The sequence below is a fragment of the Streptomyces sp. NPDC005266 genome (assembly GCF_040607655.1).
In the GTDB taxonomy this organism is placed as follows: Bacteria; Actinomycetota; Actinomycetes; order Streptomycetales; family Streptomycetaceae; genus Streptomyces.
Genome location: NZ_JBEXHC010000013.1, coordinates 55,439 through 113,109, shown reverse-complemented (window position 1 = coordinate 113,109; position 57,671 = coordinate 55,439). Strand labels below are relative to the sequence as shown.

Annotated in this window: 49 protein-coding genes and 2 tRNA genes (2 of these 51 running past the window's edge); 44 read left to right on the top strand and 7 right to left on the bottom strand. The window is 71.6% G+C overall.

Going from position 1 to position 57,671, the window contains the following annotated elements; translation table 11 throughout:
- The 5 genes from ABZU99_RS22825 to obgE all read left to right on the top strand — a co-directional run.
- A protein-coding gene (locus ABZU99_RS22825; RefSeq protein WP_356046302.1) for a TIGR03936 family radical SAM-associated protein crosses the window boundary here: on the top strand, positions 1-593 show its 3' portion. It extends 151 nt beyond the left edge of the window; only the last 593 of its 744 coding nucleotides appear in the window; the start codon falls outside the window, past its left edge; its stop codon occupies positions 591-593.
- Positions 594-845: 252 nt separating this feature from the next.
- Positions 846-4,925, top strand: coding sequence for an Rne/Rng family ribonuclease (locus tag ABZU99_RS22820; protein WP_356046300.1), 4,080 nt, complete (start codon positions 846-848; stop codon positions 4,923-4,925).
- A gap of 235 nt (positions 4,926-5,160) precedes the next feature.
- Positions 5,161-5,481 (top strand): 50S ribosomal protein L21, encoded by a 321-nt coding sequence (gene rplU / locus ABZU99_RS22815; protein ID WP_355944053.1) that lies wholly within the window; start codon positions 5,161-5,163, stop codon positions 5,479-5,481.
- 14 nt (positions 5,482-5,495) lie between these two features.
- Entirely contained in the window at positions 5,496-5,753 is a 258-nt protein-coding gene (gene rpmA, locus ABZU99_RS22810) for a 50S ribosomal protein L27 (RefSeq protein WP_355944051.1), read from the top strand.
- 145 nt (positions 5,754-5,898) lie between these two features.
- On the top strand, positions 5,899-7,332 hold the full coding sequence (gene obgE, locus ABZU99_RS22805) for a GTPase ObgE (protein ID WP_355944049.1): 1,434 nt from the start codon (positions 5,899-5,901) through the stop codon (positions 7,330-7,332).
- Positions 7,333-7,637: 305 nt separating this feature from the next.
- On the opposite strand, the gene ABZU99_RS22800 is transcribed toward obgE, so the two are convergent.
- Positions 7,638-9,725 (bottom strand): hypothetical protein, encoded by a 2,088-nt coding sequence (locus ABZU99_RS22800; RefSeq protein WP_355944047.1) that lies wholly within the window; start codon positions 9,723-9,725, stop codon positions 7,638-7,640.
- Positions 9,726-10,069: 344 nt separating this feature from the next.
- Here ABZU99_RS22800 and proB point away from each other — a divergent pair, with 344 nt between their 5' ends.
- The 5 genes from proB to ABZU99_RS22775 all read left to right on the top strand — a co-directional run bounded on the left by proB (position 10,070) and on the right by ABZU99_RS22775 (position 15,219).
- Positions 10,070-11,200, top strand: a complete 1,131-nt coding sequence (gene proB / locus ABZU99_RS22795) for a glutamate 5-kinase (RefSeq protein ID WP_355944091.1) — start codon at positions 10,070-10,072, stop codon at positions 11,198-11,200.
- A 224-nt stretch (positions 11,201-11,424) separates the two neighbouring features.
- A complete protein-coding gene (locus tag ABZU99_RS22790; protein WP_355944046.1) occupies positions 11,425-11,886 on the top strand; it encodes a hypothetical protein in 462 nt (153 codons plus the stop codon).
- A gap of 91 nt (positions 11,887-11,977) precedes the next feature.
- Complete coding sequence (locus ABZU99_RS22785) at positions 11,978-13,276, top strand: glutamate-5-semialdehyde dehydrogenase (protein WP_355944044.1); 1,299 nt, start codon at positions 11,978-11,980, stop codon at positions 13,274-13,276.
- A gap of 106 nt (positions 13,277-13,382) precedes the next feature.
- Complete coding sequence (locus tag ABZU99_RS22780; protein ID WP_355944042.1) at positions 13,383-14,021, top strand: hypothetical protein; 639 nt, start codon at positions 13,383-13,385, stop codon at positions 14,019-14,021.
- 121 nt (positions 14,022-14,142) lie between these two features.
- Positions 14,143-15,219 carry a hypothetical protein gene (locus tag ABZU99_RS22775; protein ID WP_355944040.1) on the top strand — a complete coding sequence of 359 codons (1,077 nt, stop codon included), beginning with the start codon at positions 14,143-14,145 and terminating at the stop codon, positions 15,217-15,219.
- Positions 15,220-15,292: 73 nt separating this feature from the next.
- Here ABZU99_RS22775 and ABZU99_RS22770 read toward each other — a convergent pair whose 3' ends face one another.
- Entirely contained in the window at positions 15,293-16,483 is a 1,191-nt protein-coding gene (locus ABZU99_RS22770; RefSeq protein WP_355944038.1) for a M48 family metallopeptidase, read from the bottom strand.
- Between the two features lie 108 nt (positions 16,484-16,591).
- On the opposite strand from ABZU99_RS22770, the gene ABZU99_RS22765 reads away from it, so the two are divergent.
- The 17 genes from ABZU99_RS22765 (at position 16,592) to ABZU99_RS22685 (ending at position 31,877) form a co-directional block, all read left to right on the top strand.
- Positions 16,592-16,741: a hypothetical protein gene (locus tag ABZU99_RS22765; protein ID WP_355944095.1), complete on the top strand. Its 150-nt coding sequence runs from the start codon at positions 16,592-16,594 to the stop codon at positions 16,739-16,741.
- A 127-nt stretch (positions 16,742-16,868) separates the two neighbouring features.
- The gene (locus ABZU99_RS22760) at positions 16,869-17,036 is read left to right on the top strand and encodes a hypothetical protein (protein WP_355944036.1); all 168 of its coding nucleotides are present in this window, start codon (positions 16,869-16,871) and stop codon (positions 17,034-17,036) included.
- A gap of 59 nt (positions 17,037-17,095) precedes the next feature.
- Positions 17,096-17,707, top strand: a complete 612-nt coding sequence (gene nadD, locus ABZU99_RS22755) for a nicotinate-nucleotide adenylyltransferase (RefSeq protein WP_355944034.1) — start codon at positions 17,096-17,098, stop codon at positions 17,705-17,707.
- Positions 17,708-17,720: 13 nt separating this feature from the next.
- Positions 17,721-19,478, top strand: coding sequence for an LCP family protein (locus tag ABZU99_RS22750; RefSeq protein WP_355944032.1), 1,758 nt, complete (start codon positions 17,721-17,723; stop codon positions 19,476-19,478).
- Positions 19,479-19,596: 118 nt separating this feature from the next.
- Positions 19,597-20,031 carry a ribosome silencing factor gene (gene rsfS, locus ABZU99_RS22745; protein ID WP_355944030.1) on the top strand — a complete coding sequence of 145 codons (435 nt, stop codon included), beginning with the start codon at positions 19,597-19,599 and terminating at the stop codon, positions 20,029-20,031.
- 8 nt (positions 20,032-20,039) lie between these two features.
- Positions 20,040-20,681 carry a histidine phosphatase family protein gene (locus ABZU99_RS22740; RefSeq protein WP_355944028.1) on the top strand — a complete coding sequence of 214 codons (642 nt, stop codon included), beginning with the start codon at positions 20,040-20,042 and terminating at the stop codon, positions 20,679-20,681.
- Positions 20,682-20,753: 72 nt separating this feature from the next.
- Positions 20,754-20,826 (top strand) — tRNA-Ala (locus ABZU99_RS22735).
- The gene (locus ABZU99_RS22730) at positions 20,785-21,591 is read left to right on the top strand and encodes an MFS transporter (RefSeq protein ID WP_356046330.1); all 807 of its coding nucleotides are present in this window, start codon (positions 20,785-20,787) and stop codon (positions 21,589-21,591) included. Before ABZU99_RS22735 ends, ABZU99_RS22730 begins: the two co-directional genes overlap by 42 nt.
- 79 nt (positions 21,592-21,670) lie before the next feature.
- Complete coding sequence (locus tag ABZU99_RS22725; protein WP_355944024.1) at positions 21,671-21,829, top strand: hypothetical protein; 159 nt, start codon at positions 21,671-21,673, stop codon at positions 21,827-21,829.
- A gap of 5 nt (positions 21,830-21,834) precedes the next feature.
- Positions 21,835-22,068, top strand: coding sequence for a hypothetical protein (locus ABZU99_RS22720; RefSeq protein ID WP_355944023.1), 234 nt, complete (start codon positions 21,835-21,837; stop codon positions 22,066-22,068).
- Between the two features lie 103 nt (positions 22,069-22,171).
- A tRNA-Ala gene (locus tag ABZU99_RS22715) sits at positions 22,172-22,244 on the top strand.
- A gap of 279 nt (positions 22,245-22,523) precedes the next feature.
- On the top strand, positions 22,524-25,400 hold the full coding sequence (leuS, locus tag ABZU99_RS22710) for a leucine--tRNA ligase (RefSeq protein ID WP_355944021.1): 2,877 nt from the start codon (positions 22,524-22,526) through the stop codon (positions 25,398-25,400).
- Between the two features lie 133 nt (positions 25,401-25,533).
- Complete coding sequence (locus tag ABZU99_RS22705) at positions 25,534-26,220, top strand: hypothetical protein (RefSeq protein WP_355944019.1); 687 nt, start codon at positions 25,534-25,536, stop codon at positions 26,218-26,220.
- Between the two features lie 72 nt (positions 26,221-26,292).
- The gene (locus ABZU99_RS22700; protein ID WP_355944017.1) at positions 26,293-27,138 is read left to right on the top strand and encodes a DegV family protein; all 846 of its coding nucleotides are present in this window, start codon (positions 26,293-26,295) and stop codon (positions 27,136-27,138) included.
- A gap of 132 nt (positions 27,139-27,270) precedes the next feature.
- Positions 27,271-28,326 (top strand): ComEA family DNA-binding protein, encoded by a 1,056-nt coding sequence (locus tag ABZU99_RS22695; protein ID WP_355944015.1) that lies wholly within the window; start codon positions 27,271-27,273, stop codon positions 28,324-28,326.
- Positions 28,323-31,112 (top strand): ComEC/Rec2 family competence protein, encoded by a 2,790-nt coding sequence (locus ABZU99_RS22690; RefSeq protein WP_356046292.1) that lies wholly within the window; start codon positions 28,323-28,325, stop codon positions 31,110-31,112. Before ABZU99_RS22695 ends, ABZU99_RS22690 begins: the two co-directional genes overlap by 4 nt.
- Positions 31,113-31,208: 96 nt before the next feature.
- Complete coding sequence (locus ABZU99_RS22685; protein ID WP_355944011.1) at positions 31,209-31,877, top strand: O-methyltransferase; 669 nt, start codon at positions 31,209-31,211, stop codon at positions 31,875-31,877.
- Between the two features lie 6 nt (positions 31,878-31,883).
- Here the strand turns inward: ABZU99_RS22685 and ABZU99_RS22680 are convergent, their stop codons facing one another.
- Complete coding sequence (locus ABZU99_RS22680; protein WP_355944089.1) at positions 31,884-32,129, bottom strand: hypothetical protein; 246 nt, start codon at positions 32,127-32,129, stop codon at positions 31,884-31,886.
- 77 nt (positions 32,130-32,206) lie between these two features.
- Between ABZU99_RS22680 and holA the strand changes: the two genes are divergently transcribed.
- Positions 32,207-33,193 (top strand): DNA polymerase III subunit delta, encoded by a 987-nt coding sequence (gene holA / locus ABZU99_RS22675; RefSeq protein WP_355944009.1) that lies wholly within the window; start codon positions 32,207-32,209, stop codon positions 33,191-33,193.
- A gap of 12 nt (positions 33,194-33,205) precedes the next feature.
- Here holA and ABZU99_RS22670 read toward each other — a convergent pair whose 3' ends face one another.
- Together ABZU99_RS22670 and rpsT are read right to left on the bottom strand one after the other, a co-directional pair.
- Complete coding sequence (locus tag ABZU99_RS22670) at positions 33,206-34,117, bottom strand: hypothetical protein (protein ID WP_356046289.1); 912 nt, start codon at positions 34,115-34,117, stop codon at positions 33,206-33,208.
- Between the two features lie 219 nt (positions 34,118-34,336).
- Positions 34,337-34,603 carry a 30S ribosomal protein S20 gene (gene rpsT / locus ABZU99_RS22665; RefSeq protein ID WP_355944005.1) on the bottom strand — a complete coding sequence of 89 codons (267 nt, stop codon included), beginning with the start codon at positions 34,601-34,603 and terminating at the stop codon, positions 34,337-34,339.
- Positions 34,604-34,807: 204 nt separating this feature from the next.
- Between rpsT and lepA the strand changes: the two genes are divergently transcribed.
- The 4 genes from lepA (at position 34,808) to hemW (ending at position 42,873) form a co-directional block, all read left to right on the top strand.
- Positions 34,808-36,691: a translation elongation factor 4 gene (gene lepA / locus ABZU99_RS22660; protein ID WP_355944003.1), complete on the top strand. Its 1,884-nt coding sequence runs from the start codon at positions 34,808-34,810 to the stop codon at positions 36,689-36,691.
- A 218-nt stretch (positions 36,692-36,909) separates the two neighbouring features.
- A complete protein-coding gene (locus ABZU99_RS22655) occupies positions 36,910-38,799 on the top strand; it encodes a long-chain fatty acid--CoA ligase (RefSeq protein WP_356046286.1) in 1,890 nt (629 codons plus the stop codon).
- Between the two features lie 153 nt (positions 38,800-38,952).
- Positions 38,953-41,151 carry an ATP-binding SpoIIE family protein phosphatase gene (locus ABZU99_RS22650; protein ID WP_356046284.1) on the top strand — a complete coding sequence of 733 codons (2,199 nt, stop codon included), beginning with the start codon at positions 38,953-38,955 and terminating at the stop codon, positions 41,149-41,151.
- Between the two features lie 489 nt (positions 41,152-41,640).
- A complete protein-coding gene (gene hemW, locus ABZU99_RS22645) occupies positions 41,641-42,873 on the top strand; it encodes a radical SAM family heme chaperone HemW (RefSeq protein WP_356046282.1) in 1,233 nt (410 codons plus the stop codon).
- Between the two features lie 97 nt (positions 42,874-42,970).
- On the opposite strand, the gene ABZU99_RS22640 is transcribed toward hemW, so the two are convergent.
- Positions 42,971-43,783: a DUF3097 domain-containing protein gene (locus ABZU99_RS22640; RefSeq protein WP_356046280.1), complete on the bottom strand. Its 813-nt coding sequence runs from the start codon at positions 43,781-43,783 to the stop codon at positions 42,971-42,973.
- Between the two features lie 23 nt (positions 43,784-43,806).
- Positions 43,807-44,529, bottom strand: a complete 723-nt coding sequence (locus ABZU99_RS22635; RefSeq protein WP_356046278.1) for an MBL fold metallo-hydrolase — start codon at positions 44,527-44,529, stop codon at positions 43,807-43,809.
- A gap of 175 nt (positions 44,530-44,704) precedes the next feature.
- Between ABZU99_RS22635 and hrcA the strand changes: the two genes are divergently transcribed.
- The 12 genes from hrcA to ABZU99_RS22575 all read left to right on the top strand — a co-directional run.
- Positions 44,705-45,721 carry a heat-inducible transcriptional repressor HrcA gene (gene hrcA / locus ABZU99_RS22630; protein WP_355943991.1) on the top strand — a complete coding sequence of 339 codons (1,017 nt, stop codon included), beginning with the start codon at positions 44,705-44,707 and terminating at the stop codon, positions 45,719-45,721.
- Entirely contained in the window at positions 45,722-46,858 is a 1,137-nt protein-coding gene (gene dnaJ, locus ABZU99_RS22625; RefSeq protein ID WP_356046276.1) for a molecular chaperone DnaJ, read from the top strand.
- A 42-nt stretch (positions 46,859-46,900) separates the two neighbouring features.
- Positions 46,901-47,992, top strand: a complete 1,092-nt coding sequence (locus ABZU99_RS22620) for a nitronate monooxygenase (protein ID WP_355943987.1) — start codon at positions 46,901-46,903, stop codon at positions 47,990-47,992.
- Positions 47,989-48,732 (top strand): 16S rRNA (uracil(1498)-N(3))-methyltransferase, encoded by a 744-nt coding sequence (locus tag ABZU99_RS22615; RefSeq protein WP_356046274.1) that lies wholly within the window; start codon positions 47,989-47,991, stop codon positions 48,730-48,732. The genes ABZU99_RS22620 and ABZU99_RS22615 overlap by 4 nt, the downstream gene beginning before the upstream one ends.
- 224 nt (positions 48,733-48,956) lie before the next feature.
- Complete coding sequence (locus ABZU99_RS22610) at positions 48,957-49,481, top strand: hypothetical protein (protein WP_356046272.1); 525 nt, start codon at positions 48,957-48,959, stop codon at positions 49,479-49,481.
- A gap of 76 nt (positions 49,482-49,557) precedes the next feature.
- The gene (locus ABZU99_RS22605; RefSeq protein ID WP_355943981.1) at positions 49,558-49,917 is read left to right on the top strand and encodes a histidine triad nucleotide-binding protein; all 360 of its coding nucleotides are present in this window, start codon (positions 49,558-49,560) and stop codon (positions 49,915-49,917) included.
- 4 nt (positions 49,918-49,921) lie between these two features.
- Positions 49,922-50,842 carry a ribonuclease Z gene (locus tag ABZU99_RS22600; protein ID WP_356046270.1) on the top strand — a complete coding sequence of 307 codons (921 nt, stop codon included), beginning with the start codon at positions 49,922-49,924 and terminating at the stop codon, positions 50,840-50,842.
- A 185-nt stretch (positions 50,843-51,027) separates the two neighbouring features.
- Positions 51,028-52,128, top strand: a complete 1,101-nt coding sequence (locus tag ABZU99_RS22595) for a PfkB family carbohydrate kinase (protein ID WP_355944087.1) — start codon at positions 51,028-51,030, stop codon at positions 52,126-52,128.
- Between the two features lie 370 nt (positions 52,129-52,498).
- The gene (locus ABZU99_RS22590; RefSeq protein ID WP_356046268.1) at positions 52,499-53,503 is read left to right on the top strand and encodes a PhoH family protein; all 1,005 of its coding nucleotides are present in this window, start codon (positions 52,499-52,501) and stop codon (positions 53,501-53,503) included.
- Between the two features lie 13 nt (positions 53,504-53,516).
- Positions 53,517-54,014, top strand: coding sequence for an rRNA maturation RNase YbeY (gene ybeY / locus ABZU99_RS22585; protein ID WP_355943975.1), 498 nt, complete (start codon positions 53,517-53,519; stop codon positions 54,012-54,014).
- Positions 54,011-55,318: a hemolysin family protein gene (locus ABZU99_RS22580; protein WP_355943973.1), complete on the top strand. Its 1,308-nt coding sequence runs from the start codon at positions 54,011-54,013 to the stop codon at positions 55,316-55,318. The genes ybeY and ABZU99_RS22580 overlap by 4 nt, the downstream gene beginning before the upstream one ends.
- Positions 55,319-55,710: 392 nt before the next feature.
- A protein-coding gene (locus ABZU99_RS22575; protein WP_356046266.1) for an Ig-like domain-containing protein crosses the window boundary here: on the top strand, positions 55,711-57,671 show its 5' portion. The gene runs 691 nt beyond the window's last position; the window shows 1,961 of its 2,652 coding nt (coding positions 1-1,961); it begins with the start codon at positions 55,711-55,713; its stop codon lies off the right edge, out of view.

Here is a 57,671-nt window from a genome sequence, read left to right as displayed (position 1 = left end):
ACGCCAATGCCGCACCCACCGGCACCGGCAGTGAGGCCGAGTACCTGGAGATCCAGCTCACCGAGGCGCGCGACCCCGAGCGGCTGCGCGTCCTCCTCGACGAGTCGCTGCCCGGCGGCCTCGACGTCATCGACGCCGTCGAGGCCATGACATCCGGCCTCGCCGACCGGCTGCAGGCGTCCGTATGGGAGATCCGGCTCGACCAGGTCGCCCCCGCGGAGGCCGAGCGGGCCGCCGCGGCCTTCCTCAAGGCCGACACGGTCGAGGTCGAGCGCATGACGAAAAACGGGTTGCGGACCTTCGACGCCCGTGCCGCGGTGGCCCGGCTGGAGGCGTTCGCGCCTCGGGCCGATAGGCCCGGGGACGGTGGCTGTGCGATACTGCGGCTGGTGGTACGGCATCTGACACCTGCCGTACGACCCGACGACGTCCTGTCCGGTCTCCGCGCTACGGCCGACCTGGCGCCGCCGGTCCCCGCAGCGGTGACCAGGCTGGCGCAGGGGCTGCTCGATGAGGAGTCCGGCACGGTGACCGACCCGCTCGCGCCCGATCGCGAGGCAGTTCCGGCCGCCCCACCCACGGCGCCGAGCTGACCGCCGCGATGGCGCCGGAAGGTTCCGCGTAAGGATCGCCGTCGATGCGCCGCCGATGCACTTGGGAGCCACCCGGGTCCGGCTGGTGCACTGACCAGGAGACTTTCGCCGGTCCGGCATTTCCGGTCCCGGCGAGCGAGACAACAGCTCCCGTGCGGCGCCCGCGCCCCGGACGGCGGCACACGCGCATAGCGCGGGTGGCCGGCCGGAACCAGGCGCGGCGCCCGGGAGCGTGACGGGAGAAACGCCCGCATGCTCGAGCCAATTGAGCCGACCCAGCCTGTCCAGCCCCTGGGAGGCGCGCCACGCGCCGCCGTTCCCGGGGATTCCATCGAGAGCACACCCAGCGACACCTTGCCGGCGCGCCGCCGCCGTGCGGCCTCCCGGCCGGCCGGCCCGCCGGTCGGCGTGGTGGGCGGCGCCGAGGTGACCGCGCCCGCCGTACCGGCCATACCGGCTGATCAGACCGGTGGGGCCGGGGCCGTCGCCGCCGGTGCCGCCGTGGCCGCGAGTGGGGCCGAGGCCGACCCTGGCACGGATTCCGCCGCTCCGCCCGCCCGTACGCGCCGTCGGGTGGCCCGCAAGGCGACCGCCCCGGCCGGTGCGCCGGAGACCGCCGAGACCGTGGTGCCGGTGGAGGAGCCCGCCAGGGCCGCAGCCGCCGGTGAGGCCCCTCAGGAGCCCGCCGCCGAGCCCGCGCCGTCGGCCCGCCCCCGGCGCCGAGCCACCCGTAAGGCCACCGCCCCGGCCGGTGCGCCGGAAGCCGCCGAGACGGTGGTGCCGGCGGAGGAGCCCGCCAAGGCCGCTGAGGAGCCCGCCGCCGAGTCCGCGCCGCCCGCTCGTACGCGGCGCCGTTCCACCCGTAAGGCGTCCGCCCCTGCGGGCGCCCCCCAGACCGAGGCCGCCGGCGCGGACGCGTCGTCTGCGGCGGCCGCTGGCGACAGTGGTGACGAGGCCACCGCCCCAGCAGCAGTCGCAGCCGACGCCCCGGCCGACGAGGCTCCACGCGCCCGTACCCGCCGCCGTGCCGGCCGTAAGGCGACCGCCCCGGCCGGTGAGCCGGAGACCGCCGAGACGGCGGAGCCGGTGCAGTCGGCGGAGGAGACCGCCGAGGCCGAGACCGTCCCCGCCGCGCCTGCCCGTACGCGTCGCCGTGCGACCCGTAAGTCGACCGCCCCCGCCGGGACGCCCTCGGAGGCCGAGGCCACCGAGGAGCCCACCGCCGAAGAGCCCGCCGCAGCGGAGGCCGAGGAGGCGCCGCGCGGTCGAACCCGCCGCCGTGCGACCCGTGGTACGGCGCCCGCCGCCGATGCGCAGGGCGAGCCGGAGCCGCGGACCACGCAGGCCCAGGCCGCCGAGGCCGAGCAGGAGCCGGAGCCCGCGCCCCGTTCGCGCCGCAGGGCCGTACGGCCGCCGACGGCTGTCTTCCAGGCGCCGGTGTTCACCGAGCCGGTGTTCCAGACCCCGGAGAGCGCCGCCGCCGAGGCCGCCGCCGCCCTGGGCGAGGCCGAGGAAGAAGAAGAGCAGACCGCCGAGGCTCCCGAGCCCGCCGAGCCCGCCGCGCCGGCCGAGCCCGCCACCGGCCGCCGTCGGCGCCGCCGCCGTGGCGAGCCCGCCGAGGAGCGGGCGGAGGCCGAGGAGACCACCGAGGCCGCCGAGCCCGCGGAGGCGGAGGTCCAGCAGGCCGAGGCCCAGCAGGCCGAGGCCCAGCAGGCGGAGGCCGAGGGCGAGCACGGCGACGAGGAGTCGGGCGACCGCCCGTCCCGCCGCCGTCGCCGTGGCGGGCGCCGTCGCCGCCGGGGCGAGGCGGCCGAGGCCGAGGGCGCCGAGGGCGACACCGAGGAGCGGTACGAGGAGGAGTCCCGCGCCGCGGGCGAGGGCGCCGAAGAGCCGGGCGCGGCCGCGGACGAGGAGGACGCCGAGGCCGGTGAGACCACCGGTGGCGGCTCCAGCAGCAGCCGTCGCCGCCGTCGCCGCCGCCGTCGCAGCGGGGACGCCGGCGAGGTCGAGGCGGGCGGTGACGACCCGGAGCGCACGGTCGTCAAGGTCCGCGAGCCGCGTGAGCGGCGCGGGAAGGAAGCCGAGCCCGGTACCGGCGCCGACGAGGTGCAGTCGATCAAGGGGTCGACGCGTCTGGAGGCGAAGAAGCAGCGCCGCCGCGAGGGCCGCGAGCAGGGCCGCCGCCGGGTGCCGATCATCACCGAGGCCGAGTTCCTGGCCCGCCGCGAGGCGGTCGAGCGGGTGATGGTCGTCCGGCAGAGCGGCGAGCGCACCCAGATCGGCGTGCTGGAGGACAACGTCCTCGTCGAGCACTTCGTCAACAAGGAGCAGTCGACCAGCTACGTCGGCAACGTCTACCTGGGCAAGGTCCAGAACGTGCTGCCGTCGATGGAGGCCGCCTTCGTCGACATCGGCAAGGGCCGTAACGCCGTGCTGTACGCGGGTGAGGTCAACTTCGACGCGCTGGGGCTCGCGAACGGGCCGCGCCGTATCGAGACCGCCCTGAAGTCCGGGCAGTCCGTCCTCGTCCAGGTCACCAAGGACCCGATCGGGCACAAGGGCGCCCGGCTGACCAGCCAGGTCTCCCTCCCCGGCCGCTATCTGGTGTACGTGCCCGAGGGCTCGATGACCGGGATCAGCCGCAAGCTGCCCGACACCGAGCGGGCGCGGCTGAAGCAGATCCTCAAGAAGATCGTCCCCGAGGACGCGGGCGTGATCGTCCGTACCGCCGCGGAGGGCGCGAGCGAGGAGGAGCTGGCCCGCGACGTCGCACGGCTCCAGCAGCAGTGGGAAGAGATCAAGAAGAAGGCCAAGAGCGGCAACGCCCCGTCGCTGCTCTACGGTGAGCCGGACATGACCGTCCGGGTCGTCCGCGACATCTTCAACGAGGACTTCTCCAAGGTCATCGTGAGCGGTGAGGACGCCTGGGAGACCATCCACGGCTATGTCTCGCACGTCGCGCCCGACCTCTCCGACCGGCTGCAGAAGTGGACGTCGGACGTCGATGTCTTCGCCACGTACCGGATCGACGAGCAGCTGATGAAGGCGCTGGACCGCAAGGTCTGGCTGCCCAGCGGCGGCTCGCTGGTGATCGACCGGACCGAGGCGATGGTCGTGGTCGACGTCAACACCGGCAAGTTCACCGGCCAGGGCGGCAACCTGGAGGAGACGGTCACCAGGAACAACCTGGAGGCGGCCGAGGAGATCGTGCGCCAGCTGCGGCTGCGCGACCTCGGCGGCATCATCGTGATCGACTTCATCGACATGGTGCTCGAGTCCAACCGGGATCTGGTGCTGCGCCGGCTGCTCGAGTGCCTGGGCCGGGACCGTACGAAGCACCAGGTGGCGGAGGTCACCTCGCTGGGCCTGGTGCAGATGACCCGTAAGCGGGTCGGCCAGGGGCTGCTGGAGTCCTTCTCCGAGTCCTGTGTGCACTGCAGCGGCCGCGGCGTGATCGTCCACATGGACCAGCCGTCCGCGGTCGGCGGCGGTGGCGGCAAGCGGAAGAAGAAGAAGGCCGCGGCGGGCGGCCAGCAGGCGCCCGAGCCGGAGCCGACTGTCGTCTCCGTGACCGCGGCCGAGACGGCGGCCGAGGTCGCCGCCGAGGTCGCCGCGGAGATCGCGGAGCCGACTGCGCTGCCCGGGCCGGCCTTCGCGCCCGACGAGGAGCTGTACAGCAGCGCCGCGGAGGCCGAGGCCGCCGCGAGCCGCGGGCGTTCGCGCCGCAGGGCGACCCGGAAGGTGTCCGCCCCGGCGGGCGCGCCGAAGGCCGCCGAGCAGACGGAGGCCGTGGTCGTCGTGGAGCCGAAGGAGGCGCCCCAGCCTCAGCCGGAACCGCAGGCCACCGTCGAGGTGTCTGCCCCGGCCGCAGAGCCCACCGCGCCCGAGGCCGCCGAGGCCCCGGCCGCTCCCGCGCCGCGGGCGCGCCGTCGTGCCACCCGTAAGGCGACCGCCCCGGCGGGCTCGCCCACGGGCTCCGAGGAGGCGGCCGTGGTGGTCGTCAGCGCCCCTGCCGCCGACTCGAAGCCGCAGGAGCCGCAGGAGCCGCGGGAGCCGGAGGCGGCGCCCGAGGCGGCGCCCGAGGCCGCGTCCACCGACGGCGAGGGCGAGGCCAGGAAGACGGCCCGTAAGGCCGCCAAGAAGGCCCCGGCGAAGAAGACGGCCGCCAAGAAGGCCCCGGCCAAGAAGACGGCCGCGAAGAAGACCGCGGCCAAGAAGGCGACGGCGAAGAAGACCACCACCAAGAAGGCGGCTTCGAAGTCGACGTCGAAGAAGACCGCGGCGGCGGACCAGCAGACGCCGCAGTCGGTCTCGGCATCCGCCGACGACTGACGGCACCCGGCCCGGAGGGCCGCCTCCCCACGTGGGGAGGCGGCCCTCCGGGCTCTGGTAGCCTTGACCCTCGGCGTCTGTACGCCAAACCCCTGAGCAGATCCCTCCCGGTCCACCGGGAGAGGCCGCTCGCCGACGGTGAACCGCGAGGAGTCACTCGGTGACCATGGCCCTATGGGCCGTGTGAGCGGCTGGCATCAGAGGTCCCATTTACTAGCGAGAGAGTGAGAACCGCGTGTACGCAATCGTGCGCACCGGCGGCCGCCAGCAGAAGGTTGCCGTGGGCGATGTCATCGAGGTCGACCGGATTGGCACCAGCAAGGTCGGCGACACCGTCGAGCTCTCGACTCTGCTCGTTGTCGACGGCGATGCCGTCACCAGCGACCCGTGGGTCCTGGCCGGCGTGAGGGTTCACGCCGAGGTTGTCGACCACCACAAGGGTGCCAAGATCGACATCCTGAAGTACAAGAACAAGACCGGTTACCGGAAGCGGATCGGCCACCGCCAGCTGCACACCGCGCTGAAGATCACCGGCATCGACTCGGCTGCGAAGTAAGGGACTGAGGAGACATGGCACACAAGAAGGGCGCATCGTCCACTCGGAACGGTCGCGACTCCAACGCCCAGCGGCTCGGCGTCAAGCGCTTCGGCGGTCAGAGCGTCAACGCGGGTGAGATCCTGGTCCGCCAGCGCGGCACGCACTTCCACCCGGGCGCGGGCGTCGGCCGCGGCGGCGACGACACGCTGTTCGCGCTGGCCGCCGGTGCGGTGCAGTTCGGCACCCACCGTGGCCGCAAGGTCGTGAACATCGTCCCGGTCGCTGAGTAATCAGCCCGGCGCGATACCGCACACCTTCCGAGGGCGGACCGCTCTTTCCCATGACGGGGAAGCGGGTCCGCCCTCTGCGCGTTACGAGTGCCAGGGGCGCTCGTCACGACACCACCCATCCCGTATGTATCTGGAGGCACCCGTCATGACCACCTTCGTGGACCGCGTCGAGCTGCATGTCGCCGCGGGTAACGGAGGCCACGGCTGCGCCTCCGTGCACCGCGAGAAGTTCAAACCGCTCGGCGGCCCGGACGGCGGCAACGGCGGCCGCGGCGGCGATGTGATCCTGGTCGTCGACCAGTCGGTCACCACACTGCTCGAGTACCACCACAGCCCCCACCGCAAGGCCACCAACGGCAAGCCCGGCGAGGGCGGCAACCGCTCCGGCAAGGACGGTACGGATCTGGTCCTGCCGGTCCCGGACGGCACCGTCGTCCTCGACAAGCAGGGCAATGTGCTCGCCGACCTGATCGGCGAGGGCACCACCTACATCGCTGCCCAGGGCGGCCGCGGCGGCCTTGGTAACGCCGCCCTCGCCTCGGCCCGCCGCAAGGCCCCCGGCTTCGCGCTGCTGGGCGAGCCGGGCCAGGCCGGCGATGTGATCCTTGAGCTCAAGACCGTCGCGGACGTGGCCCTCGTCGGCTACCCGAGCGCCGGCAAGTCCTCGCTGATCTCGGTGCTCTCGGCCGCCAAGCCGAAGATCGCCGACTACCCCTTCACCACGCTGGTGCCCAACCTGGGTGTGGTCACCGCCGGTTCGACCGTCTACACCATCGCGGACGTCCCCGGTCTGATCCCCGGCGCCAGCCAGGGCAAGGGCCTCGGCCTGGAGTTCCTGCGCCATGTCGAGCGCTGCTCGGTGCTGGTGCATGTGCTGGACACGGCAGCTCTGGAGTCCGAGCGCGACCCGCTGACCGACCTCGACGTCATCGAGGCGGAGCTTGCCGAGTACGGCGGTCTGGAGGACCGGCCTCGGCTCGTGGTGCTCAACAAGGTCGACGTCCCCGACGGCAAGGACCTCGCCGACATCATCCGGCCCGACCTCGAGGCCCGCGGCTACCAGGTCTTCGAGGTCTCGGCGGTCGCCCATCTCGGGCTCAAGGAGCTGTCGTTCGCCCTGGCCAAGATCGTCGCCGATGCCCGGGCCGCGAAGCCGAAGGAGGAGGCGACCCGGATCGTCATCCGGCCGAAGGCCGTGGACGACGCCGGCTTCAAGGTCATCGCCGAGGAGGGCTTCTACCGGGTGCTGGGCGAGAAGCCCGAACGCTGGGTCCGCCAGACCGACTTCGCCAACGACGAGGCCGTCGGCTACCTCGCCGACCGCCTGGGCCGCCTCGGCGTGGAGGCCGAGCTGACGAAGGCAGGCGCCCGCGCGGGCGACGAGGTCGTCATCGGCCCCGAGGAAGACGCGGTCGTCTTCGACTGGGAGCCGACGATCTCCGCGGGCGCGGAGATGCTGGGCCGCCGAGGCGAGGACCACCGCTTCGAGGCCCCGCGTCCGGCCGCTCAGCGCCGTCGTGAGCGTGAGGCGGAGCGGGACGAGGCGGATGCGGAGTACGACGAGTTCAAGCCCTTCTAAGCGGATGCGGTGAAGTTCGCCGCTGATCCCTCGCCGTTCGGCCTGGCCGAGGGCTTGGACGCCGAGAAGGATCAGCACCTGACTTCGCCGTAACCGCTTAGGCATTCCAGCCCGTCCGGCGATTGAGGACACGCCCGGAGGGCGTCCAGGGCCGGGCGACGCGGGTCCCGTGGGGCCGTGGCGGGCTCGGGGGCCGTGCTCGCGCCGTAGGGGCCGCCGGCATGCCGTAGGGGCCGTCGGCACGGCGAAGGGCCCGGGAGGAAGCTCCCGGGCCCTTCGCGCTGCTGTGGGCGGCTTTCGGTGGCTCAGACCGTCGCCGTCTCCTCCGAGTCCGAGGAGCCGGGCTCCATCTCCATCTCCTCCGCCGCGTCCCGGGCCTCCCGCTGGGAGGGGATCTCGTCGGACAGCCGCGTGGCCATCCGGGCCCGGCGCTCGTCGGCCTTGGTGCACAGGTTCTGCGCGGCCTGGTTGAAGCGCACCAGGGACGGCGGGTCGGACGGGCCGAGGAGGTGGACCTTCAGCTCCGCGCGGGCGGCGGCGAGGGTGTCCTTCTCGGGGTGCCGGACCGCTTCGAGCAGTCCGGCGACGCCCTTGGCGTCCGGGGTGAGGATCGTGGCGGCGCGCACCGTCGGGAACCCGGCCCGGAACTCCTGCTCCGACAGACCGCTGGTGTTCGCCACGGCGTACGGCTTCTCGCTCGTCAGGTAGTCCGACACCACGCTGGAGACATCGCTGATCAGCACGTCCGCCTGGTTGAAGCAGGTGAAGATCGCCGGGCGCGGGCCGGTGATGATCTGGTGCTCCCACACCGGCAGCGAGGCCCAGAAGGCGCTCTCCCAGGCGGCGGTGGCCGCGGCGACGGTCGCCGCGCGGTTCTCCTCCGGGACGCCCTGGATCTTCATGCGCTCGATCTCGTCGGCGCTGGGGCGGAAGGCGGTGCTGGTGAGGCGGTTGAGTTCATCGGCACGCTTGGCCAGCTCGGCGGCGGCCTCCGGACCCGGACGGTCGCCGGACCGCTTGCTGTTCGCCTCGGCGATCATCGCCTTGATGCGGTCGTTGGCCTGGCCCGCGCGCGGGTCGACGGAGCCGGTCATCGGGTGCGGCTTGTACAGCAGCCGCACCTTGGGGTCGGCCAGCAGCTCGCGGACGATGTTCTCGCCGGCCAGGATGACCGAGGTGTTGCCGGGGTTGCCGTCCCAGCCCTCCCAGGTCGGCGCGTACAGCACGGCGGTGAACTCGCCGGTGGGTACGCCCGCGTAGGGCCGGACGGGGGCCAGCTGAGGGCGGCCGACCTCGACGACGTCCTTGTCCTCGACGCCGATGTCGGCGAGCTGGTAGCGCTCGCGCGCGGCCGGGCCCGCGACCCACACCTCGTCGTACGCCTTGGCGTACGGGTTGCAGCTGGAGAGCTTGTCGCTCTCGCCGTGGTTGGTGAAGGCGTGCTTGATCGAGGGGATGCGCAGCACCTGCGAGGTCTTGCCGGAGTTGGCCGGGTGCAGCAGCATCTTGAGCGTCGAGTGCTCGATGCGCATCAGATGCGCGACCTTGGGGAGGCACAGGATCGGCACATCGGTCGCCTCGATCTTCTGCACCATGAAGCGCTCACGGAGCACGATGATCGGCTTGCCGTCGAGCGCGGCGAGCGTGGAGAGCCACATGTTCGCCTGGTAGGCGGAGGAGCTGCCGCCGGAGAAGTACATGCCCACGGTCGGCTGGTACTCGGCCAGCCACGCGTCGAGCCATTCCAGGGCCTTGGCCTCGGTCACCACGCGCTTGCGCGGCAGCAGCCAGGTGCCCAGGTGGACGGCGCCGCCGATGGCGATCAGCAGCGCGACGGCGAGGCCGATGCCGCCCCACAGACCGTCCTTGGTGGCGGCGGTGACCAGCAGACCGGCGGTGACCGGTGCGGCGAGGCGCAGCAGCCGGCGCCCGTGCTGGCGGGCGAAGATCCGCGGCGGGGCGTCGGACAGCCGCAGCGCGGACGCGTCGATGTTGCGCGTGACGAACGGCAGCTGCCGGCTGCGGCGGACGAGTATGGCCACCGCCTGGCAGGCGAAGTGCATCACATAGAAGAGGGCCAGCCCGACGGTCAGCGGCGCCTGCTCGTGCAGGGGATTGATGCCCTCGATTCTCAGCAGCCCGACCATGATGAGCATGTCGCGGAACAGCTGGCGCACCGTGACGTCGAGGCGGACCTTGCCCAGCAGCGACAGCAGCCCTGGTTGCTTGTGCTGGAGGTAGAGGTCGAGCGCGAGACCACATGCCGAGGCGGCGATGAGGAGCGGTACGTTCGGAAGCACGGCACCGACGAGCTGTGTGGTGAAGAACACGAGCATCGCGAGCAGCGCCGTCAGCTGTACGACCCGGCGTGGGGCGATTCCGGCAGAGGGCACGGGGAGGGCTCCTGGCAGGAGAGCGATGGACTAAAGGGGGACCCCTGACCGTATGCCGAGGCCCGGCCCGGTGACAATCCGCGCTGGTGCCAACCGGTGGGAAACGGCCCCAAAGGATATCTCGCACGGGTGTCCGCGGCCGTGTCCGGGGGGTGGAATACCGAGGCGGGCGAGGCCCTGTCTGCCGTAGATTGCCCCCTTGTCATGATGTGTGTGTAGGGCACACGTCTCATCGGGTCATTCGGGTCATTCGGGTCATTCGGGTCATCGGGGCGAGTGCCGAACCGGGAACGAGCAGAAGGAGCGGCGTGGCGCAGCAGGACGGGTCGGCGGTACGGGACGAGGTGGCCGCCGCCCGCAGGATCGTGGTCAAGATCGGCTCGTCCTCCCTCACCACCGCGGCGGGAGGCCTGGACGCGGACCGCGTCGACGCGCTGGTCGACGTACTCGCCAAGGTCCTCGACGGGCCCGGTGAGGCCGGCGGGGAAGGCAAGGAGATAGTCCTCGTCTCCTCCGGCGCCATCGCCGCCGGGCTGGCGCCCCTGGGCCTCGAACGGCGCCCCCGCGACCTGGCCCGCCAGCAGGCCGCCGCCAGCGTCGGGCAGGGGCTGCTGGTGGCTCGCTACACCGCCTCCTTCGCACGCTACGGGCGCCGGGTCGGCCAGGTGTTGCTGACCACCGACGACACCAGCCGCCGCGCCCACTACCGCAACGCCACCCGCACGCTGGACCAGCTGCTGGCCATGGGCGCCCTGCCGATCGTCAACGAGAACGACACGGTGGCCACGGACGAGATCCGGTTCGGCGACAACGACCGGCTCGCGGCCCTGGTCGCCCATCTCGTCCGGGCGGATCTGCTGGTGCTCCTCTCCGATGTGGACGGTCTCTACGACGGTGACCCCAGGACCCCCGGCACCTCCCGGATCGAGGAGGTCAGGGGCCCCAAGGACCTGGACGGCGTCTCGATCGGCAGCGCGGGCCGCTCCGGGGTCGGCACCGGCGGCATGGTCACCAAGGTCGAGGCGGCCCGGATCGCCGCCGCGGCCGGGGTCCCGGTGGTGCTCACCTCGGCCAGCCGGGCCGGTGACGCCCTGCTCGGCCGCCCCACCGGCACCTTCTTCCACCGCACCGGCCGCCGCTCCGCGGACCGGCTGCTGTGGCTGGCGCACGCCTCCGCGCCGCGCGGCGCGCTCACCCTGGACGACGGGGCGGTACGGGCCGTCGTGGAGCGCCGCACCTCGCTGCTGCCGGCCGGGATCGCCGCCGTGGAGGGTGAGTTCACCGCCGGGGATCCGGTCGAGCTGCGGGACACCGAGGGCCGCGCGGTGGCGCGCGGGCTGGTCAACTTCGACGCCAGGGAGATCCCACGGCTGATCGGCCGGTCGACCCGCGATCTGGCCCGCGAGCTCGGCCCCGCCTACGAGCGGGAGGTCGTGCACCGGGACGACCTCGTGGTGCTGCACCGTCCCATGTGAGGAGATGGGGCGCCGACGAGGTCCTGGGTGTGTCCCCGGCCCCGAAAAACCCCAAAACCGCCACGCGACCGGGCGCGGACTGGTCAACTTTGTTCAACGGGGTCGCGCGGGCAGCGGTCCCGCGGTGCGGAGGGCGGGCCCGGCGCGGGAGCCGCGGCCCCCGGCACCGCCCCGAAACGGTCCGCCCGCGCGTGAGCGGAGCAGCGAGCTACAGGAGGCCGCCGGTGAGACGAGGGCGCCCGGGGGCGCCGCCCAGAGGGGCGGCGGAGCGCACCCTGACCAGTGTCGGAGCGGGTGACTCCGGAGTCGGCGACGCCGTGGCGCACGGCGCCGTGCGCGGCGAGGCGTCCCGGCTGTGGCACATCACCCTCAGCGTCTCGGGGACCGAGGCGCCGCTGCGGGAGGTCCGGCGGGGCCTGGAGCAGCTGGCCCATGACCATCCCTTCCTGCTGACCAGCCGCTATGCCAACGATCACGCCGAGATCCGCTACTGGGAAGAGGCCCGTGATCTGCATGACGCGGCGGCGGTCGCGCTGCGGTTGTGGGGTGAGCACCGGGCGACGGCCAAGCTGCCGCCGTGGGAGATCGTGGGGCTTGAGGTCATCGACCGTGAGACGTATCACCAGCGCATCGCGGAGGGGTACGGGCCGCCGCCGGCGTCCCCGGTGGGCGTGCACCCGTTCTGAGGACGGGTGTGCGCCACCGCCAGGTGAGAATGCCATCTCGAAGAGCGGAATTGCGAGGGGGTTCCGGCCCCCGGCTCAGTAGGCTGCCCGCATGACCAGCGCACCCACCTCGCCGCTCACCGACCCCTGGCCGAAGTCCCCGGTCCTCCAGGCCGCCTACCGGTCCCGCGCCGCGGCCGCCGATCTCGCCCCGCTGCCGCGTGCCGTCAAGGACGATGCGCTGCTGGCGATGGCCGATGCGCTGGAGGTGCGCACCAAGGAGATCGTCGAGGCCAACGCGGTCGATGTGGAGCGGGCCCGCGAGGCCGGCACCAGTGAGGCCATCATCGACCGGCTGACGCTCACCCCCGAGCGGGTGCGGGCGATCGCCTCCGACGTCCGGGACGTGATCGCGCTGCCCGACCCGGTCGGCGAGGTGGTGCGCGGCTCGACGCTGCCCAACGGGATCGATCTGCGGCAGGTGCGGGTTCCGCTCGGCGTCGTCGGGATCATCTACGAGGCCCGGCCCAATGTCACGGTGGACGCCGCCGCGCTCTGCCTGAAGTCCGGCAACGCCGTACTCCTGCGCGGCTCCTCGTCCGCGTACCACTCCAACTGCGCGCTGGTGAAGGTCCTTCGGGACGCCGTCGGCGGGGCCGGGCTGCCCGCGGACGCCGTGCAGCTGGTGCCGGGGGAGAGCCGCGAGTCGGTGCGGGAACTGATGCGCGCCCGGGGCCTGGTGGACGTGCTCATTCCGCGCGGTGGCGCCGCCCTGATCCGTACCGTCGTGGAGGAGTCCACGGTCCCGGTCATCGAGACCGGCACCGGCAACTGCCATGTGTACGTGGACGCCCAGGCCGACCTCGACATGGCGGTCGAGATCCTGGTGAACTCCAAGGCCCAGCGGCCCAGCGTGTGCAACGCGGCGGAGACGCTGCTGGTGCACCAGGACATCGCCGCGGAGTTCCTGCCGCGCGCGCTGGACGCGCTGGCCGCGGCCGGGGTCACGGTCCACGCCGACGAGCGTGTCCGGGCCCACGCCGAGGGCTCGAAGGCCACGGTGGTCCCGGCGACCGTGGAGGACTGGGAGACCGAGTACCTGTCGTACGACATCGCGGCGGCCGTAGTGGACTCGCTGGACGCGGCGGTGTCGCACATCCGCCTGTGGTCCTCCGGGCACACCGAGGCCATCGTCACAAGCTCCCAGGCGGCCGCCCGCCGGTTCAGCCGGCTGGTGGACTCCACGACGGTCGCCGTGAACGCCTCCACGCGGTTCACCGACGGCGGCCAGTTCGGCTTCGGCGCCGAGATCGGCATCTCCACCCAGAAGCTGCACGCCCGCGGCCCCATGGGCCTGCCCGAGCTCACATCGACGAAGTACATCGTCACCGGCGACGGCCACACCCGCTGACTCACCCGTTCGGGGGATAGCCGATTCCCGGCGGTCCGGGGGCGGATCTTCCCCCGAATACCATTTCGCCCTGCCCAAATTGACCCGTCCGGTCTACTCTGAATGGGTGCCGGACGACGTGGGGGGCAAGCCGTTCCCGGACGGCGACGAGCCCGACGACCGCGGCCACGGGGAGGCGAACGACGAGTTCGCCACCGTGGTCTTCGACGAGGACTTCGTACGGGCGGCCGCGATCCATGAGCCCACCGCCATCGAGCGGATGCTGGCCGCCGCCGAGGCCCGCGCGGAGGCTGAGGCGTCACGGCGCCGCACCGCCGGCGTACCCCCCGAGGACGAGCTGTTCGAGGACGGTTACGGCCCGGACGGTGACCTCGACTTCGCAGACGGCCCGTACGGCTACGACGACACGGATTTGGACGGGCGCTTCGGCCCCGGCCGGGACCCGGACGGCGTCTACGGCCCCTATGGGCGCTACGGCAGCGCCGGGCGGCCCTATCGCGGCCATGCCCGCTGGCACCGCCCGGTGGCCTGGCTGCTGGCCGTTCTGATGGGCATCGGGGTGGTCGCGCTGGCCTTCACCGCCGTCTACCGGGGCGCCTCGGGCAACCGCCAGGAGCCCGCCCCGCCGCCCGCCACCACCGGTGTCGACGGCTCGCCCGCCGGGCGGCGGCCGGGCGATCCACCGGCCTCGACGTCGGCGGAGTCCGGCGCACCGCGCGCTTCCGTCGTCCCACGGTCGCCGTGACCGCGGCCGGCCCGATGCGCGCCGGCATGCCGTGCCCGGTGCGGCGTTTCCTCCCGCGGCCGTCCCAAGGTGTGGAGTACCACCGCGTTTACCGGCGCCCTCGGCGACCTACTCTTGAGGTATGACCGGGCGTGGAGACCCTCCCGAGGGGACACCCGAAGGCGTCCCGGGAGGTGGTGAGGACGAATATCGCTCCGTCGTTTTCGACGAGTCGTTCGTTCGCGCTGCCCGGCTTCAGGAGTTCTCCGCTCAGGAGCGCATGGGCGACCATGCGCGGGCGGTGCGCAGCCGCCACGCCTGGGCCAGGGCCGGGGCGTCACGCCAGGCCGTCGTCCTCATCCTGCTGATCGCCGTCGCCTTCGCCGCGGCCGTCTACATGGGCGTACGCCACCCCTATCAGGCCCCTCAGCCGCAGACGGTGGAGCCGCTGCACAGCAGTGTGATGCCGCTGGCGCCGCGCGGTGAGGTGCCCGGCGGGCTGCCGGCGGAGCTGTTCCGCAACAGCCCGGCCGCCGAGTTCCGCACCGGCGCGGAGGGGGTCACCCTGCCCGGCGTCCGCCGCACCCAGACCTTCTCCGAGAGCCAGGTGATGGCGGCGCTCACCACGGCCAAGGAGTACCTGTTCAGATCCGCCATCGACCCCGGTGTGCTGACCGGCGGCCCGGTGCAGGCGGTGCGGCTGCTGCTCGATCCGGACCAGCAGGACCAGTTCGACCGGAGCTTCGAACACCCGGTCGACGACGGTCGGCATGCGGCCGTCGGCTGGCTGACCCGCTTCAACCCGGCCGAGGTGACGCTCGCCGACTCCCCGGTGCGGGTCCAGGGCACCCTCGCGGTCGCCGAGCGCGGCCCCGCGACGCTGGAGGTCACCGCCGACCACACCTTCGTCTATGCCGTCCAGCGGGCCCATGAGCGGGGACCGGACCACGCCTCGCTGTTCACCGTGCGCCGCGAGACGCGGTTCCGCTTCGACCGGGACGATCTGCGCGACCACCATCTGGAGCTGGTGCAGAGCGCCGTGCTGGCGGGCCCGCAGGCCTGTGCCTCGAACTCCTCCGGCTATCTGCGGCCGCTGCTCGCCGGGCAGACCGCCAAGAACGACGCCCCGACCGGTACCGACCCGTACGCGACGGGCCGGACCACGGTCTCGCTGTGCGGCGTCCTCGCCCCCGGCACCCAGCCACGGATGAACGGGTAGCCCGAAGGAAGCCCGAAGGAAGCCCGAGGAAGCCCGAGGAAGCCCGAGGAAGCCCGACGCCCGCCCGGGGCCCTCAGCCCTTCGGCGGGGTGTCTCCGGGCTCGTCGTCCCCCCGCTCGTCGCCCCCGGGCGGAGTACGGCCCTCCGGGCCCTCCCGGCCCTCGGCGTCATCGTCACGCGGCGGCGTCTCCGCCGATGTCTCCCCGCCCGGCCTGCCGCCGCCCGTGAACCGGTCCCGGAGCTTGCTGCCCAGGTCCCCGGCGCCGCCCGCCACGTCCCGTACGAACGCCATCAGCGGGTCCTTGCTGCTGCGGACCGACTCCGCGTAGTGGTTCGCGGACTCCCGGAAGGAGTCGCTGACCGAGGTGTCCTTGTCCCCGTCGCGCCGCGGGTAGTGCCCGTCCATGAGCCGCTGGTAGTCACGGGTCGCGGCCCACTTCTTGAGCTCGGCGGCGCGCACCGTGGTGAAGGGGTGGCTGCGCGGCAGCATGTTCATGATCTTGAGTACGGAGTCCCGCAGATCGCCGCTGGACTCGTACTCCTCCGCCTGCTCGAGGAAGGCGTCCACATTCATCTCATGGAGGTGATGGCCGCCCGCCAGCTTCATCAGCCCGCGCATCGAGGCCCGCAGATCCTGCCCGACCAGCAGCCCCGCGCGGTCCGCCGACAGCTCCGACTTGCGGAACCACTCGCGCAACGCCGTCACCAGGGCCAGCACCGCCACATTGCCCAGCGGGATCCAGGCGACCTTCATCGCGAGATTGGTGAGGAACAGCAGTATCGTCCGATAGACGGAGTGCCCCGACAGCGCATGGCCCACCTCATGGCCGATGACCGCCCGCATCTCCTCCTCGTCGAGCAGTTCGACCAGCCCGGTGCTCACCACGATGATCGGCGCGTCCATGCCGATGCACATCGCGCTCGGCTGCGGATTCTGGGTGACGTACATGGCCGGGACCCGCTCCAGGTCCAGGATGTAGCAGGCGTCCCGCAGCATGTCGTGCAGATGGGCGAACTGCCGCTCGCTGACCCGCACCGAGTCGGACAGATAGAGCAGCCGCAGACTGCGCTCGGGCAGCAGGCCGCTCATCGCCTTGAAGACGGTGTCGAAGCCGGTCAGCTTGCGCAGTGCGACCAGCGCGGAGCGGTCCGCCGGATGCTCGTACGCGCGGGAGGAGATGCCCGGAAACCGCCGCCGGGCACGTCCGGGCAGATGCTCCCGGGCACCTCCGCCCTCGCCGCCGGTGTCATGAGTGTCACTCATCTGGCCCCCTTGTATCGGTCGCTCCGCTCGCCGAGCTGCCCCGGATGGGCCCCGTCCCCCGGCGGACCCCAGCCTAGGCCCTGACCCCCGGGGGGTTAGCGTGGAGACATGCCCGATATGACTGGCCTCACCGAAGTCCTCGCCGCCACCTCGAAGAACGACGGACCGGGCGCGCTGCTGCGCACGATCATCATCGTCGGCGTCGTGGGAGCCGTACTGCTCGCATGGTTCCTGCTGCGGGGCTACAAGCAGGACTGAACCCAGGACTGACTCCCAGGACGGGCACAGGGGCCGGTACCAGGACTGAGATCGGCACCGGAATCCGGCTCGCATACGATGTGGCGGACGAGACGCGACGCCTAGACCCGGATAGGTACTGCCTGCCATGAGCGCTTACACCACCGCCGCCCATGCCCTGACCACGCTCGCGGCCGAGGGCGGAGAGCACACCGACACCCACCCGAGCATCACCCCCTACATGACCGGTGGCGGGGCCCTGGTGATTCTCCTCCTGCTGCTGTGGATCACCACGCGCTTCAATCGGGACCGCTGACCTGGGCGATTGCCTCTATGGGTCCCGGCTCCGGGCCGGGCCCAGTAGGGTCTGCACGCATGGAAGAGCAGAAGGCGTCCGGTAAGCGGCGGCTCGGTGTGATGGGCGGGACGTTCGACCCGATCCACCACGGTCACCTGGTCGCGGCGAGCGAGGTGGCGTCGCAGTTCCACCTGGACGAGGTGGTGTTCGTGCCGACCGGGCATCCGTGGCAGAAGAGCCACAAGAAGGTGTCCCCGGCCGAGGACCGCTATCTGATGACGGTCATCGCGACCGCGTCGAATCCGCAGTTCTCGGTCAGTCGTATCGACATCGACCGCGCCGGGCCGACGTACACCACCGACACGCTCCGGGAGCTGCGCGCGTCGAACGGTGACGCGGATCTGTTCTTCATCACCGGCGCCGACGCCCTGGCCCAGATCCTCACCTGGCGCGATGCCGAAGAGCTCTTCTCGCTCGCCCACTTCATCGGGGTGACCAGGCCCGGGCACATACTGGCCGACCCGGGTCTGCCGGAGGGCGGGGTGTCGCTGGTCGAGGTACCCGCGCTGGCGATCTCGTCATCGGACTGCCGGGCGCGGGTCGCACACGGTGACCCCGTCTGGTACCTGGTGCCGGACGGCGTGGTGCGCTACATCGACAAGCGCGAGCTGTACCGGCACGACTGCTGAAGGGGTACCCCCGGTGAACGACGGACAGGACTCGTACGACCCGTACGCTCAGGATCCGTATGCCCAGGAGCCGCAGATCTACGGCTATGACGCCTATGGAAGGCCGGTCTACCAGCCGCAGGCGGCGCAGCAGCAGTACGACCCGTACGAACAGCAACAGCAGCAGCAGCAGCAACAGCAGCAGCGGTACGGACAGCAGCAGGACGGGTACGGCTACGACCCGTACGCACAGCCGCAGCACACTCAGACGCAGCAGTACGACCTCTACGCCCAGCAACAACAGCAGCAACAGCAGTACGGTCAGCAGCAACAGCAGCAACAGCAGCACGGTCAGCACCAACAGCAGGGCTACGGCTACGACTACGCGCCCACCGTCCCCCCGCAGCGCGAGTCGAACCCCTACGAGGAGCTGAGCCCCGAGGCGATCCGGGAGCCGCAGCGGCAGCCCCGGGGCGAGGCCGAGGCGGCCCCCCAGCAGGAGCGGACGGGACCGAAGGGGCCCGAAGAGGACTACCGCACCGAGCAGTTCTCCTTCGTCGAGGAGCACGACGAGGAGTCCTCCGACGTCATCGACTGGCTGAAGTTCGCCGAGACCCGGTCCGAGCGGCGTGACGAGCGCAAGCGCAAGGGCCGCAACCGCGTGGTCGCGCTGGTCGTGGTCCTGGTCCTCGCCGCGGCGGGCGGCGTCGGCTATCTCTGGTACGCGGGCAAGCTCCCGGGGTTGTCCGGCGACGGCACGGACCAGGCGGCCGCGGGCGGCCCGCAGAAGCGCGATGTGATCGTGGTCCATCTGCGCGAGACCAAGGGCGGCCGCACCTCCACCGCGCTGCTGGTGGACAACGAGACCACCAGGAAGGGCACCACTGTCCTCCTGCCGAACTCGCTCGCCGTCTCCACCGAGGACGGCGCCTCCACCACGCTCGGCAAGTCGGTGACCGACGAGGGCTCCGACTCCACCCGCGACTCCCTGAGTACCCTGCTGGGCTCGAAGATCCAGGGCACCTGGCGGCTGGACACGCCGTATCTGGAGAACCTCGTCGAGCTGGTCGGCGGCATCACCCTGGACACCGACGCCACTGTCCCCAGCCCCCAGAAGGGCGAGGACCCGCTGGTCAAGCGGGGCAGGGAGCAGATCCTGAGCGGGCAGGCGGCCGTGGCGTACGCCACCTACCGGGCCCCGGGTGAGGCGCAGACCAAGCAGCTGGCGCGGTTCGGGCAGGTCATGCACGCGGCGCTGAGGAAGGTCTCCAGCGATACGAAGGGGGCCACCAGCACCGTGGAGTCGCTGGCCCAGATCCCCGACCCGTCGCTCTCGGAGCAGCAACTCGGCGCGTCGCTGGCGAAGCTGGCCGGTCAGGCGAAGAGCGGTGAGTACGACACCGCGATGCTGCCCGTCCAGCCGGACGGGACGCTCAGCACCCAGGCGACCGACCACGTGGTCAAGGACATCCTCGGCGGCACGGTCAAGAACACCGACAAGGACACCCCGCCGCGGGTGAGCGTGAGCAATGCCGGAGGCACGGAGGACGCCTCGGGCTCGGCACGGGTTGCGCTGGTCAACGGCGGTTTCACGGTGGTCGCGGCCACCGAGGCGGGCGGCACGCCGCGGTCGGCCTCCACGGTGACCTACGCGGACGCCGCACAGGCGGCGCAGGCCAAGGAGGTCGCCAAGACCCTCGGGCTGCCCGCGAGCGCGGTCAAGAAGGGCAAGGGCGCGGCCAACGCGGACATCACGGTCGTGCTCGGCTCGGACTACGACAGCCAGGGCTGACCGGTACGGGCGGCCGCTCCCGGGCGGCCGCCCCTGCCATGGCCCACCGGGCCGGCGGTGGGGCGTGAGACCCTTGATGTGCCAGACCTTTGAGGTACCACCGACCGAAAGCCTTCCTGTGACCGCCACGGACCGCTCCCTCGAGCTCATCAACGCCGCCGCCCAGGCGGCCGCCGACAAGCTCGCGCACGACATCATCGCGTACGACGTCAGTGACGTGCTCTCGATCACCGACGCCTTTCTGCTGGCCTCGGCCCCCAGCGACCGCCAGGTCAAGTCGATCGTCGACGAGATCGAGGAGCGGCTGAACAAGGAGCTCGGCGCCAAGCCGGTGCGCCGCGAGGGCGACCGTGAGGCCCGCTGGGTGCTGCTGGACTACGTGGACATCGTGGTGCACGTCCAGCACAGCGAGGAGCGGGTCTTCTACGCGCTGGAGCGGCTGTGGAAGGACTGCCCGCAGTTGAAGCTGCCCGCCGATGCCGAGGCCACCCGCGGCAAGGCGGAGGAGCATGCGCAGGCGGCGGACGGCGGCCCGGGCGGTGAGCTGAGCTGAACGGCACCATGAGCGGCCGTGACCGTCGCATAGTCCTGTGGCGGCACGGCCAGACCGCCTGGAACATCGAGCGCCGCTTCCAGGGCACCCTGGACATCGAGCTGACCGACACCGGGGTCGCCCAGGCGCACCGGGCGGCCCGGCTGCTGGCGGGCCTGAAGCCGGACGCGATCATCGCCTCCGACCTCAAGCGGGCGGCGGCCACGGCCGCCGAGCTGTCCGGCGTCACGGGCTTGCCGGTCATGCATGACGCGGCGCTGCGGGAGACCTACGCGGGCGAGTGGCAGGGGCTCACGCACGACGAGATCATGGAGCGATTCGGCGATCAGTACGCGGCCTGGAAGCGCGGCGAGCCGGTGCGGCGCGGCGGCGGTGAGCTGGAGACCGAGGTAGCCGACCGGGCGGCCCCGGTGGTGCTGGAGAGCGCCGAGAAGCTGCCGGACGGCGGCACGCTCGTGGTGGTCAGCCACGGCGGCACCATCCGCACCACCATCGGGCGGCTGCTGGGTCTGGACCCCCGGACCTGGGAGGCGCTGGGCGGTCTGTCGAACTGCTGCTGGTCCGTGCTGGGGGAGAACACACGGGGCTGGCGGCTGCTCGAGCACAACGCCGGGTCGCTGCCCGAGCCGGTGCTCGGCGACGACGACTGAGCGGATTTCCTTTTCCGGCAGGTCACCGGCTATGCTCCTTCTCGTTCGAAGCGCTCCGGCGCGGAGAACGGCGGGGCTATAGCTCAGTTGGTAGAGCGCCTGCATGGCATGCAGGAGGTCAGGAGTTCAATTCTCCTTAGCTCCACGGTCACGATCCCGTCTCCCTCACAGGGAGGCGGGATCGCTGCTTTTCGTGGCCCTCCCCGCCGCTCTTTCCGCCCGTATCTCGGAGAGCGGCCGGGCGTGCACGGAGCAGCCGAGCAGCGGGTCATGGATGGTGCGCAGCATCTCTCCCCCACGTCCCCCGTGTCCCCTTCGTCCCGTCCCCCGGTCAGGCGCTGTGGTGGGGATGGCGGCCAACGCCGGCTTCATGTTCGCCATGACGCTGCATGTGCAGGGCGGACTCGGCTACAGCACGCTGCGGGCGGGGCTGACTTTCGCGCCCACGGCTGTCGCGTTCGGCGTGGTGGGCCTCAACTGGCAGCGGCTGCCCGCCCGATGGCAGCCCCTCGCCGCACCGGTCGGCTTCACCCTGGCGGCCGTGTCGATCGCGGCGGTCGGCCTCGCCCTGCGCGACGGCACGGATGGCGGGCCATGGCTCTACGCCGCCCTGGCCGCCGTCGGCGTGGGCCTCGCCCTGGGCTACAGCCCCGTGCTGACGCGGACGTTGGCTACCGTGCGGCAGCAGGACGCGGCGGACGCCAGCGGGGTCCTGGTGACCTCGGCTCAACTCGGCCTGCTCATCGGCGTCGCGGTCTTCGGGGCGGTGTTTTTGAACAAGGCGGATGATGCGGTGCCCGGTGCGGGTGGCTCCGCGGACACCCTGTGGGTGACCTGCGTCGCACTGGCCGGGGCCGCGTTGTGCGGGGCACTGCTGAGTCTGGTGAGACGTCTGGGGCATCTCCGCTGACCTGGGCGTCGTCCCGTGGCAGAATCGGCACCGCCGGAGGGGGATGGGGCCCGATAGTCCGATGGGGAGGGCAGGTGGGATGCCGACCAGCATCCTCGATGCGATCGAGGACCTGTCCGACGAGGCACGGGCAGGCGTCGCCTGCCCGTCCTGCGGCTCCGGCAATGTGGCTCAGGTCCTCGGCGACAACGGCGGTGTTTCCTACGTGTGTACGGCCTGCGGCCACAGCTGGAGCTGAGTGACATGGGAGCTCACAGCAGGAAATGTGACTGGTGCGGCGGCGGCACACCGATCGTCCGCGACATGGAGCCGCTCAACTCCGACTACCAGTACTGGTGTGCGGAGTGCGCCCGGGCATTGATCATCAAGGGCGATCCCATCGAGACCTACCGGGAGCTGGAAGGGGAGCCGATCTACGGTCGGCTCCTCGACGAGCACTGCACGTTGAAGCGTTTCTATTCGTTCGCCACGGCGTAACAGGCTCCGCTCCGCGCCCCGCGACAATTGATTTGGCGGAAGGCCGGGCCGTCCGTGTAATGTAGGCGATGCCGCCGAGGGGAACCGGAGCGGAGCGAGATCTGGGGCTATAGCTCAGTTGGTAGAGCGCCTGCATGGCATGCAGGAGGTCAGGAGTTCAATTCTCCTTAGCTCCACCCCATGAAGAGACGGGCCGTCCGAAAAGGGCGGCCCGTCTCTCGTTGTCTGTGGCACAGGTCACCACGGTGCGGGCCGTTGTCGCCCTGCGGTAACCTGGGCCCATGCGTGCCGTACGCCTTCTGCTTAGCGGGCCGCGCTGACTGAGCCGACCGAGATCATCACCGGTCGGCATCAGCGCGGCGTCCCCTCCTGTGCGAGGGGCCTTTTTGTTTCGGAAGCGAGCGGGATCCGTTGCGTTACCGCAGGCAGAGACGACCGATGGAGCTTTGAGGACCATGAGCGAGACCAATGCCGCAGCCGAGGTGGCCGCGCCGCACCGCTACACGGCCGCGCTGGCCGCTGATATCGAAGCCCGATGGCAGGACTTCTGGGATGCGGACGGCACGTACGACGCGCCCAACCCGAGCGGCGATCTGGCCGGCGACCCCGAGGCCGTCGCGCGGCCCAAGAAGTTCGTCATGGACATGTTCCCGTACCCCTCGGGTGCGGGACTGCACGTAGGCCATCCGCTGGGCTATATCGCCACCGATGTCTACGCCCGCTACCACCGCATGACGGGCCACAACGTCCTGCACACCCTGGGCTTCGACGCCTTCGGCCTGCCCGCCGAGCAGTACGCCGTGCAGACCGGCACCCACCCCCGGGTGAGCACCGAGGCCAACATCGAGAACATGCGGCGCCAGCTGCGCCGCCTGGGCCTGGGCCACGACCCGCGCCGGTCTTTCGCGACGATCGAGCCGGACTACTACAAGTGGACCCAGTGGATCTTCCTGCAGATCTTCAACTCCTGGTACGACCCGGCGGCGCAGAAAGCGCGCCCGATCGAGACCCTGGCCGAGCAGTTCGCCTCCGGTGAGCGCCCGACCCCCGACGGCCGCCCCTGGGGCGAGCTGACCGAGGCCGAGCGGGCCGACGTCCTGGGCGGCTACCGCCTGGCCTACGCCTCGGACGCGCCGGTCAACTGGTGCCCCGGCCTGGGCACCGTGCTGGCCAATGAGGAGGTCACCGCCGAAGGCCGCTCCGAGCGCGGCAACTTCCCGGTCTTCAAGGCCAAGCTGCGCCAGTGGAACATGCGGATCACCGCCTACGCCGACCGGCTGCTGGAGGACCTGGACGCGCTGGACTGGCCCGAGGCCATCAAGCTGCAGCAGCGCAACTGGATCGGGCGCAGCGAGGGCGCCCGGGTGGACTTCCCCGTGGCCGACCACCCCGACGCCAGGATCACGGTCTTCACCACCCGCCAGGACACCCTGTTCGGTGCGACCTATATGGTCCTCGCGCCCGAGCACGGCCTGGTGGACGAAATCGTCCCGGCCGCCTGGCCCGAGGGCACCCACGACGCATGGACCGGCGGCCACGCCACCCCGGCCGCGGCCGTCGACGCCTACCGCAAGCAGGCCGCGGTCAAGTCGGACGTCGAGCGGCAGGCCGAGGTCAAGGAGAAGACCGGCGTCTTCACCGGCGCGTACGCGATCAACCCGGTCAGCGGGGAGCCGGTGCCGGTCTTCATCGCCGACTATGTGCTGATGGGCTACGGCACCGGCGCGATCATGGCCGTTCCGGCGCATGACACCCGTGACTTCGCCTTCGCCCGCGCCTTCGAATTGCCCATGCGCTGCGTGGTCGAGCCGTCGGATGACCGCGGCACCGACCCGTCCACCTGGGACGACGCCTTCGCCTCGTACGACGCCCGCATCATCAACTCGACGTCCGACTCCGTGTCGCTGGACGGGCTGGGAGTCACCGAGGCCAAGGCGCGCGTCACCGCCTGGCTGGAGGAGCGGTCCATCGGTGAGGGCACCGTCAACTTCCGGCTGCGCGACTGGCTGTTCAGCCGGCAGCGCTACTGGGGCGAGCCCTTCCCGATCGTCTACGACGAGGACGGCGTGGCCCATGCGCTGCCCGAGTCGATGCTGCCGCTGGAGCTGCCCGAGGTCGAGGATTACTCGCCGCGCACCTTCGACCCCGACGACGCCGACACCTCCCCGGAGACCCCGCTGTCCCGGAACGAGGAGTGGGTCGATGTGGTGCTGGACCTGGGCGACGGGCGCGGTCCGCGGCCGTTCCGCCGCGAGACCAACACCATGCCCAACTGGGCCGGCTCCTGCTGGTACGAGCTGCGCTACCTGGACCCGCACAACGAGGAGCGGCTGGTCGACCCGGAGGCCGAGCGCTACTGGATGGGGCCGAGCGAGGGCCGCCCCACCGGCGGTGTCGACCTGTACGTCGGCGGCGCCGAGCACGCGGTGCTGCATCTGCTGTACGCCCGGTTCTGGTCCAAGGTGCTGTTCGACCTGGGACACATCTCCTCGGCCGAGCCGTTCCACAAGCTGTACAACCAGGGCATGATCCAGGCATACGTCTACCGGGACAGCCGCGGCATCGCCGTCCCCGCCGCCGAGGTCGAGGAGCGCGACGGGGCGTACTGGTACCAGGGCGAGAAGGTCAGCCGGCTGCTGGGCAAGATGGGCAAGTCCCTGAAGAACGCCGTCACGCCGGACGAGATCTGCACCGAGTACGGGGCCGACACGCTGCGCCTGTACGAGATGGCCATGGGCCCGCTGGACGTCTCGCGTCCCTGGGACACCCGCGCCGTCGTCGGCCAGTACCGGCTGCTGCAGCGGCTGTGGCGCAATGTCGTCGACGAGAACACCGGTGAGGTCACCGTCGTCGACGCGGAGCCCGACGAGGCCACGCTGCGCGCCCTGCACAAGGCCATCGACGGCGTCCGGCAGGACATGGCGGGCCTGCGCTTCAACACCGCCATCGCCAAGATCACCGAGCTGAACAACCACGTCACCAAGGTGCGTGAGGTGCCCCGCTCGGTCGCCGAGGCCCTGGTGCTGCTCATCGGGCCGCTGGCCCCGCACATCGCCGAGGAGCTGTGGCACAAGCTGGGCCACACCACCTCGGTCGTCCATGAGCCCTTCCCGGTCGCCGACCCGGCGTATGTCGTGGACGAGACCGTGACCTGCGTGGTGCAGATCAAGGGCAAGGTCAAGGCGCGGCTGGAGGTCGCCCCGTCGGTCTCGGACGAGGAGCTGGAGGCGCTGGCGCTGGCCGACCCGGCGGTGGTGGCGGCGCTGGACGGCGCGGACATCCGCAAGGTGATCGTGCGGGCGCCGAAGCTGGTCAATATCGTTCCGGCCTGATCGATCGCGTTCGTCGTATCAGGGATCTCACCTACGTGCGGGCCGGGGGTTTCACAGGAACCCCCGGCCCGCCCGGTGCGTTTAAGGTGGGAGGACGCGCCGCTGCCGTGACCGACGCCCCGAAGGAGCGCCCATGGAAGCTCTCTGGGTCCTGTTGCTGTTTTTCCTGCTGTTCGTCACGGCGGGGGTATACGCGACCGTGCGGACGGTCCGCGCCGCCAAGCGGGGCATCGACCGCACGGTGCACCAGGCCCGCCGCACGGTGGAGGACACCCGGCTCCGCGCCAGACAGCTCGCCCAGCCGGGCGCGGCCGGCGAGCTCGCCGAGCTGCGGCTGTCCCTGCGCACCTCGATGCGCGCCACCGAGCAGGCGCTGCAGGCCGCCGCCCCGCAAGACCGGTCCCTGTCGGAGTCGTTGGGCCTGTTCCGGCGGCTGAGCGCACACGGCCATGAGCTGGACGACGAGCTGAAGCGGCTGGAGCAGGAGCCGGACAAGGCCCGTCTCGGGTCCCTCCTCCCCGAGCTCCGGGAGCGTACCCAGCGGATCACCCACTCCGCGGACTCGCTGCGCTGGGCGGCGCGGGACCGGGCACAGCGGTTCGCGCAGGACGATCTGGACGCGCTGGGGCGGGAGATCGACATGGAGGCGGGGGCGCTGCGGCACTGGACGTCGGAGCCGCGGGAGCCGGGGGCGACGTCCGAGCCGCCCTCGCGGGGCACGGCGCCGCAGCCACCCCCACTGGGCACGGCGCCCCGGGCGGAGGGCTATGTGTGGCAGAAGCCCTGGCAGAAGTCCGCCCGCCCCGAGAACACGGCCTGACCGGTACGGCCATTGATCATCCCGGTGGGGTCGCGCTGTCGGCTCGGCGCTTCCCCCGATAATCTCGCTGTCATGTCCCGCCATGTCGCGATCGTGACCGATTCAACGGCTTACTTGCCGCAGGAGGCGGTGGAAAGGCACCGCATCACCTCCGTGCCGCTGACGGTGGTGCTCGGGGACCGGGCACTGGAAGAAGGCACCGAGATCTCGGCCCGCTCCCTCGCGCAGGCATTGCAGAAGCGCCGGCCGGTGACGACTTCCCGGCCCAGCCCCGAGACGTTCGCGGCCGCCTACCGCGCCGCCGCCGCGCAGGGCGCGACGGGCATCGTCTCCCTGCATCTGTCGGCCGAGATCTCCGGCACCTACGACGCGGCCGTACTCGCCGCCCAGGACGCGCCCGTACCGGTGCGGGTGGTCGACAGCGGAATGGTCGCCATGGCGCTCGGCTTCTGCGCCCTGGCGGCGGCCGAGACCGCGGATGGCGGCGGCGCGCTGGACGAGGCCGTGGCCGCGGCGCGGAAGCGGGCCGACGGCACCGCGGCCTACTTCTACGTCGACACCCTCGACTATCTGCGGCGCGGCGGCCGCATCGGCGCGGCCCAGGCCCTGCTCGGCTCCGCGCTCGCGGTCAAACCGCTGCTCCAGCTCGACGAGGGACGGATCGAGCTGCGGGAGAAGGTCCGCACCGCCTCGAAGGCCATCGCCCGGCTCGAAGAGATCGTGGTCGAGCGGGCCGGAAAAAGCCCGGTGGACATCGCGGTGCAGCATCTGGCGGCGGGCGAGCGGGCCACGGCGCTCGCCGAGCGGCTGCGGGAGCGGGTGCCGGGACTGCGGGAGCTGTACGTCAGTGAGGTGGGCGCGGTCATCGGGGCGCACACCGGGCCCGGGCTGCTGGGCGCGGTGGTCTCGCCGCGGTAGCGCTGGGCAGCGGCTCGGCTCACCCATCCGTCTCACCCATCCGTAGGGCCGAGTTGTCCACAACCTGTGAGTTATCCCCGGGAATTGGGGCATCTCGGCAGGATCGGCCGGGCATGTCTACCGTCGGGTGGCATGAGGTCACGAACACGCACAGTCACCACGGGGCCCGGGCGCGGCCGTCACCGCGACACCGGGGCGGGCTGCCGCCCGCCGTCCGGCCCCGGCTCGGTCCGCGCAGGGGCCGGGAGCCGCATCCGCGGCGTCCACCGCCACACCCGACCCACCACCTCCTTACCCGCTACCCGCGCCGCGGCCCTGCTCCCTGCCCCGACGCGGCCCCCGCTCATGGGCAGCCGGGACGGGCCGAAGGCCGAAGGCGAGCGGGCCACGCCGCGATGGGCGGTGGCGGCGGACGAAGTTGAGCCCCTGTCCGCTGACGATGCGAAGGATTCCGCGCACGGCGAGGACGTGGTGGCCGGCGGAGACGGTGGTGCCGCACTGCGCCGCCGTGACCGGGCGCGGCTGGCGGTGCGCGAGCGGCTGCCGCTGTGGCTTCAGCTGCGCTGCGGTATCGAGCTGAGGACCCTCGCCGCCCTGGCGGTGGCCCTGCTGGTCGCCGTGGCCTTCGCGGCGTACCACTTCTGGACCGGCCGCCCGCAGACCGTGCGGGCGCCGGACCCGGAGCCCCCGCGCGCGGCGCCCGTCAAGCCCGGCCCGACGCCCGGGGCGAGCAGGTCGGTCGTGGTCGATGTGACGGGCAAGGTCCGGCGTCCGGGGCTGCGGAAGCTCCCCACCGGGGCGAGGGTCGCCGACGCCATCGAAGCGGCTGGCGGCGCACGGCCGGGCGCGGACATGCACGGGCTCAACCGGGCCCGCCCGCTGGTGGACGGGGAGCAGATCGTGGTCGGCGCCCCGGCGGGCGGACCGCCCGCCACCGGCGCGCCGAACCCCTCGGGCGTGCCGGGTGCGGCGACCGGACCGCAGGGCGTGCCCGGCGGCACGGTCAGCCTCAACTCCGCCACGGCCGAACAGCTCGACACCCTTCCGGGCGTCGGCCCGGTGCTGGCCCAGCACATCATCGACTACCGCACCCAGCACGGGGGTTTCCGCACCATCGACGAGCTCCGCGAGGTCAACGGCATCGGTGACCGTCGCTTCGCCGATCTGCGCCCCCTGGTCCGTCCATGACCGCCACACAGCGCGCCTTGGTCCACGCTGCCGCCGCGTCACCCCACGGGGCGGCCGACCCACGCCAGGAGGGCCCGGCCGACCTCCGCCTCGTCCCACCCGCCCTGGCGGCCTGGGCCGCCGCGGCCCTGGCTCTGCACGCCTCAGCCCGGACGGTGGCTGTGACCTGCACCATCGCCTGCCTGACGGCCGCGGCACTGCTGTACGTGGTTCGCCCCCGTCACCGAGCCGACCCGGCTCCCGGCGGGCGCGGCGGCACCCCTGGCCCCCACGGCCCGCCACCATCCCGGCCGCACGGCACCCGGCCCGGCGGCCGGAGGCCGCCAAAGCCACCGCCGTCCTTGCCTCCCGGCGCGGCGCCCGGTGTGGGGGAGGGCGGGGGAGGCGCCACTGGCGACCGCCCGCCGCCCGCACCACCGCCCTCCCCGTATCCGGCCGCGCCTGGGGCGCGCAGGCAGTCGGTCGGCCCGCGGCGGCTCGCTGCCGACGGTGCCCAGGCGCCGCCGTCACCGCACGGCGCCCGGCGGCGAAGGCGGCGGGCGGTGGGCACCGTGGTGGCGGTGTTGCTGTGCGGCGCCGTGGCGGGGGCGGTCGCCGCGTCGCATGCGGCGGATGTGCGCAGCGGACCGGTCCCTGCCCTGGCCCGGGAGTACACCCGGGCCGGCGCCGAGGTGACGGTCACCGGCGACCCCCGGCTCACCCGGCCCCGGGTGCGGGGAGCCGCTGCGGCGCCCGCGTCCGTGGTCATCGAAGCCGAGGTCAGCCGGGTCAGCGGGCCCGACGGGACCATGACCGCCACCCGCGCCCCCGTGCTCCTGACCGTCCATCCGGGCGCCCGGAAGCGGCAGGCGGCCTGGCTCGGGCTGTTGCCCTCCACACGCCTGCGCGTCCACGGCCGTCTGGCGCCGCCGCTGCGCGACGGTGACCGGATCGCCGCCATGGTGCGTGTCGGGGGCGGTGGACCGCCGCGCGTCATCGGCGCGCCCAGTGCGCTCCAGCGGCTGGCCGGACGGCTGCGCGCGGCCCTGCGCACCGCGACCGACGGGCTCTCCCCGGACGCGCGGGCGCTGCTCCCGGCGCTCGTCGTCGGGGACACCTCACGGGTGCCGCCCGATCTCGACGAGGCGTTCCACGCCACGGACATGGTCCATCTGATGGCCGTATCCGGCAGCAATCTGACGCTCGTGCTCGCGCTGCTGACCGGACCGCCCCATCTCGCCGCACGGGCCGAGCGTCGAGGTCTGGCCGGCGCGCTCGGGATCCGGCTCCGGACGACCGCCCTGCTCGGGGGCGGGCTCACGCTCGCCTTCGTCATCGTCTGCAGGCCCGAGCCCAGCGTGCTGCGGGCCGCCGTCTGCGGGCTGATCACGCTGCTCGCCATCGGCACGGGGCGTCGCCGGTCCCTGCTCCCGGCCCTGGCGGCGGCCGTCCTCGCGCTGGTCCTCCACGACCCCTGGCTGGCCCTGAACTATGGGTTCCTGCTCTCGGTGCTGGCCACCGGTGCGTTGCTCACCTTCGCGCCCGCGTGGAGCCACGCCCTGTGCCGTCGGGGCCTCCCGCCCCGGCTCGCCGAGGTGCTGGCGGCCGCGGCGGCGGCCCAGGCGGTGTGCGCGCCGATCGTGGTGGTGATGGCCGCGCGGGTGAGCCTGGTCGCGATCCCCTGCAACCTCCTCGCCGAAGCGGCGGTCGGCCCGGCCACCGTCCTCGGCTTCGCCGCGCTCGCGGTGGCTCCCCTGGCGCCCCTGGCCGCCGAGTGGATCGCCTGGCCGGCCGGGTGGCCGGCCCAATGGATCGCCGGTGTGGCTCGTACGGGTGCTGGGCTGCCCGGGGCCGAGATCGGCTGGCCGGACGGCTGGACCGGCGGGCTGCTGCTGGCCGCCGTCACGTCGGCCGTCATCCTCCTGGGCCGCCGACTGCTGCACCACCGCGGGCTGTGCGCCGTCTGCGCGCTGCTTCTGCTGCTCGCGATCGTCCGCCCGGCACCCCTGGCCCGCGTCATCACCGGCTGGCCGCCGCACGGTTGGCGGATGGTGGCCTGCGACGTCGGCCAGGGCGACGCGCTCGTCCTGGCCGCGGGCCCCGGCACCGCCGTCGTCGTGGACACCGGCCCCGAACCGGCGGCGATCGACCGCTGTCTGCGGACCCTGGGCGTCGTCCGGATCCCGCTGCTGATCCTCACCCACTTCCATGCCGACCACGTGGCCGGGCTGACCGGCGCGCTGCACGGCCGCGCGATCGGCGCGATCGAGACGACCAGTCTCCAGGAGCCGCCCGGCCAGGCCGAGTTCGTACGGCGCCGGGCGGAGGCGGCGCACATCCCGGTGGTCGCGGCGGCGCCGGCGGAGCGCCGCCACCTCGGCGGTCTGTCCTGGGAGGTCCTGTGGCCCGGGCCGCCGCCCGCCCTGATCGCGGAGGACGGGCCGAACGACGCCAGCGTGACCCTCCTCGTCCATACGGCGGGCCTGACCCTTCTCCTCCTCGGCGACCTGGAGCCCCCCGCCCAGCAAGCCCTCCTGGCGGCGCACCCCGCCCTCCCCGAGGTGGACGTCCTCAAGGTCGCCCACCACGGCTCGGCCTACCAGGACCCGCATTTGCTGCGCCGCCTCAGCCCACGCCTCGCCCTCATCTCCTGCGGCGCCGACAATCCCTACGGCCACCCCTCGCCGCGCACCATCGCGTCCCTGCGCACCGGGGGAGCCGCCGTCCTGCGGACCGACACCGACGGCGCCATCGCGGTAACGGGCCCCGACGTCGCGTGGACGGCGGGAGCCGGAGGACGGTGGTGAGCCGGAGCTCGGGTTGTCCGGATTTCGCTTCCTTGCCCTCGCCGTGGAGAGTAAGTTCCCATTTGGAACTTAGTCGGCTCCGAGAGGAAACACCCCATGTCCCAGGCGAGATGGACCGAGGTCGACACCTACTTCAACGCCCATCTGGCGCCGTCGGACCCGGCCCTGGACGCGGCCCTGGACCTCAGCGAGGCAGCCGGTCTGCCGCCGCATCAGGTCGCCCCCAACCAGGGGAAGCTGCTCCAGTTGCTGGCCCGGATCCAGGGGGCGCGCACCGTGCTGGAGATCGGCACACTGGGCGGCTACAGCACCATCTGGCTGGCCGGGGCGCTGCCCGCCGACGGGCGGCTGATCTCCCTGGAGGCCGATCCGGGGTGTGCGGAAGTGGCGCGGGCCAACGTGGCACAGGCCGGTCTCGCCGACATCGTCGAGATCCGCACCGGCCCGGCGCTGGAGTCGCTGCCGCGGCTGGCAGAAGAGGGGCACGGCCCGTTCGATGTGGTGTTCATCGACGCCGACAAGCCCAGCAACCCCGACTATCTCAAGTGGTCGCTCCGGCTGACCCGCCCCGGCAGCCTGATCATCGCCGACAACGTGGTGCGCGATGGGGAGGTGGCGAACCCGGACAGCACGGATCCGCGGGTCCAGGGAGTCCGGCGGTTCACCGAGCTGGTCGCCCAGAACCCCCGGCTGACGGCCACGGCGGTGCAGACGGTCGGCGAGAAGGGATACGACGGTTTCGCGCTCGCACTGGTCACCGGCTGAGCGGGGTCACTCGTCCTCCAGCCAGCCCTCGTGCTCCTCGGCGAACGCGTCCAGCCCCGCCGCGTCCAGTCGCCCGGCCGGATCCTCGATCACCACCAGCCACTGCGCGTCCTCGGCGTCGTCCTCCCCGGCCAGCGCGTCCCGCACCAGCTGGGGCTCCTCGGTGACGCCGAAGCGCTCGGACAACGCCTCGGCCACCCGCTCCGCCGCGTCCCGGTCGGGCAGCACCAGGACGTGCCGTACGCCGTTCAGTCCTCCGTCGATCACCGGACCATTGTCCGGCATCCGCGAGGCTGGGCTGTCGGTGGGCCGTGGGATGCTGGACCGCGATGGCCAGGAAGACGACGACCGACGATCCGCTCGCCCCGGTGACCCTTGCCGTGGGCCAGGAGGAGCTGCTGCTCGACCGCGCCGTGCAGCAGGTGGTGGCGGCGGCCCGAGCAGCCGACCCCGACACCGATGTGCGCGACCTCACCCCCGACGCGCTGCAGCCCGGCACCCTCGCCGAGCTCACCAGCCCGTCGCTGTTCGCGGAGCGCAAGGTGGTGGTGGTGCGCAACGCCCAGGATCTGTCGGCCGACACGATCAAGGATGTGAAGGGCTATCTCGGTGCCCCCGCCGAGGAGATCACTCTGGTGCTGCTGCACGCCGGCGGCGCCAAGGGCAAGGGGCTGCTGGACGCCGCCCGTAAGGCCGGGGCGCGCGAGGTGGCGTGCCCGAAGATGACCAAGCCGGCCGACCGCCTGGCGTTTGTGCGGTCCGAGTTCCGCACCATCGGCCGGTCCGCGACACCGGAGGCGTGCCAGGCGCTGGTCGACGCCATCGGAAGCGATCTGCGCGAGCTGGCCGGCGCGGTCTCGCAGCTCACCGCCGATGTCGAGGGCACCATCGACGAGGCCGTCGTGGGCCGGTACTACACGGGCCGGGCCGAGGCGTCCAGCTTCACCGTGGCCGACCGCGCGGTCGAGGGGCGCGCGGCCGAGGCGCTGGAGGCGCTGCGCTGGGCCATGTCCACGGGGGTGGCCCCGGTGCTGATCACCAGCGCCCTGGCCCAGGGCGTCCGGGCCATCGGCAAGCTCGCCTCCGCCCCGCGCGGCGCCCGCCCCGGCGATCTGGCGCGTGAGCTCGGCATGCCGCCCTGGAAGATCGACCGGGTCCGGCAGCAGATGCGCGGCTGGTCGGCGGACGGGGTGGCGGTCGCGCTGCGCGCGGTCGCCGAGGCCGACGCGGGGGTCAAGGGCGGCGGAGACGATCCGGAGTACGCCTTGGAGAAGGCGGTCGTCACCATCGCCCGCGCCGCCCGCGCCCGTCGTTGACCAGGCGGTTCCTCAGCCCTTCAGCTTCGCCAGCGTCGCCTTCGCGCTGTCCTTGAGCATCTCGGTGGCCTCTTTGCTGGACTTGGCGTCGGCGCTGGACGAGCTCGACACAAACTCCGACCAGGTCGACTGGTAGGTCATCCAGCCTTCGCGCACCCCGAGGATCACATAGGCACCGGTGTCGGAGCTGCTCTTGTTCGTCTGCGTCACCACATATGCCTCGTCGCCGAGGCCGCTGACCGCGCTGACCTTGTAGCTGTAGGTGGAGGTCTTCTGGTCCTCGTAGGCCCGGTACTGGGCCTCGAACTCCGGTCCTGGGTCGCTCTTCTTGTGCAGCGACGCGGTCGTGTAGAGCCACACCGAGGAGTAGTCACCGCTGGACGAGGCGCTCGGCTCGTAGTCGATGTTGCAGGTCATCGAGTCCAGCGCCGGATCCTGGGAGCTGCTGTGCTGCGGGTTGGTGGACCCGGTCTCGCTCTTCTCCTTGTATCCGGCGTCCTCGAAGGTCTGGGAATCGGTCGGGCCGCACAGATCGGTCGTGTAGCGGTAGCCCGCGAGGTCGGCCTTCGCCTCACCGTCGGAGCCTCCGGTGGCCAACAGCGCGCCGGCCCAGACCGCCGAGGCCACGACGGCCCCGCCCAGCCCCCACAGCCAGCCCTTTCCCCGGGCGCCACCGCCTGCCGGACCCACCGGCGGCACCCCGGTAGCCATGCCCGCCGGACCGTACCCGCCCATGGGGACGCCGGGCATGGTCGGCTGTGCGTACGGAGGGGGGTGATGCGGCTGGCCCTGAGGTGGCTGGGGCGACTGCTGCGGTACATGCCCGTACGGGCCGGGCGGCGGGCCGCCCTGCTGAGGCGGCTGCGGCGGTTGAGGCGGCTGCGGCCGGGCGTACGGGTTGGGAGTCTCCCCCGGTATCGACATGACGTGAACATACCCGAAAACAACCCGAAGGCCCCGCGCTGTCCTGGGGTGAGGACAGGCGCGGGGCCTTCGTATCGATCAAAGTGCGCCGCACCCGCGTGGCGAACGCAGGCCGCGTGCGGCGCGGTGCCGCAGCCGGAGCTGTCGGCTGCCGGTCGGAGCGGGTGAGAGGGACCGCTGGGCCCGGACCGGCGGGGTGGGGCGGTGCGCCCCGGAGCGTCAGCCCTTGAGGGAGGCGAGCTTCTGGGCGAGCGCCGACTTCTTGTTGGCGGCGTTGTTCTTGTGCAGAACGCCCTTGCTGACGGCCTTGTCGAGCTTGCGCGAGGCGACCCGGGCGGCCTCGGTGGCCTTCTCGGCGTCACCGGCGGCCACGGCCTCGCGGGTCCGGCGGATGGCGGTCTTCAGCTCGGACTTGACGGCCTTGTTGCGCAGCCGCGCCTTCTCGTTGGTCTTGTTGCGCTTGATCTGGGACTTGATGTTCGCCACGTAAAGAGCCTTCGCAGGTTCGTCGGGTTTTGCTGGATTCGTTGTGCACACGTGCCCGTGCGAGAGGGGCACGAGACACAGTCGGCCAGGCTACCAGCAGGGTGCATGGCGTCCCAAACCCGGAAGAGGTCGCCGTCCATGGGACCATGGACGGGACTGACCCACCCAGACAACACCGAGTCCCGCCTAGACACAGGACCCTGCGTGCCCGCGACCCCTACCAATGTGCCGGAGCCGAGCCGTACCGACCCGGCTCTGATCCGTAACTTCTGCATCATCGCGCACATCGACCACGGCAAGTCGACGCTCGCCGACCGCATGCTCCAGCTGACCGGTGTGGTCGAGCAGCGGCAGATGCGCGCGCAGTATCTCGACCGCATGGACATCGAGCGCGAGCGCGGCATCACGATCAAGTCCCAGGCGGTCCGGCTGCCCTGGGCGCCGACGACGGACGAGGGCGGCCCGGAGGCGGCCATCCATATCCTCAACATGATCGACACTCCGGGCCACGTGGACTTCACCTACGAGGTCTCGCGCTCCCTCGCGGCCTGTGAGGGCTGCGTCCTGCTGGTCGACGCGGCCCAGGGCATCGAGGCCCAGACCCTCGCCAATCTCTATCTGGCGATGGAGAACGACCTCACGATCATCCCGGTGCTCAACAAGATCGATCTGCCGGCCGCCCAGCCGGAGAAGTACGCCGCCGAGCTCGCCCACCTGATCGGCTGTGACCCCTCCGATGTGCTCAAGGTCTCCGCGAAGACCGGCGAGGGCGTGGCCGAGCTGCTGGACCGGGTCGTCGAGCTGGTTCCGCCCCCGGTGGGCGTCAAGGACGCTCCCGCCCGGGCGATGATCTTCGACTCCGTCTATGACGCGTACCGGGGCGTCGTCACGTATGTGAAGGTCGTGGACGGCACGCTCAGCAAGCGCGAGCGGATCAAGATGATGTCCACCGGCGCCGCCCATGAGCTGCTGGAGATCGGTACCAATTCGCCCGAGATGACCCCCGCCGATGGTCTGTCCGTCGGTGAGGTGGGCTATCTGATCACGGGTGTGAAGGACGTCCGGCAGTCCAAGGTCGGCGATACGATCACCCAGGTCACCAAGGGCGCGCAGGAGCCGCTGGGCGGCTACAAGGACCCGAAGCCCATGGTGTTCTCGGGCCTGTATCCGCTGGACGGCTCGGACTACCCCGAGCTGCGCGAGGCCCTGGACAAGCTCCAGCTCAACGACGCCGCGCTGGTCTATGAACCGGAGACCTCGGCCGCGCTCGGCTTCGGCTTCCGCGTAGGGTTCCTCGGGCTGCTGCATCTGGAGGTCATCCGTGAGCGTCTGGAGCGCGAATTCGGCCTTGATCTGATCGCCACCGCGCCCAACGTGGTCTACCGCGTGGACATGGAGGACGGCACCGAGCACACGGTGACCAACCCCAGCGAGTTCCCGGTGGGCAAGATCGCCGCGGTGCATGAGCCGGTCGTCCGGGCGACGATCCTGGCCCCCAGCGAGTTCATCGGCGCGATCATGGAGCTGTGCCAGAACCGCCGCGGGGTGATGCTCGGCATGGACTACCTCTCCGAGGACCGCGTCGAGATCCGCTACACCCTGCCGCTCGCCGAGGTCGTCTTCGACTTCTTCGACCAGCTGAAGTCCAAGACCCGCGGCTATGCCTCGCTCGACTACGAGCCCACCGGTGAGCAGACCTCCGACCTGGTCAAGGTCGACATCCTGCTGCACGGTGACAAGGTCGACGCCTTCTCCGCGATCACTCACAAGGACAAGGCGTACGCGTACGGCGTCCGGCTGGTCGCCAAGCTGCGCGAGCTCATCCCGCGGCAGAACTTCGAGGTGCCGATCCAGGCGGCGATCGGCGCCCGGGTCATCGCCCGTGAGACGGTCCGTGCCATCCGTAAGGACGTCCTCGCCAAGTGCTACGGCGGTGACATCTCCCGTAAGCGGAAGCTGCTGGAGAAGCAGAAGGAAGGCAAGAAGCGGATGAAGATGGTCGGCAGCGTGGAGGTGCCGCAGGATGCCTTCATCGCGGTGCTGTCCTCCGACTCCGACGGCGGCGGGGACTCCAAGGCGAAAAAGTAGCGCCGAGGGAGATCAGGGAAGTGAGTGGTCAACGGGCCTGGCGGGATGTATGCGCCGGGCCCGTTGTCATGGTGTGTATGAGGCGGAGGGCCCGCTGCCGTCGTTGAAACAACGTGACCCCGACCCCCTTACGCGGTAAGGATTCGGCCCTTACGCTGATCACCACTCGAAGGTTACTCGCGAGTCACCAAGCGAAGATGCGGGCCCCGGAGGATGCCGTGACCGACACCCAGAAACTGCTCGAGAACCGGCCGCCGTCCCTGGCGACGCACTTCCTCGAGCGCGTTGAGGCGACGCCGGATGCGGAGGCGTATCGCTACCCGGTCGCGCCCCCCTCGGGCGCGGGCCCCGATGAATGGCGCCCCTTGACCTGGCGCGAAAGCGCGGATCGAGTCTTCGCCATCGCCGCCGGTCTGATGAGCCTGGGGGTCCACCCCGAGGAGCGGGTGGCGCTGGCCGCCTCGACCCGCGTCGAGTGGATCCTGAGCGACCTCGGCGTGCTGTGCGCGGGCGCGGCGACCACCACGGTCTACCCGAGCACCAACGCCGAGGAGACCGCCTTCATCCTCTCCGACTCCGGCAGCCGGGTGCTGATCGCCGAGGACGCGGCACAGGTCGCCAAGGCGCGGGCCAAGCGCGATGAACTCCCCGACCTCGTCCATGTCGTGGTGATCAACGCCGAGGACGCGCTCCCCGCCGAGGGTGATCCGGAGGGCTGGGTGCTCTCGCTCGCCGAGCTGGAGAAGCGCGGTACCGCCCATCTGGAGCAGCAGCCGAACGCGGTACGCGAGCGGATCGACGCTCTGCGCGGCGACCAGCTCGCCACGCTCATCTACACCTCCGGGACCACCGGGCGCCCCAAGGGCGTACGGCTGGCGCACGACTCCTGGTCGTACATGGCCATCGTGATCGGCAATCTCGACGGACTGCTCTTCCCCGACGATGTGCAATACCTGTGGCTGCCGCTCGCCCATGTCTTCGGCAAGGTGCTGACGGCGGGACAGATCTACGTCGGGCACACCACGGCGGTCGACGGCCGGGTCGACAAGATCATCGAGAATCTTCCGGTGGTCCGGCCGACCTATATGTGTGCCGTGCCGCGGATCTTCGAGAAGGTCTACAACGGGGTGGCCCAGAAGGCGCGCGAGGGCGGCGCGGCCAAGTACAAGATCTTCCAGTGGGCGGCCGGGATCGCCCGCGACTACGCCAAGATCTCCCAGGACAACTTCCGCCGCACCGGCACCGCGTCCGTCCCCTTCGGCCTCAAGGTCCAGCACGCGCTGGCCGACAAGCTCGTCTACGCCAAGCTGCGCGAGGCGTTCGGCGGCCGGCTGCGGGCCGCGGTGTCCGGCTCCGCCGCGCTGGCGCCCGACATCGGCTACTTCTTCGCCGGCGCCGGCATCAACATCCTGGAGGGCTACGGCCTGACGGAATCCAGCGCCGCCAGCTTCCTCAACCCGGTGGACTACCGAACGGGCACGGTGGGCAAGGCGTTCCCCGGTCTGGAGGTGCGGTTCGCCGAGGACGGCGAGGTGCTGCTGCGCGGCCCCGGCATCATGCAGGGCTACCACGGCCTGCCGGACCTGACCGCGGAGGTGCTGGAGTCCGACGGCTGGTTCCACACCGGCGACATCGGCGAGCTGTCGCCCGACGGCTATCTCCGCATCACCGACCGCAAGAAGGACCTGATCAAGACCTCCGGCGGCAAGTACGTCGCCCCGGCCGAGGTCGAGGGCCAGTTCAAGGCCGTGTGCCCGTTCGTCTCCAACATCCTGGTGCACGGCGCGGACCGTAACTACTGCACCGCGCTGATCGCCCTCGACGAGCCGACGATCATGTCCTGGGCGAGCGAGAACGGCCTCGCGGGGAAGTCCTACGCGCAGGTCGTGGCCAACGATGAGGTGCGGCAGATGATCGAGGGTTATGTGCAGCGCCTCAACGAAGGGCTCCAGCGCTGGCAGACCATCAAGCAGTTCCGGCTGCTCCCGCGCGATCTGGACGTGGAGCACGGTGAGTTGACGCCCAGCCTGAAGCTGAAGCGGCCGGTGGTCGAGCGCGAGTACAAGGACCTGATCGAGGACATGTACGCCGGTACGAGGGAGGCCTAGAGAGCGCCCCGGTAGTTCGTCGGCGCATTACTTGCCGCACCGGGCGTGTGAATTTTCAACTCTTCAAGGTTCACTTGTGTAACTCGGTGTGTATGAGGGCGCTCCGTCTGTCACTCTGTCCGTGCCGGATATCGATACGGCACCTACGGAACTATGACGGAGCTTCTCAGGAGCCGCACAGTGGGGACGTCGTCTTCCGCCACGTCTGGTGGTTCGGTTGAGGATGGTGGGGTGGTTCTGCCGGTCGGAGGCGGCGGCGATGTCGGCCCCGTCCGCACCAGCGCGTCCGCGCGCGTCAGCCTGCCGGGCAATCCACTCGCGGCCTCCGCCGCGCGCCGGTTCGTCCGCGCCGCCCTCGCCGACTGGGCCGTACGCGACGTCCCGGCCGCCGGCCGGATCACCGACCGGGTCGAGGACGAGGCCGCACTGCTGGTCAGCGAACTGGTCACCAACGCCGTGGTGCACGCCGGCACCGCCGTCGAGGTGAGCTGCGCGCTGGATGTGCCGGGCTATGAGGGCGAACCCCCGTCCCTCGTCGTGGAGGTGACCGACCACCATCCCACCCGGGTGCTGGGCGGTGACCCGGAGGACGCGGAGGAGGGGGCGGAGGGCTCCGTTGGCCATGGGCTGCGTCTTGTCGCCGAGATAGCCGAGTCGTGGGGGATCACGTATCGGCGGGCGAGCAAGACGGTGTGGTTTCAGGTGTTGGTTGCCGGGGGTGGGGCGGAAGTTGGTGCCGGTCCCGGTGCCGGTGCCGGTGTGGGCGTGGGTGCCGGCGGCGGTGGCGGTGTGGGTGCGGGTGCCGGTGTGGGTGCCGATGCCGGTGCCGGTGTGGGTCCCGGTGCCGGTGTGGGTGGCGGTGTGGGTGCCGGTCCCGGTGTCGGTGGCGGTGTGGGTGTGGGTGCGGGTGTCAGTGACGGCGTCGACCAGGCTGACGGTCGCTTGGAGCAGGGCCTTGAGCAGGGCGCGCGCCATGACCCCGGCGGCGCCGTCGCAATCATCGCCCCCGCGCCCCGGCGGTTGCCCGCCCGCCGCGATCCCGAGTGGATGCGGTATGGCGCGCTGTCGTTTCTCGCCGAGGCGTCCGATCTGCTGGCCGGGCAGCTCGACGAGGACCTGGTGACCTCGCTCGCCGGGCAGCTGCTGGTGCCCCGGCTCGCCGACTGGTGCGCGGTGTGGATCGACGGTGTGAGCGGGCCGCCGCGGCTCGCCCGGGTCTGGCACGCGAGCGAGAGCCGCATGGAGGGGCTGCGGCGGGTGCTGGAGAAGGAGCCGCCGCAGTTGCCCGCCACGGCGCGTGGCGGCGCCGTGGAGTGGCCCTGGCCGGCCGACCCGGCCGCGTACGGGCCCGGTGGTGTGGCCATCGCCTGCCGGCTGATCGCGGGCGGCCGGGCCCTGGGCACGCTGCTGCTGGGCCGGGCCGGGCTGGTGCGGATGCCCGCTGAAGTGACCGGCCTGATCGAGGACTTCGCCCGCCGCGTCGCCCTCGCCCTCGCCGCCGCCCGCCGCTACACCCGGCAGGCGGACATCAGCCGGGTGCTCCAGCGCGGACTGCTGCCGTCCGGTATCGCGCGGATCCCCGGCGTCGAGTCGGCCGTGGTGTATGAGCCGACCGGCGACATCTCGGCCGGGGGCGACTTCTACGACGTCTTCCCGGCGGGGGACGGGCGCTGGTGCTTTGTGCTGGGCGACGTATGCGGGAACGGCCCGGAGGCGGCCGTGGTGACCGGGCTCGTACGGCCCTGGCTACGGCTGCTGGCGCGTGAGGGGTACCGGGTGGGGGAGGTGCTCGACCGGCTGAACCGGCTGCTGGGGGAGGAGGCCGTCGGGGAGGCGGTGGTGGCCGCCGGGGGTGGGGACGTGGACCTGGTGGGGACGGGGCTGGCGGGGTTGCCGGCGGGGGGTGGGATGGCGCGGTTTCTGTCGCTGCTGTACGGGGAGTTGGAGCCGTTGGGTGCGGATGCGGATGCGGATGCGGGTGGTGGTGGGGGTGTTCGGTGCACTTTGGCGAGTGCGGGGCATCCTTTACCGCTGGTGATGGGGCCGGATGGGGCTGTGCGGACGGTTGCGGTGCCGCAGATCTTGCTGGGTGTGGTGGACGAGGTTTCGTACGAGAGTGAAACGTTCGTTTTGGTGCCCGGCGAGACGCTGCTGTGCGTGACGGACGGGGTCACGGAGCACCGGTCGGGGAACCGGCAGTTCGACGACGAGGAGGGGCTGGCGGCGGCGCTCGGCCAGTGCGTGGGGTTGTCGGCGCGGGAGGTGGCGGAGCGGGTGCGGCGGGCGGTGCACGAGTTTGCGGCGGAGCCGCCGGATGACGATCTGGCGATGTTGGTGCTGAGGGCGGTGTAGCGGTGTAGCGGGGGTGGGCGCGCGGTCGCTCGGTGGCCGGGTGCGGGTCGTTCGGTGGCCGGGTGCGGGTCACCTCAGCGTCCGGGGCCCCGCCCCTGCAGCCCCGCCGCCCCGCGCGTGTCGGCGGCTGTCCGCCCGGTGGCCCCTCGGCAGGCGCCCGCTCCGTCCGCTGCCCCGAGGTGTCCGCCCGGTGGCCCCTCGGCAGGCGCCCGCTCCGTCCGCTGCCCCGAGCCCCGCTCACCCGTGCGGACGGGGGTACGCCGTTATCCAGCCCGTCCGGGGACCCAGCCCCTCCGGCGTTTGAGGAGCGGGGGGCGAAGCCCCGGACGAGGTCTGGGGCTTCGCCCCGGAGGGGGCGCGGGGGCGGAGCCCTCGAAGACGTGGGCCGGGGCGGAGCCCTGGTTCGGGAAGGGGCGGGGTGGGGGCTCCGACCGCCGCGGGCTCCCACGACCGGGTCCCGAGGCTCTGGGGATGGCGGACAATGGGGTCATGCCTTCCGTATTGCCCGATGGCGAGCCCATGCCCGAAGACGGCGCGCTGCCCGCACGCGCGCTGGAGGGGGCGCACGAGCGGCCGCTGGGGTTCTATCTGCACGTGCCCTACTGCGCGACCCGCTGCGGGTACTGCGACTTCAACACGTACACCGCCAGTGAGCTGCGCGGTTCCGGCGGGGTGCTCGCTTCGCGGGACAACTACGCCGAGCTGGTCGTGGAGGAGATACGGCTGGCGCGGAAGGTGCTGGGGGACGGCCGGAGGTCCGTGGAGACGGTGTTTGTCGGGGGCGGGACGCCGACGTTGCTCGCGGCGGGGGATCTGGGGCGGATGCTGGGGGCGATCCGGGAGGAGGTCGGGCTGGCGGAGGGGGCCGAGGTCACGACCGAGGCCAATCCGGAGTCGGTGGATCCGCGGTATCTGGCCGAGTTGCGGGAGGCGGGGTTCAACCGGGTCTCGTTCGGGATGCAGAGCGCCCGGCAGCATGTGCTGAAGGTGCTGGACCGTACGCATACGCCGGGGCGGCCGGAGGCGTGTGTGGCGGAGGCGCGGGCCGCGGGATTCGATCATGTGAATCTGGATCTGATCTACGGGACGCCGGGTGAGAGCGACGCGGACTGGCGGGCCTCGCTGGAGGCGGCGCTGGGGGCGGCGCCGGATCATGTGTCGGCGTATGCGCTGATCGTCGAGGAGGGGACGCAGCTGGCGCGGCGGATCCGGCGGGGGGAGGTGCCGATGACCGATGACGATGTGCATGCGGACCGGTATCTGATCGCGGAGGAAATGCTGTCGGCGGCCGGGTTTGAGTGGTACGAAGTCTCCAACTGGGCGACGTCGGCCGCAGGCCGGTGCCGCCACAACGAGCTGTACTGGCGCGGCGCCGACTGGTGGGGCGCCGGCCCGGGGGCGCACAGCCATGTGGGCGGCGTGCGGTGGTGGAATGTGAAGCATCCGGGGGCGTACGCGCAGGCGCTGAGCGAGGGCCGCTCGCCCGGGGCGGGCCGGGAGGTGCTGGCCGACGAGGAGCGCCGGGTGGAGCGGATCCTGCTGGAGCTGAGGCTGGCCGAGGGGTGCCCGCTGGCGCTGCTGCGCCCGGCCGGGGCGCGGGCGGCGGCGCGGGCGCTGGGGGACGGGCTGCTGGAGCCGGAGCCGTATGGGCAGGGGCGGGCGGTGCTGACGCTCAGGGGTCGGCTGCTGGCGGACGCCGTGGTGAGGGATCTGGTCGACTAAGCGTTTACGGCGAAGTCAAGTGCTGATCCTTCTCGGCGTCCAAGTCCTCGGCCAGGCCGAACGGCGAGGGATCAGCGGCGAACTTCACCGCATCCGCTTAGGCGGTCACGAAGTCGATCAGGTGCTCCACCCGGCCCAGGAGTTCGGGCTGGAGGTCCTTGTATGAGTGGACCGAGGAGAGGATCCGCTGCCAGGCGGCTCCGGTGTTCTCGGGCCAGCCCAGGGCGCGGCAGACGCCCTTCTTCCAGTCCTGGCCGTGCGGCACGGTCGGCCAGGCCGGGATGCCCACCGAGGACGGCTTCACGGCTTCCCAGACGTCGATGTAGGGGTGCCCGACGATCAGGACGTTCTCGTCGGTGACCTGCTCGGCGATGCGGGACTCCTTGGAGCCGGTCACCAGATGGTCGACCAGGACGCCGAGGCGGGCGTCCGTGCCGGGTGAGAAGTCGCGGACGATGGCGGGGAGGTCGTCGATGCCTTCCAGGTATTCCACGACGACGCCCTCGATCCGCAGATCGTCGCCCCAGACCCGTTCCACCAGCTCCGCGTCATGGCGTCCCTCGACATAGATGCGCCCCGCGCGGGCGACCCTCGCGCGCGCTCCCGGTACGGCGATCGAGCCGGAGGCCGTGCGCCGGGGTGTGCCGGGGGCGGCCGTGCGCGGGCGTACGAGGGTGACGACGCGTCCTTCCAGGAGGAAGCCGCGGGGTTCCATGGGGAAGACGCGGTGCTTGCCGAAGCGGTCCTCAAGGGTGACCGTGGGCCCCTGGGCGGTCTTCTCGCAGCGGATCACCGCACCGCAGAACCCGGTGGTGACCTCCTCGACGACGAGGTCCGGGTCGGCGGGGACCTCGGGGGCGGGCTGCTGCCGCTTCCAGGGCGGGGTCAGGTCCGGGTCGTACTGTCGCATCCGGGTGACGATAGCGCGAGGGACTAGGTGGACACGCCGAAGCGGGCGGCGAGTTCGTCGCGTTGGGCGCGGACGAAGGCGGCGTCCACGACGGAGCCGTGGCCCGGGACGTAGAGCGCGTCCTCGCCGCCGAGGGCGAGCAGCCGGTCGAGGGCGGCGGGCCACTGGGCGGGGACCGCGTCGGGTCCGGCCTGGGGCGGGCCCGACTCCTCGACCAGATCGCCGCAGAAGACCACCTCGGGCCGGCCGGGGGCCAGGACGGCCAGATCATGGGCGGAGTGGCCGGGGCCCACGTTCGCCAGGAGGACGGGGCGATCGCCCAGGTCGAGGGTGAGCTCGCCGGAGACCACGTGATGGGGGAGTACGAGGTGATCGGCGGCCTCGGTGGCGGCCTCCCGGTCCACGCCGTGCCGGATGGCGCTCTCGCGCAGCAGCTCCCTGTCGTGGCGCAGCAGCCCGTCGAGCCCGGCGGCCCCGTACACCTCGCAGCCCGCGAAGGCGGCCGTGCCGAGGACGTGATCGAAGTGCGGGTGGGTCAGTGCGATGCGGGTGGGGCGGCGGCCGGTGATCCGGGTGATCTGGCGGCGGAGCTCGGCGCCCTCGCGCAGCGTGGCTCCGGTGTCCACGACGAGGACGTCGGTCTCGCCGACGATCACGCCGATCGTCTCGTCCCAGCCCGGCATCCGGCGGCGGGCGACACCGGGCGCGAGCTGCTCCCAGCCCGCCTCTTCCCAATACGTCTCCATACCGAGACGCTAGCTCTCAGGGCGATAGCGTGGCGGGTCGGGCGGAGCCGCCACACTGCGGCTCTTGCCCACGCCACCGGCCCCCGCCGTACACTGGCTGAGGGGTTCTGGCACTCGTGCCCTTTGAGTGCCAGAGAGACGACCTGATGAGACCGCTGGACTGGAGGTGCGCGGGGTGCTCAGCGAACGCAGACTCGAAGTGCTGCGTGCCATTGTCCAGGACTATGTGGGGACGGAGGAGCCGGTCGGCTCCAAGGCGCTCACCGAGCGGCACCGGCTGGGGGTCTCCCCGGCCACGGTGCGTAACGACATGGCCGCTCTGGAGGACGAGGGTTTCATCGCCCAGCCGCATACGAGCGCCGGGCGGATTCCCACGGACAAGGGTTACCGGCTCTTCGTGGACAAGCTGGCGGGAGTCAAGCCGCTGTCCACCCCGGAGCGCAGGGCCATTCAGAACTTCCTGGACGGCGCCGTCGACCTCGACGATGTGGTGGGGCGTACGGTGCGGCTGCTGGCGCAGCTGACCCGGCAGGTCGCGGTGGTGCAGTACCCGTCGCTGACGCGTTCGACGGTGCGCCATGTGGAGCTGCTGCCACTGGCCACGGCCCGGGTGATGCTGGTGCTGATCACCGACACCGGGCGGGTCGAGCAGCGCATGGTGGACTGTCCGGCTCCGGTCAGCGAGGAGTCGCTCGCCGATCTGCGGGCCCGGCTCAACAGCCGGGTCGTGGGGCGGCGGTTCGCGGATGTGCCGCAGTTGGTGCAGGATCTTCCGGAGTCCTTCGAACAGGAGGACCGCGGGACGGTCTCGACCGTACTGTCGACCTTGCTCGAGACGCTTGTCGAGGAGACCGAAGAGCGGCTGATGATCGGCGGCACCGCGAACCTCACGCGTTTCGTGCATGATTTCCCCCTGACGATCCGGCCCGTCCTGGAGGCACTTGAGGAGCAGGTCGTCCTCCTCAAGCTGCTGGGCGAGGCCAAGGACTCGGGCATGACCGTGCGGATCGGGCATGAGAATGCTCACGAGGGGCTCAACGCCACCTCGGTCGTCGCGGTCGGCTACGGTTCGGGCGACGAGGCCGTCGCCAAACTCGGCGTGGTCGGACCGACCCGCATGGACTACCCCGGAACGATGGGAGCGGTACGCGCAGTGGCACGTTACGTCGGACAGATCCTGGCGGAGTCGTAAGTGGCGACGGACTACTACGCAGTCCTGGGCGTGCCGCGTGATGCCTCACAGGACCAGATCAAGAAGGCATTCCGCCGGCTCGCTCGCGAGCTGCATCCGGATGTGAACCCGGACCCGAAGACCCAGGAGCGGTTCAAGGAGATCAACGCCGCTTACGAGGTCCTGTCGGACCCGCAGAAGAAGCAGGTCTACGACCTCGGCGGCGACCCGATGTCCGGGGCCGGCGGAGGCGGCGGCGCCGGTGGCTTCGGCGCGGGCTTCGGCAACTTCTCCGACATCATGGACGCCTTCTTCGGCACCGCCTCGCAGCGCGGCCCGCGGTCCCGGACCCGGCGCGGCCAGGACGCCATGATCCGTCTCGATGTGGAGCTCAGCGAGGCCGCGTTCGGGACGACGAAGGACATCCAGGTCGACACCGCCATCGTCTGCACCACCTGCAGCGGCGAGGGCGCGGCGCCGGGCACCTCGGCGCAGACCTGCGACATGTGCCGCGGCCGCGGTGAGGTCTCGCAGGTGACGCGGTCCTTCCTGGGCCAGGTCATGACCTCGCGGCCGTGTCCGCAGTGCCAGGGCTTCGGCACCGTGGTGCCGACCCCGTGCCCGGAGTGCGCGGGCGACGGGCGGATCCGCTCGCGGCGCACGCTGACGGTGAAGATCCCGGCCGGTGTGGACAACGGCACCCGGATCCAGCTGGCGGGCGAGGGCGAGGTCGGCCCGGGCGGCGGCCCCGCCGGCGACCTGTACGTGGAGATCCACGAGGTGCCGCACCCGGTCTTCCAGCGGCGCGGCGACGACATGCACTGCACGGTGACCATCCCGATGACGGCGGCGGCGCTGGGCACCAAGGTGCCGCTGGAGACGCTGGACGGGCTGGAGGAGGTCGACATCCGGCCCGGCACCCAGTCCGGCCAGTCGATCCCGCTGCACCAGCGCGGCGTCACCCATCTGCGGGGCGGCGGCCGAGGCGACCTGATCGTGCATGTCGAGGTGACGACCCCGACCAAGCTCGACCCGGAGCAGGAGGAGCTGCTGCGGCGGCTGTCCAAGCTGCGTGGCGAGGAGCGCCCGACGGGGGAGTTCAAGCCGGGGCAGCAGGGGCTGTTCTCGCGCCTGAAGGACGCCTTCAACGGGCGGTGATCCGGTGACGGGCCGGTGCGGAGGGCATGGCACGATGTGGCCATGTCCACCGCACTGACCGATCTCTTTCGGTATCCGATCGTGCAGGCGCCGATGGCGGGCGGAGCCTCCTGCCCGCAGCTCGCCGCCACCGTCTCCCGTGCCGGCGGCCTCGGGTTTCTCGCTGCCGGCTACAAGACGCCGGAGGCGATGTACGAGGAGATCAAACAGGTACGGGGGCTGACGGACCGGCCCTTCGGCGTGAATCTGTTCATGCCGCAGCCGGCCACCGCCGACCCGGCCGCCATCGAGGTCTACGGCGAGCAGCTCGCGGGCGAGGCGGCCTGGTACGAGACCTCGCTCGGTGACCCCGACGCGGGGGCCGACGACGCGTACGAGGCCAAGCTCGCCGTCCTGCTCGACGACCCGGTGCCGGTCGTCTCGTTCACGTTCGGCTGCCCCACCCGCGCCGTTCTCGACTCCCTCGCCAGGGTCGGCACTCGTACGGTCGTCACCGTGACCTCGCCGGTCGAGGCGCAGACCGCTCAGTGGGCGGGCGCCGACGCCGTGTGCGTCCAGGGCGTGGAGGCCGGCGGCCACCAGGGCAGCTACCGGAACGATCCGGCGGCCGACGGCATGGGCGCCGGCATCGGCCTGCTGTCGCTGATCGCGCTTGTCCGGGAGTATGTGCAGGTCCCGATCATCGCCGCGGGCGGGCTGATGCGCGGTGCGCAGATCGCCGCGGCGCTGGCGGCGGGCGCGTCCGCGGCCCAGTTGGGGACCGCGTTCCTGGTCTGCCCCGAGTCCGGGGCCAATCCGCTGCACAAGCGGGCCATGACCGATCCGCTGTTCGGCCGGACCGAGCTGACCCGCGCCTTCTCCGGCCGTCCGGCCCGGGGCCTGGTCAACCGGTTCATGCGCGAGCACGGCCCGTACGCCCCCGCCGCCTACCCCCAGTTGCACCACATGACCTCCGGCCTCCGTAAGGCCGCGGCCAAGGCGGGCGATCCGCAGGGCATGGCGCTGTGGGCCGGGCAGGGGCACTGGCTGGCGCGGGAGCTGCCCGCCGGGCGTCTGGTGGAGACGCTGGCGATCGAACTGGACTCGGCGCGGGCCGTGTTGAACCTCCTGCCCCAGCGCGGTGCGGTGTCATGACCGCCCCCGTGTTCGTGGCCGACTCCCTGGCGGGGGCGGCCGTGGGGGACCGGATCGTGCTGGACGGGCCGGAGGGACGGCACGCGGTGTCCGTACGGCGGCTGCGCGTCGGTGAGCCCGTCGTCCTGACGGACGGCCACGGTGCGGGCGTGTACGGCGCTGTGGCGGCCGTCGAGGGCAAGGACCGGCTGCTGGTCGAGGTCGCCGAGGTGCGCCGGGAGACGGCGCCCAGCCCGCGGATCACCGTCGTCCAGGCGCTGCCGAAGGGCGACCGCGGCGAGGTGGCCGTGGAGACCATGACGGAGACGGGCGTCGACGCCGTCGTGCCGTGGGCCGCCGCGCGCTGCATCACCCAGTGGAAGGGCGAGCGCGGCCTGAAGGCGCTCGGTAAGTGGCGGTCGACGGCCCGCGAGGCGGGCAAGCAGTCCCGTCGGCTGACCTTCCCCGAGGTCACGGACGCGATGACGACCAAACAGGTTGCTCGACTTCTCGCCGAAGCCGATTTCGCGGCCGTGCTGCACGAGGAGGGCAGTGAGCCCCTGGCCATGGCCGAACTGCCGGGCGAGGGGGAGATCGTGCTGGTCGTGGGGCCGGAAGGGGGCGTGTCCGCAGAGGAGTTGGCCGCCTTCGCCGAGTCCGGCGCGCGGCCCTACCGGCTGGGCCCGGGCGTGCTGCGCACCTCCACGGCCGGAACGGTCGCCGCCGCACTGCTCCTGGGGCGTACGGGCCGCTGGAGTTAGGGCACCCATTTCTGGGCTCGGTTCTCCCCCGGCCACACCCATTTTTGGGCTCGGTTCTCCCCCGGCCACCGCTGGGAGGTGCCCCCGCCGGGGCGCTGAAGCCCGCGTCGGCGGTCGACCGTGCTCGGCCCTTCGCGCGGCGGGTAGCGGCGGAAACCCGAGGCCACTCACACTGGCCGAGGACGGTCTTCCGGTTCGCCACCCGCGGTGGGAACCTGTCGCCCATGGGGGTATTGAGCCAGGTACGGCAGGGACGGGCCCTTCCGGCCCTCGCGGCGGCGCTCGCGGTGGCCGTCGCGGTGACGGGATGTGAGCCCAGGGACGGCGGCGGGGTCAGCTCCATCAGTGTCGCGGTCACCACGGATCGGGTCGCCTCGCGCGCCCTGGAGAAGGGCGGGGTCGGTGTCCGCTGGCTGACCTGCACCGCGGACCTCAAGAGCGACCGTACGGTGGGAGCTTCGGCCTCCGGTGAGTCGCGCCGGACGGGCCGGACGGACGCGACGGTCAACTGCCGCGGCAGGACCGAGAACGACAAGGACATCAAGGTCACCGGCAAGGTCACCTATGTGCGCGAGAACCACTGCGTGCGGGGCGACTTGACGGGCAAGGTGGACGGTCGGAAGGTGTTCGAGGCGAAGGTGATCGGGGAGTGCGACGGCGGCGGCCGGGAGACCGAGCGCCCCGGGCCCACCCGCAGTCACCCCTGGCACCACCGGACCACGGCCGGGAGCGGAACACAGGGCAAGTAGGGCTCGTGCGCCCCGTCGGCGGGGCATCCCGGTACCATCCGGTCCGTACCAGCCGACGATCCGTAAGGAGCCACCGGTGGCGGGAGAACCGCAGGCCGACTGCCTGTTCTGCAAGATTGTCTCGGGGGAGGTGCCGGCCACGGTCGTCCGGGAGACCGAGACCACGGTCGCCTTCCGCGATATAAACCCCCAGGCGCCGACGCACGTACTGGTGATCCCCAAGGTGCACTACCCGGACGCCGCCACGCTCGCGGCGGCCGAGCCGCAGATCGCCGCGGACGTACTGCGCGAGACGGGCGTCGTCGCCGCCGACGAGAAGATCGACGGCAGTGGTTTCCGCGTGGTGTTCAACACCGGCTCGGGAGCCGGGCAGACCGTCTTCCATGCCCATGCCCATGTCCTCGGCGGCCGGGGCTTCAACTGGCCCCCCGGATAGTCCCTTGTCCGCACGTGAACTGATCGTCCTCGGGACCGCCAGCCAGGTGCCGACCCGGCACCGCAACCACAACGGCTATCTGCTGCGCTGGGACGGCGAGGGCATCCTCTTCGACCCCGGCGAGGGCACCCAGCGCCAGATGGTGCGGGCCGGAGTCTCCGCGCATGACATCGACCGCATCTGTGTCACGCACTTCCACGGGGACCACTCGCTGGGGCTCGCCGGGGTGATCCAGCGGATCAACCTGGACCGGGTGCCGCATCCGGTGACCGCGCACTATCCGGCGAGCGGGCAGCGCTTCTTCGAACGACTGAGCTACGCCACCGCCTATCGGGAGACGGTGGTGCTGGCCCAGCAGCCCGTCAGCGGCGAGGGCGGGGTGCTGGCCGACACCCCCGCGTACACCCTGGAGGCGGCCCGGCTCTCGCACCCCGTCGAGTCGTACGGCTACCGGCTCACCGAGCCGGACGGCCGCCGCATGCTGCCCGAGCGGCTGGCGGCGTACGGCATCCGCGGCCCGGAGATCGGCCGGCTCCAGCGGGAGGGGGTGCTGGAGTGGGACGGGCACACGATCGCGCTCGAGGAGGTCAGCGAGGTGCGGCGGGGGCAGAGCTTCGCCTTCGTCATGGACACCCGGCTGTGCGACGGCGCGCATGCGCTGGCGCGGGGGTGCGATCTGCTGGTGATCGAGTCGACCTTCCTGGACGAGGACGAGCCGCTGGCCGTCGAGTACGGGCATCTGACGGCCGGGCAGGCGGCCCGGCTCGCGGCCGGTGCGGGGGTGCGCCATCTGGTCCTGACGCACTTCTCGCAGCGGTACGGGGATCCGGCGGAGTTCGAGCGGCAGGCGCGGGCGGCGGGGTTCCCGGGTGAGCTCACGATCGCCCAGGACCTGATGAGCGTGGAGCTGCCCAGGCGGCGCTGAGGCCGGGTGATGCCAGGTGAGGCCGGGACGGGCAGGCGGCGCCGGGCGGCCGACGCCGCGCTGTCAGAGCGATCGTGCACACTGGCGGCACCTGAATCCGACGGCGAAAACCGGCGAAACTCGACGAGAAGACGACGATGAACGGCGCGTCACGACAGACCGGCACGACCTGGGAGCACACGGTGATGGCACACGACGGCGACAAGCTCGCGGCGGGCTGCCCCCTCCTCGACCCGCTCGCGGCCGTTCGCGAGCCCGGCGACCCGGCGCGCGATGTGTATCTCACCGGCACCGTCTTCCTCGACATCATCTTCACCGGTCTGGACTCCGCCCCCGTCCGCGGCACCGAGTCCTGGGCCCGCGGTATGGGCTCCAGCCCCGGCGGCGTCGCCAATATGGCCACCGCCCTGGCCCGGCTGGGCCTGCGCACCTCGCTCGCCGCGGCCTTCGGCGACGACCACTACGGGGACTACTGCCGGGATGCGCTGGACCGCGGCGAGGGCATCGATCTGTCGCTGTCCCGTACGATCCCCGGCTGGCACTCCCCGGTGACGGTCTCCATGGCCTACGAGGGCGAGCGCACGATGGTCTCCCACGGCCATGAGGCGCCGCCGCCCGAGGAGCCCGCCCCCAGCTGCCCGCCCCCGGCCCGCGCCGCCATCGCCTCCCTGGTGCCCGGCCGCCGCGAGGAGTGGGTCGCCGAGGCCGCCCGCCAGGGCAGCCGGATCTTCGCCGACGTCGGCTGGGACGACACCGGCCGCTGGGACCCGTCCGACCTCGCCGATCTTGAGCACTGCGAGGCGTTCCTGCCCAACGCCGTCGAGGCGATGCGCTACACCCGCACCGACTGCCCGCGCGCCGCCGCCCGCGCGCTGGCCGACCGGGTGCCGCTCGCCGTCGTCACGCTGGGCTCCGAGGGGGCGTACGCGGTCGACGGCCGCACCGGCGAGACGGCAGAGGTGCCCGGGATCGCCGTGGAGGCCCTGGACCCGACCGGCGCCGGGGACGTCTTCGTCGCGGGCTTCGTCACCGGCACGCTCGCCGACTGGCCGCTCGCCGACCGGCTGGCCTTCGCCGGGCTGACCGCTGCCCTGTCGGTGCAGGAGTTCGGCGGCTCGCTGTCCGCGCCCGGCTGGGTGGAGATCGCGGCCTGGTGGCAGCACGCCCGCGCCTACGACGACCAGCCGCTGCGCCGCTATGCGTTCCTCGACCGGATACTGCCCACCGCTGCCCGGGGCGGCCCGCTCCGCCGCGCGGTTCCCACCATCGGCTTCCGCCGCGGGTAGGGGTGGGCCCCGGCTCCCACCCCCATCCGCCGCGGTGGAGGCGCCCGCCGCGCCACCGCACGCTGGTTCGCGTCACCGATGTGCCGGGGCGCGGGGTCCCTTCAGCGACCCTCCTGACACCGCCCCGCGCCATCGCGCATCCGGCGCACCCCATCCGCCCGGCGCCGGCCACGGGCGCTTCGCGGGGGCGGCGGGGGCCGGGTCAGGGGGCCGGCGGTGGGGCCTCAGATGCTGGTGGGCGGTGTGATGAGCGGCATGGAGTAAAAGCACTCGGGTCTTGTCGGTGCTCCGTCGTACTCTTGTAGTCCTAGGTTGTCGAGCAGCGAGAACCCTTGTCGCAGGAGGTAGAAGCAGGCCCGAGAGCCGGCCCATGACGCAACCAACCACAGCACCGCAGGCGCATGCGCAGTTCACGGTTCCGACCAAGCACCCGATGGTCATGGTCCTGGGATCAGGTGACTCGCTGCTGCGTGTGATCGAAAAGGCGTTCCCGGCGACCGACATCCATGTCCGGGGCAACGAAGTCAGCGCGACCGGGGACGCGCGGGAAGTCGCCCTGGTGCAGCGTCTCTTCGATGAGATGATGCTGGTGCTCCGCACCGGTCAACCTATGACGGAGGATGCGGTGGAGCGCTCGATCTCCATGCTGCGCGCGGCTGAGAGGGGCGAGGGCGGAGCGGAGGAGACGCCCGCCGAGGTGCTCACCCAGAACATCCTGTCCAACCGCGGCCGCACGATCCGCCCCAAGACGCTCAACCAGAAGCGGTATGTCGACGCGATCGACAAGCACACCGTCGTCTTCGGTATCGGCCCCGCCGGCACCGGCAAGACCTATCTGGCCATGGCCAAGGCGGTTCAGGCGCTCCAGTCCAAGCAGGTCAACCGGATCATCCTGACCCGTCCGGCGGTCGAGGCGGGTGAGCGGCTCGGCTTCCTGCCCGGCACGCTCTACGAGAAGATCGACCCGTATCTGCGGCCGCTGTACGACGCGCTGCACGACATGCTCGACCCCGACTCGATTCCGCGTCTGATGGCCGCGGGCACCATCGAGGTCGCTCCGCTGGCGTATATGCGCGGTCGTACGCTCAATGACGCGTTCATCATTCTGGACGAGGCGCAGAACACGAACCCCGAGCAGATGAAGATGTTCCTCACCCGGCTCGGCTTCGACTCCAAGATCGTCATCACGGGTGATGTCACCCAGGTCGACCTCCCGGGCGGGACCAAGAGTGGTCTGCGCCAGGTGCGGGAGATCCTGGAGGGCGTCGATGACGTCCACTTCTCCATGCTCACCAGCAAGGACGTGGTCCGGCACAAGCTGGTCGGCCGTATTGTCGACGCGTACGAGCAGTACGACAGCCGCAACGGAAAGTAAGACAAAACACCCCATGGCGATCGACGTCAACAACGAATCCGGTACCGACATCGACGAACGGGCGGTGCTGGACGTCGCCCGCTACGCCCTGGCCCGGATGCGTATCCACCCGCTCTCCGAGCTCTCGGTGATCGTCGTCGACGCCGACGCCATGGAGCAGCTTCATATCCAGTGGATGGATCTGCCGGGGCCGACCGATGTCATGTCCTTCCCGATGGACGAGCTGCGCCCGCCCGCCAAGGACGACGAGGAGCCCCCACAGGGTCTCCTCGGTGACATCGTGCTCTGCCCCGAGGTGGCCAAGAAGCAGGGGGAGGAGGCGCCGACCGGACACTCCATGGACGAGGAGCTCCAACTGCTCACCGTCCACGGCGTCCTTCACCTCCTGGGCTACGACCACGAGGAGCCGGACGAGCGCGCCGAGATGTTCGGGCTGCAGGCCGCGATCATCGACGGCTGGCGCGCCGAGCAAGGTCTGACCGGTCCCTCCCCGGCCCCCACCACCCGATGACCGGGCAGCTCGTCACGGCGGCCATTTTGCTGGTCGTCGTCGCCTGGCTGGCGGCGTGCGCCGAGGCGGGGCTCGCCCGCACCACCCGGTTCCGCGCCGAGGAGGCCGTGCGCTCCGGGCGGCGGGGCGCGGCCAAGCTGATGCAGGTCGCCGAGGACCCCACCCGTTATCTCAATGTGGCGCTGCTGGTCCGGGTCGCCTGCGAGGTGGCGGCGGGCGCCGTCGTCACCTATGCCTGTCTGCGCGAGTTCCACGAGACCTGGAAGGCGCTGACCGTCGCGATCGGCGTGATGGTCCTGGTCTCGTACGTCGCCGTCGGCGTCTCGCCGCGCACCATCGGCGCCCAGCATCCGCTCAACACGGCGACCGCCGCGGCCTATGTGCTGATCCCGCTGGCCCGGATCATGGGCCCGATCCCCCCGCTGCTGATCCTCATCGGTAATGCGCTCACGCCCGGCAAGGGCTTCCGCAAGGGCCCCTTCGCCTCCGAGGCGGAGCTGCGCGCGCTGGTCGACCTCGCCGAGAAGGAGTCGCTGATCGAGGACGAGGAGCGGCGCATGGTCCACTCCGTCTTCGAGCTCGGTGACACCCTGGTGCGCGAGGTCATGGTGCCGCGCACCGACCTCGTCGCGATCGAGCGCTTCAAGACCATCCGGCAGGCCCTCACCCTCGCGCTGCGTTCCGGCTTCTCCCGGATCCCGGTCACCGGGGAGAACGAGGACGACATCGTGGGGATCGTCTACCTCAAGGACCTGGTCCGCAAAACGCATATCAACCGGGACGCCGAGTCCGAGCTGGTCTCCACCACCATGCGGCCGGCCACCTTCGTCCCCGACACCAAGAACGCGGGCGATCTGCTGCGCGAGATGCAGCGGGAGCGCAACCACGTCGCCGTCGTCATCGACGAGTACGGCGGCACGGCCGGCATCGTCACCATCGAGGACATCCTCGAGGAGATCGTCGGCGAGATCACCGATGAGTACGACCGCGAACTGCCGCCCGTCCAGGACCTGGGCGACGGCACCCACCGCGTCACCGCCCGGCTCGGTCTCGGCGACCTCGGTGAGCTGTACGGGACGGCTCTGGAGGACGAGGACGTCGAGACGGTCGGCGGGCTGCTCGCCAAGGCGCTGGGCCGGGTGCCGATCGCGGGCGCCACGGCCGAGGTCGAGATCCCCGAGGGCGGCACCGACCCATCCCTCAAGGCCTTGCGGCTGACCGCCGAATCCCCGGCGGGCCGCCGCAACCGCATTGTGACGGTGCACGTCGAGCCGGTCCGGGAGACCGCCGCGGCCGAGTCGTAGGCCGGCGCACAAGACCCTCAGCGCGGCCCCGCCCCTCACCGGGCGGGGCCGCGTCGTCGTTGCCGTACCACCGTTGCCGCCCGCCCAGGCGCGGCGTCTGCCTGCGCGGATGCGCCTTACCACGCCCGCGCGTAATCGCGCGCGGTATGGCGCTGCGCCATCCGAGTGGAATCGCTGTCCGTGCCCTGGCCCATCTGATGTAGTCCCCTGCTTACTTGCAGATACCGACTGGTGGGTCGCCCATACCTCTGTCGGGGGACAACCGGCTTGTCTACTTGACGTAGACAGTCGGCTGTATGGGCACCCCCGCGCAGAGGCCATGGCTCCGCGCGGCGTACGTCGTGCGGAGCCGGGCGGCTCATCCCATCCGCAGTCCGGAAGGGGCCGCTCTCATGGCTACACCAACCACCACCACGCTCACCGTCACCCCGAATCCGGCGGAGTGCGGCGAAACGGTGACGCTGACCGCGACCGTGACCCCCGCACCTCCCGACGGCGAGACGGTCGACTTCATCATCAGCGCCGACGGACCGGTGCTGACCGGAACCCTGACCGGCGGCCAGGCCAGCGTCACGATCAGCAACCTGAGCGTGGGCAGTCACGCCGCCGCGGCCTTCTATCCGGGCGACGGGACCTTCGACCCGTCGAGCTCGTCCTTCGTACCGATCACGGTGGTTCCGGCGGCCACAACGACGACCGTCACGTCGATTACGCCGGCTTCGCCGGTGTGCGGTGAGCCGGTGCAGGTGTGCGCGCAGGTGTCGGTGAACGGGCCGGGCACGTGTCAGCCGTCGGGGCAGGTGCAGTTCGTGTTCACCGGTGGCCCGACGGTGTTCGGGACGTTGGACAACGCCGGGGTGGCCTGCGTGACCGTCAATCTGAGCGCGGGCACCTACCCGTTCACGGTCACGTACCCGGGCACCACCGGGACGGGGACCTCGCAGACCACCGGAACGGTCACGGTGGCTCAGGGGTCGTCGACGACGGTGTTCTCCTCGCCGACGGTGTCGCCGGTGTGTGGTGACACGGTGCAGTTGTGTGCGCAGGTGACGGTGGACTCGCCGAGTACCTGTTCGGTGACGCCGGGGACGGTGACGTTCGTGGTGGCCGGTGGTCCGACGCTGACGGCGAACGTGGACGGGTCGGGTCAGGCGTGTGTGTCGACGAGTGCGATTCCGGTGGGGACGCATGCGGTGACGGCCACGTACTCGGGGAACACGGATATCGCGGGTTCCGCGGGCACCGGTTCGGTGACGGTGGGTCAGGGGTCGTCGACGACGGTGTTCTCCTCGCCGACGGTGTCGCCGGTGTGTGGTGATGCGGTGCAGTTGTGTGCGCAGGTGACCTCGTCGAGTTCGTGTCCGGTGTCGCCGGGGACGGTGACGTTCGTGGTGGCGGGTGGTCCGACGCTGACGGCGAACGTGGACGGGTCGGGTCAGGCGTGTGTGACGACGAGTGCGATTCCGGTGGGGACGCATGCGGTGACGGCCACCTACTCGGGGAACACCGACATCGCGGGTTCCGCGGACACCGGTTCGGTGACGGTGGGTCAGGGGTCGTCGACGACGGTGTTCTCCTCGCCGACGGTGTCGCCGGTGTGTGGTGATGCGGTGCAGTTGTGTGCGCAGGTGACCTCGTCGAGTTCGTGTCCGGTGTCGCCGGGGACGGTGACGTTCGTGGTGGCGGGTGGTCCGACGCTGACGGCGAACGTGGACGGGTCGGGTCAGGCGTGTGTGACGACGAGTGCGATCCCGGTGGGGACGCATGCGGTGACGGCCACCTACTCGGGGAACACCGACATCGCGGGTTCCGCGGGCACCGGTTCGGTGACGGTGGGCCAGGCGCCCTCGACGACGACGGTCACGGCCACGCCGAACCCAGCGGGGTGCGGCCAGCCGGTGATCCTGTGCGCCCATGTGGCCACGTCGAGTTCGTGTCCGCTGACGCCGGGGACGGTGACGTTCGTGGTGTCGGGTGGTCCGACGCTGACGGCGAACGTCGACGCTGCCGGTAACGCCTGCGTGTCCACCAGCGCCATCCCGGTGGGGACGCATACGGTGACCGCCACCTACTCCGGGAGCACCGGCGTCGCGGGCTCGACGGGCAACACCACGGTCACCGTGAACCAGGCGAGCTCCGCGACGGCCTTGACCATTTCGCCCAGCACGGCCGTGTGCAGCGGACCGGTGCAGTTGTGCGCGCAGGTGACCTCGTCGTGTCCGGTGACGCCGGGCACGGTCACGTTCGTGATCACGGGCGGTCCGACGCTGACCGCGCCGGTCAACGCCGGCGGCCAGGCGTGCGTGACGACCACCGCCGCCGGCGTGGGTCCGCACGCGGTGACGGCCACGTA

Bases quoted from the DNA above. Each gene is read 5' to 3' on its own strand.
- ABZU99_RS22820 (WP_356046300.1), top strand. From the start codon at position 846: ATGCTCGAGCCAATTGAGCCGACCCAGCCTGTCCAGCCCCTGGGAGGC.
- rpmA (WP_355944051.1), top strand. From the start codon at position 5,496: ATGGCACACAAGAAGGGCGCATCGTCCACTCGGAACGGTCGCGACTCC.
- obgE (WP_355944049.1), top strand. From the start codon at position 5,899: ATGACCACCTTCGTGGACCGCGTCGAGCTGCATGTCGCCGCGGGTAAC.
- ABZU99_RS22785 (WP_355944044.1), top strand. From the start codon at position 11,978: ATGACCAGCGCACCCACCTCGCCGCTCACCGACCCCTGGCCGAAGTCC.
- ABZU99_RS22775 (WP_355944040.1), top strand. From the start codon at position 14,143: ATGACCGGGCGTGGAGACCCTCCCGAGGGGACACCCGAAGGCGTCCCG.
- ABZU99_RS22770 (WP_355944038.1), bottom strand. From the start codon at position 16,483: ATGAGTGACACTCATGACACCGGCGGCGAGGGCGGAGGTGCCCGGGAG.
- ABZU99_RS22765 (WP_355944095.1), top strand. From the start codon at position 16,592: ATGCCCGATATGACTGGCCTCACCGAAGTCCTCGCCGCCACCTCGAAG.
- ABZU99_RS22760 (WP_355944036.1), top strand. From the start codon at position 16,869: ATGAGCGCTTACACCACCGCCGCCCATGCCCTGACCACGCTCGCGGCC.
- nadD (WP_355944034.1), top strand. From the start codon at position 17,096: ATGGAAGAGCAGAAGGCGTCCGGTAAGCGGCGGCTCGGTGTGATGGGC.
- ABZU99_RS22740 (WP_355944028.1), top strand. From the start codon at position 20,040: ATGAGCGGCCGTGACCGTCGCATAGTCCTGTGGCGGCACGGCCAGACC.
- ABZU99_RS22730 (WP_356046330.1), top strand. From the start codon at position 20,785: ATGGCATGCAGGAGGTCAGGAGTTCAATTCTCCTTAGCTCCACGGTCA.
- ABZU99_RS22725 (WP_355944024.1), top strand. From the start codon at position 21,671: ATGCCGACCAGCATCCTCGATGCGATCGAGGACCTGTCCGACGAGGCA.
- ABZU99_RS22720 (WP_355944023.1), top strand. From the start codon at position 21,835: ATGGGAGCTCACAGCAGGAAATGTGACTGGTGCGGCGGCGGCACACCG.
- leuS (WP_355944021.1), top strand. From the start codon at position 22,524: ATGAGCGAGACCAATGCCGCAGCCGAGGTGGCCGCGCCGCACCGCTAC.
- ABZU99_RS22705 (WP_355944019.1), top strand. From the start codon at position 25,534: ATGGAAGCTCTCTGGGTCCTGTTGCTGTTTTTCCTGCTGTTCGTCACG.
- ABZU99_RS22700 (WP_355944017.1), top strand. From the start codon at position 26,293: ATGTCCCGCCATGTCGCGATCGTGACCGATTCAACGGCTTACTTGCCG.
- ABZU99_RS22695 (WP_355944015.1), top strand. From the start codon at position 27,271: ATGAGGTCACGAACACGCACAGTCACCACGGGGCCCGGGCGCGGCCGT.
- ABZU99_RS22690 (WP_356046292.1), top strand. From the start codon at position 28,323: ATGACCGCCACACAGCGCGCCTTGGTCCACGCTGCCGCCGCGTCACCC.
- ABZU99_RS22685 (WP_355944011.1), top strand. From the start codon at position 31,209: ATGTCCCAGGCGAGATGGACCGAGGTCGACACCTACTTCAACGCCCAT.
- holA (WP_355944009.1), top strand. From the start codon at position 32,207: ATGGCCAGGAAGACGACGACCGACGATCCGCTCGCCCCGGTGACCCTT.
- ABZU99_RS22670 (WP_356046289.1), bottom strand. From the start codon at position 34,117: ATGTCGATACCGGGGGAGACTCCCAACCCGTACGCCCGGCCGCAGCCG.
- ABZU99_RS22650 (WP_356046284.1), top strand. From the start codon at position 38,953: ATGACGGAGCTTCTCAGGAGCCGCACAGTGGGGACGTCGTCTTCCGCC.
- hemW (WP_356046282.1), top strand. From the start codon at position 41,641: ATGCCTTCCGTATTGCCCGATGGCGAGCCCATGCCCGAAGACGGCGCG.
- ABZU99_RS22640 (WP_356046280.1), bottom strand. From the start codon at position 43,783: ATGCGACAGTACGACCCGGACCTGACCCCGCCCTGGAAGCGGCAGCAG.
- ABZU99_RS22635 (WP_356046278.1), bottom strand. From the start codon at position 44,529: ATGGAGACGTATTGGGAAGAGGCGGGCTGGGAGCAGCTCGCGCCCGGT.
- ABZU99_RS22620 (WP_355943987.1), top strand. From the start codon at position 46,901: ATGTCCACCGCACTGACCGATCTCTTTCGGTATCCGATCGTGCAGGCG.
- ABZU99_RS22615 (WP_356046274.1), top strand. From the start codon at position 47,989: ATGACCGCCCCCGTGTTCGTGGCCGACTCCCTGGCGGGGGCGGCCGTG.
- ABZU99_RS22610 (WP_356046272.1), top strand. From the start codon at position 48,957: ATGGGGGTATTGAGCCAGGTACGGCAGGGACGGGCCCTTCCGGCCCTC.
- ABZU99_RS22595 (WP_355944087.1), top strand. From the start codon at position 51,028: ATGGCACACGACGGCGACAAGCTCGCGGCGGGCTGCCCCCTCCTCGAC.
- ABZU99_RS22590 (WP_356046268.1), top strand. From the start codon at position 52,499: ATGACGCAACCAACCACAGCACCGCAGGCGCATGCGCAGTTCACGGTT.
- ybeY (WP_355943975.1), top strand. From the start codon at position 53,517: ATGGCGATCGACGTCAACAACGAATCCGGTACCGACATCGACGAACGG.
- ABZU99_RS22580 (WP_355943973.1), top strand. From the start codon at position 54,011: ATGACCGGGCAGCTCGTCACGGCGGCCATTTTGCTGGTCGTCGTCGCC.